Origin of the sequence: Candidatus Chloroploca sp. Khr17 (assembly GCF_004138165.1) — a bacterium.
GTDB lineage: Bacteria > Chloroflexota > Chloroflexia > Chloroflexales > Chloroflexaceae > Chloroploca.
Genome location: NZ_RYFF01000025.1, coordinates 1 through 55,491, shown reverse-complemented (window position 1 = coordinate 55,491; position 55,491 = coordinate 1). Strand labels below are relative to the sequence as shown.

Annotated in this window: 56 protein-coding genes and 4 tRNA genes; 28 read left to right on the top strand and 32 right to left on the bottom strand. The window is 58.7% G+C overall.

What is annotated here, in order from left to right; all coding sequences use genetic code 11:
* Nucleotides 1-160: 160 nt before the first annotated feature.
* The 5 genes from EKD05_RS26745 to EKD05_RS15125 all read right to left on the bottom strand — a co-directional run bounded on the left by EKD05_RS26745 (nt 161) and on the right by EKD05_RS15125 (nt 2,099).
* Nucleotides 161-352 carry an SfiI family type II restriction endonuclease gene (locus tag EKD05_RS26745; RefSeq protein WP_240695800.1) on the bottom strand — a complete coding sequence of 64 codons (192 nt, stop codon included), beginning with the start codon at nt 350-352 and terminating at the stop codon, nt 161-163.
* An 8-nt stretch (nt 353-360) separates the two neighbouring features.
* Nucleotides 361-537 carry an SfiI family type II restriction endonuclease gene (locus tag EKD05_RS26740; protein WP_240695799.1) on the bottom strand — a complete coding sequence of 59 codons (177 nt, stop codon included), beginning with the start codon at nt 535-537 and terminating at the stop codon, nt 361-363.
* Nucleotides 524-808 carry a site-specific DNA-methyltransferase gene (locus EKD05_RS26735; RefSeq protein WP_240695798.1) on the bottom strand — a complete coding sequence of 95 codons (285 nt, stop codon included), beginning with the start codon at nt 806-808 and terminating at the stop codon, nt 524-526. Before EKD05_RS26735 ends, EKD05_RS26740 begins: the two co-directional genes overlap by 14 nt.
* Nucleotides 809-1,033: 225 nt before the next feature.
* On the bottom strand, nt 1,034-1,654 hold the full coding sequence (locus tag EKD05_RS15130; protein ID WP_129674170.1) for a GNAT family N-acetyltransferase: 621 nt from the start codon (nt 1,652-1,654) through the stop codon (nt 1,034-1,036).
* A gap of 7 nt (nt 1,655-1,661) precedes the next feature.
* A complete protein-coding gene (locus EKD05_RS15125; protein ID WP_129674168.1) occupies nt 1,662-2,099 on the bottom strand; it encodes a phage holin family protein in 438 nt (145 codons plus the stop codon).
* Between the two features lie 251 nt (nt 2,100-2,350).
* Between EKD05_RS15125 and EKD05_RS15120 the strand changes: the two genes are divergently transcribed.
* The 4 genes from EKD05_RS15120 (at nt 2,351) to EKD05_RS25790 (ending at nt 5,237) form a co-directional block, all read left to right on the top strand.
* Nucleotides 2,351-3,121: a bifunctional 2-polyprenyl-6-hydroxyphenol methylase/3-demethylubiquinol 3-O-methyltransferase UbiG gene (locus EKD05_RS15120; protein ID WP_240695797.1), complete on the top strand. Its 771-nt coding sequence runs from the start codon at nt 2,351-2,353 to the stop codon at nt 3,119-3,121.
* A 123-nt stretch (nt 3,122-3,244) separates the two neighbouring features.
* Nucleotides 3,245-3,697 carry a MarR family winged helix-turn-helix transcriptional regulator gene (locus tag EKD05_RS15115; RefSeq protein ID WP_129674164.1) on the top strand — a complete coding sequence of 151 codons (453 nt, stop codon included), beginning with the start codon at nt 3,245-3,247 and terminating at the stop codon, nt 3,695-3,697.
* Nucleotide 3,698: 1 nt separating this feature from the next.
* Complete coding sequence (locus tag EKD05_RS15110; RefSeq protein WP_129674162.1) at nt 3,699-4,943, top strand: MFS transporter; 1,245 nt, start codon at nt 3,699-3,701, stop codon at nt 4,941-4,943.
* A 123-nt stretch (nt 4,944-5,066) separates the two neighbouring features.
* The gene (locus tag EKD05_RS25790) at nt 5,067-5,237 is read left to right on the top strand and encodes a hypothetical protein (RefSeq protein WP_165360751.1); all 171 of its coding nucleotides are present in this window, start codon (nt 5,067-5,069) and stop codon (nt 5,235-5,237) included.
* A 71-nt stretch (nt 5,238-5,308) separates the two neighbouring features.
* Here the strand turns inward: EKD05_RS25790 and EKD05_RS15105 are convergent, their stop codons facing one another.
* The 6 genes from EKD05_RS15105 to EKD05_RS15080 form a co-directional block, all read right to left on the bottom strand.
* Nucleotides 5,309-6,643, bottom strand: coding sequence for a cell wall metabolism sensor histidine kinase WalK (locus EKD05_RS15105; protein WP_165360750.1), 1,335 nt, complete (start codon nt 6,641-6,643; stop codon nt 5,309-5,311).
* Nucleotides 6,644-6,666: 23 nt separating this feature from the next.
* Nucleotides 6,667-7,350 carry a response regulator transcription factor gene (locus EKD05_RS15100; RefSeq protein WP_129674158.1) on the bottom strand — a complete coding sequence of 228 codons (684 nt, stop codon included), beginning with the start codon at nt 7,348-7,350 and terminating at the stop codon, nt 6,667-6,669.
* A 150-nt stretch (nt 7,351-7,500) separates the two neighbouring features.
* A complete protein-coding gene (locus EKD05_RS15095; protein WP_129674156.1) occupies nt 7,501-8,247 on the bottom strand; it encodes a hypothetical protein in 747 nt (248 codons plus the stop codon).
* Nucleotides 8,248-8,433: 186 nt separating this feature from the next.
* A complete protein-coding gene (locus tag EKD05_RS15090) occupies nt 8,434-9,117 on the bottom strand; it encodes an SH3 domain-containing protein (RefSeq protein ID WP_165360749.1) in 684 nt (227 codons plus the stop codon).
* A 166-nt stretch (nt 9,118-9,283) separates the two neighbouring features.
* A complete protein-coding gene (locus EKD05_RS15085) occupies nt 9,284-10,144 on the bottom strand; it encodes a hypothetical protein (RefSeq protein WP_129674152.1) in 861 nt (286 codons plus the stop codon).
* Between the two features lie 144 nt (nt 10,145-10,288).
* Nucleotides 10,289-10,972, bottom strand: a complete 684-nt coding sequence (locus EKD05_RS15080; protein WP_129674150.1) for a response regulator transcription factor — start codon at nt 10,970-10,972, stop codon at nt 10,289-10,291.
* A 255-nt stretch (nt 10,973-11,227) separates the two neighbouring features.
* Here EKD05_RS15080 and EKD05_RS15075 point away from each other — a divergent pair, with 255 nt between their 5' ends.
* A complete protein-coding gene (locus EKD05_RS15075; protein ID WP_129674148.1) occupies nt 11,228-11,887 on the top strand; it encodes a haloacid dehalogenase in 660 nt (219 codons plus the stop codon).
* Nucleotides 11,888-11,891: 4 nt separating this feature from the next.
* On the opposite strand, the gene EKD05_RS15070 is transcribed toward EKD05_RS15075, so the two are convergent.
* Both EKD05_RS15070 and EKD05_RS15065 read right to left on the bottom strand, forming a co-directional pair.
* Nucleotides 11,892-12,560 carry a nucleoside monophosphate kinase gene (locus tag EKD05_RS15070; RefSeq protein WP_129674146.1) on the bottom strand — a complete coding sequence of 223 codons (669 nt, stop codon included), beginning with the start codon at nt 12,558-12,560 and terminating at the stop codon, nt 11,892-11,894.
* An 82-nt stretch (nt 12,561-12,642) separates the two neighbouring features.
* On the bottom strand, nt 12,643-13,692 hold the full coding sequence (locus EKD05_RS15065) for a lamin tail domain-containing protein (RefSeq protein ID WP_129674144.1): 1,050 nt from the start codon (nt 13,690-13,692) through the stop codon (nt 12,643-12,645).
* A 91-nt stretch (nt 13,693-13,783) separates the two neighbouring features.
* On the opposite strand from EKD05_RS15065, the gene EKD05_RS15060 reads away from it, so the two are divergent.
* The 5 genes from EKD05_RS15060 to EKD05_RS15040 all read left to right on the top strand — a co-directional run bounded on the left by EKD05_RS15060 (nt 13,784) and on the right by EKD05_RS15040 (nt 18,027).
* Complete coding sequence (locus EKD05_RS15060) at nt 13,784-14,362, top strand: hypothetical protein (protein ID WP_205703949.1); 579 nt, start codon at nt 13,784-13,786, stop codon at nt 14,360-14,362.
* 9 nt (nt 14,363-14,371) lie between these two features.
* Nucleotides 14,372-15,064 carry an endonuclease III gene (nth, locus tag EKD05_RS15055; RefSeq protein ID WP_129674142.1) on the top strand — a complete coding sequence of 231 codons (693 nt, stop codon included), beginning with the start codon at nt 14,372-14,374 and terminating at the stop codon, nt 15,062-15,064.
* Nucleotides 15,061-15,705: a TIGR04282 family arsenosugar biosynthesis glycosyltransferase gene (locus EKD05_RS15050; RefSeq protein ID WP_129674140.1), complete on the top strand. Its 645-nt coding sequence runs from the start codon at nt 15,061-15,063 to the stop codon at nt 15,703-15,705. Before nth ends, EKD05_RS15050 begins: the two co-directional genes overlap by 4 nt.
* A 244-nt stretch (nt 15,706-15,949) precedes the next feature.
* Complete coding sequence (locus EKD05_RS15045) at nt 15,950-17,695, top strand: SulP family inorganic anion transporter (protein ID WP_129674138.1); 1,746 nt, start codon at nt 15,950-15,952, stop codon at nt 17,693-17,695.
* Entirely contained in the window at nt 17,695-18,027 is a 333-nt protein-coding gene (locus EKD05_RS15040) for a helix-turn-helix transcriptional regulator (protein WP_129674136.1), read from the top strand. Before EKD05_RS15045 ends, EKD05_RS15040 begins: the two co-directional genes overlap by 1 nt.
* 136 nt (nt 18,028-18,163) lie before the next feature.
* Here EKD05_RS15040 and EKD05_RS15035 read toward each other — a convergent pair whose 3' ends face one another.
* The gene (locus EKD05_RS15035; protein ID WP_129674134.1) at nt 18,164-19,561 is read right to left on the bottom strand and encodes an aminoglycoside phosphotransferase family protein; all 1,398 of its coding nucleotides are present in this window, start codon (nt 19,559-19,561) and stop codon (nt 18,164-18,166) included.
* A 267-nt stretch (nt 19,562-19,828) separates the two neighbouring features.
* On the opposite strand from EKD05_RS15035, the gene EKD05_RS15030 reads away from it, so the two are divergent.
* Together EKD05_RS15030 and EKD05_RS15025 are read left to right on the top strand one after the other, a co-directional pair.
* Entirely contained in the window at nt 19,829-21,634 is a 1,806-nt protein-coding gene (locus EKD05_RS15030) for a peptide ABC transporter substrate-binding protein (RefSeq protein ID WP_240695796.1), read from the top strand.
* Between the two features lie 165 nt (nt 21,635-21,799).
* Nucleotides 21,800-22,204: a cyclic nucleotide-binding/CBS domain-containing protein gene (locus EKD05_RS15025; RefSeq protein WP_129674132.1), complete on the top strand. Its 405-nt coding sequence runs from the start codon at nt 21,800-21,802 to the stop codon at nt 22,202-22,204.
* A gap of 58 nt (nt 22,205-22,262) precedes the next feature.
* Here EKD05_RS15025 and EKD05_RS15020 read toward each other — a convergent pair whose 3' ends face one another.
* The 7 genes from EKD05_RS15020 to EKD05_RS14990 form a co-directional block, all read right to left on the bottom strand.
* Complete coding sequence (locus tag EKD05_RS15020) at nt 22,263-24,284, bottom strand: hypothetical protein (protein WP_129674130.1); 2,022 nt, start codon at nt 24,282-24,284, stop codon at nt 22,263-22,265.
* 13 nt (nt 24,285-24,297) lie between these two features.
* Nucleotides 24,298-24,678 carry an EamA family transporter gene (locus EKD05_RS15015; protein ID WP_240695795.1) on the bottom strand — a complete coding sequence of 127 codons (381 nt, stop codon included), beginning with the start codon at nt 24,676-24,678 and terminating at the stop codon, nt 24,298-24,300.
* Nucleotides 24,679-24,761: 83 nt separating this feature from the next.
* Nucleotides 24,762-25,400, bottom strand: a complete 639-nt coding sequence (locus tag EKD05_RS15010; protein ID WP_129674128.1) for a class I SAM-dependent methyltransferase — start codon at nt 25,398-25,400, stop codon at nt 24,762-24,764.
* Between the two features lie 2 nt (nt 25,401-25,402).
* Nucleotides 25,403-26,182 (bottom strand): bifunctional 2-polyprenyl-6-hydroxyphenol methylase/3-demethylubiquinol 3-O-methyltransferase UbiG, encoded by a 780-nt coding sequence (locus tag EKD05_RS15005; RefSeq protein WP_129674126.1) that lies wholly within the window; start codon nt 26,180-26,182, stop codon nt 25,403-25,405.
* 25 nt (nt 26,183-26,207) lie between these two features.
* Nucleotides 26,208-26,588, bottom strand: coding sequence for a lipopolysaccharide assembly LapA domain-containing protein (locus tag EKD05_RS15000; protein ID WP_129674124.1), 381 nt, complete (start codon nt 26,586-26,588; stop codon nt 26,208-26,210).
* 12 nt (nt 26,589-26,600) lie between these two features.
* Nucleotides 26,601-27,617, bottom strand: coding sequence for a fumarylacetoacetate hydrolase family protein (locus tag EKD05_RS14995; protein WP_129674122.1), 1,017 nt, complete (start codon nt 27,615-27,617; stop codon nt 26,601-26,603).
* Nucleotides 27,618-27,903: 286 nt separating this feature from the next.
* Nucleotides 27,904-28,470, bottom strand: coding sequence for an aminodeoxychorismate/anthranilate synthase component II (locus EKD05_RS14990; RefSeq protein ID WP_129674120.1), 567 nt, complete (start codon nt 28,468-28,470; stop codon nt 27,904-27,906).
* A gap of 154 nt (nt 28,471-28,624) precedes the next feature.
* Between EKD05_RS14990 and EKD05_RS14985 the strand changes: the two genes are divergently transcribed.
* A complete protein-coding gene (locus tag EKD05_RS14985; protein ID WP_165360748.1) occupies nt 28,625-29,731 on the top strand; it encodes a sensor histidine kinase in 1,107 nt (368 codons plus the stop codon).
* Here EKD05_RS14985 and EKD05_RS14980 read toward each other — a convergent pair.
* Complete coding sequence (locus tag EKD05_RS14980; protein ID WP_165360747.1) at nt 29,728-30,963, bottom strand: response regulator; 1,236 nt, start codon at nt 30,961-30,963, stop codon at nt 29,728-29,730. The genes EKD05_RS14985 and EKD05_RS14980 overlap by 4 nt on opposite strands.
* A 199-nt stretch (nt 30,964-31,162) precedes the next feature.
* On the opposite strand from EKD05_RS14980, the gene EKD05_RS14975 reads away from it, so the two are divergent.
* The 5 genes from EKD05_RS14975 to pnp all read left to right on the top strand — a co-directional run bounded on the left by EKD05_RS14975 (nt 31,163) and on the right by pnp (nt 34,585).
* Nucleotides 31,163-31,252 (top strand) — tRNA-Leu (locus EKD05_RS14975).
* A gap of 10 nt (nt 31,253-31,262) precedes the next feature.
* Nucleotides 31,263-31,337 (top strand) — tRNA-Val (locus EKD05_RS14970).
* A 47-nt stretch (nt 31,338-31,384) separates the two neighbouring features.
* Nucleotides 31,385-31,460 (top strand) — tRNA-Phe (locus EKD05_RS14965).
* Nucleotides 31,461-31,838: 378 nt separating this feature from the next.
* Nucleotides 31,839-32,108, top strand: coding sequence for a 30S ribosomal protein S15 (rpsO, locus tag EKD05_RS14960; RefSeq protein ID WP_129674218.1), 270 nt, complete (start codon nt 31,839-31,841; stop codon nt 32,106-32,108).
* A 224-nt stretch (nt 32,109-32,332) separates the two neighbouring features.
* On the top strand, nt 32,333-34,585 hold the full coding sequence (pnp, locus tag EKD05_RS14955) for a polyribonucleotide nucleotidyltransferase (protein WP_129674114.1): 2,253 nt from the start codon (nt 32,333-32,335) through the stop codon (nt 34,583-34,585).
* 51 nt (nt 34,586-34,636) lie between these two features.
* On the opposite strand, the gene EKD05_RS14950 is transcribed toward pnp, so the two are convergent.
* The 5 genes from EKD05_RS14950 to accD form a co-directional block, all read right to left on the bottom strand.
* Complete coding sequence (locus EKD05_RS14950; protein ID WP_129674112.1) at nt 34,637-36,022, bottom strand: ABC transporter substrate-binding protein; 1,386 nt, start codon at nt 36,020-36,022, stop codon at nt 34,637-34,639.
* 71 nt (nt 36,023-36,093) lie between these two features.
* On the bottom strand, nt 36,094-36,969 hold the full coding sequence (locus EKD05_RS14945) for a carbohydrate ABC transporter permease (protein WP_129674110.1): 876 nt from the start codon (nt 36,967-36,969) through the stop codon (nt 36,094-36,096).
* Between the two features lie 41 nt (nt 36,970-37,010).
* A complete protein-coding gene (locus EKD05_RS14940) occupies nt 37,011-37,916 on the bottom strand; it encodes a carbohydrate ABC transporter permease (RefSeq protein ID WP_129674108.1) in 906 nt (301 codons plus the stop codon).
* Nucleotides 37,917-38,182: 266 nt separating this feature from the next.
* Nucleotides 38,183-39,043 carry an acetyl-CoA carboxylase carboxyltransferase subunit alpha gene (locus tag EKD05_RS14935; protein ID WP_129674106.1) on the bottom strand — a complete coding sequence of 287 codons (861 nt, stop codon included), beginning with the start codon at nt 39,041-39,043 and terminating at the stop codon, nt 38,183-38,185.
* Nucleotides 39,043-39,972, bottom strand: coding sequence for an acetyl-CoA carboxylase, carboxyltransferase subunit beta (gene accD, locus EKD05_RS14930; protein WP_129674104.1), 930 nt, complete (start codon nt 39,970-39,972; stop codon nt 39,043-39,045). Before accD ends, EKD05_RS14935 begins: the two co-directional genes overlap by 1 nt.
* A gap of 275 nt (nt 39,973-40,247) precedes the next feature.
* Between accD and EKD05_RS14925 the strand changes: the two genes are divergently transcribed.
* The 4 genes from EKD05_RS14925 (at nt 40,248) to EKD05_RS14910 (ending at nt 44,012) form a co-directional block, all read left to right on the top strand.
* Nucleotides 40,248-40,799, top strand: a complete 552-nt coding sequence (locus tag EKD05_RS14925; protein WP_129674101.1) for an inorganic diphosphatase — start codon at nt 40,248-40,250, stop codon at nt 40,797-40,799.
* A 16-nt stretch (nt 40,800-40,815) separates the two neighbouring features.
* A complete protein-coding gene (locus EKD05_RS14920; protein WP_129674099.1) occupies nt 40,816-41,274 on the top strand; it encodes an NUDIX hydrolase in 459 nt (152 codons plus the stop codon).
* 129 nt (nt 41,275-41,403) lie between these two features.
* Nucleotides 41,404-41,895: an rRNA maturation RNase YbeY gene (ybeY, locus tag EKD05_RS14915; RefSeq protein WP_129674097.1), complete on the top strand. Its 492-nt coding sequence runs from the start codon at nt 41,404-41,406 to the stop codon at nt 41,893-41,895.
* A complete protein-coding gene (locus EKD05_RS14910; protein WP_129674095.1) occupies nt 41,892-44,012 on the top strand; it encodes a glycosyltransferase in 2,121 nt (706 codons plus the stop codon). Before ybeY ends, EKD05_RS14910 begins: the two co-directional genes overlap by 4 nt.
* Before the next feature lie 85 nt (nt 44,013-44,097).
* On the opposite strand, the gene EKD05_RS14905 is transcribed toward EKD05_RS14910, so the two are convergent.
* The 5 genes from EKD05_RS14905 to EKD05_RS14885 form a co-directional block, all read right to left on the bottom strand.
* The gene (locus tag EKD05_RS14905; protein WP_129674216.1) at nt 44,098-45,834 is read right to left on the bottom strand and encodes a peptide ABC transporter substrate-binding protein; all 1,737 of its coding nucleotides are present in this window, start codon (nt 45,832-45,834) and stop codon (nt 44,098-44,100) included.
* 5 nt (nt 45,835-45,839) lie between these two features.
* Entirely contained in the window at nt 45,840-47,594 is a 1,755-nt protein-coding gene (locus EKD05_RS14900; protein WP_129674093.1) for a PD40 domain-containing protein, read from the bottom strand.
* Nucleotides 47,595-47,613: 19 nt separating this feature from the next.
* Complete coding sequence (locus EKD05_RS14895) at nt 47,614-48,480, bottom strand: xanthine dehydrogenase family protein subunit M (protein ID WP_129674091.1); 867 nt, start codon at nt 48,478-48,480, stop codon at nt 47,614-47,616.
* A 21-nt stretch (nt 48,481-48,501) separates the two neighbouring features.
* Nucleotides 48,502-48,981: a (2Fe-2S)-binding protein gene (locus tag EKD05_RS14890; RefSeq protein WP_129674089.1), complete on the bottom strand. Its 480-nt coding sequence runs from the start codon at nt 48,979-48,981 to the stop codon at nt 48,502-48,504.
* Nucleotides 48,982-49,072: 91 nt separating this feature from the next.
* Nucleotides 49,073-49,837, bottom strand: a complete 765-nt coding sequence (locus EKD05_RS14885; protein WP_129674087.1) for a carbon monoxide dehydrogenase subunit G — start codon at nt 49,835-49,837, stop codon at nt 49,073-49,075.
* Between the two features lie 371 nt (nt 49,838-50,208).
* On the opposite strand from EKD05_RS14885, the gene EKD05_RS14880 reads away from it, so the two are divergent.
* The 6 genes from EKD05_RS14880 (at nt 50,209) to cas6 (ending at nt 55,450) form a co-directional block, all read left to right on the top strand.
* Nucleotides 50,209-50,283 (top strand) — tRNA-Asn (locus tag EKD05_RS14880).
* Between the two features lie 63 nt (nt 50,284-50,346).
* A complete protein-coding gene (gene smpB / locus EKD05_RS14875; protein WP_129674085.1) occupies nt 50,347-50,823 on the top strand; it encodes an SsrA-binding protein SmpB in 477 nt (158 codons plus the stop codon).
* Nucleotides 50,824-50,825: 2 nt separating this feature from the next.
* Nucleotides 50,826-52,073: an MFS transporter gene (locus EKD05_RS14870; RefSeq protein WP_129674083.1), complete on the top strand. Its 1,248-nt coding sequence runs from the start codon at nt 50,826-50,828 to the stop codon at nt 52,071-52,073.
* A gap of 63 nt (nt 52,074-52,136) precedes the next feature.
* On the top strand, nt 52,137-52,673 hold the full coding sequence (locus tag EKD05_RS14865; protein WP_129674081.1) for a DUF4351 domain-containing protein: 537 nt from the start codon (nt 52,137-52,139) through the stop codon (nt 52,671-52,673).
* 33 nt (nt 52,674-52,706) lie between these two features.
* On the top strand, nt 52,707-53,753 hold the full coding sequence (locus EKD05_RS14860) for a DUF2156 domain-containing protein (RefSeq protein ID WP_255427192.1): 1,047 nt from the start codon (nt 52,707-52,709) through the stop codon (nt 53,751-53,753).
* A 683-nt stretch (nt 53,754-54,436) separates the two neighbouring features.
* Nucleotides 54,437-55,450: a CRISPR system precrRNA processing endoribonuclease RAMP protein Cas6 gene (gene cas6 / locus EKD05_RS14855; RefSeq protein ID WP_240695794.1), complete on the top strand. Its 1,014-nt coding sequence runs from the start codon at nt 54,437-54,439 to the stop codon at nt 55,448-55,450.
* Nucleotides 55,451-55,491: the final 41 nt, after the last annotated feature.

Below are 55,491 nucleotides of genomic sequence, written 5' to 3'. Positions count from 1 at the left end.
GAAACGTGCATGAGATGCGCAGACCTCATGACGAACAAGTGTACCATGGATACGTGCTTTGTGCAACACATGAGCGAAAGCCGCTCAAGCAGGGCGCTTCATCCCAGGCGTGAACGCGCTGGGCTTTCGCACCTAAAGGCGAGCATCCGTAAGAACGCTGCTACTCATCCCAGACATAGGCATACGGCTCCATCGGAATGGTTTGCACCCGCCAGTGCGCCTTCTCTTTCAATAGCTGAAAACTCAGGCGCACACGGAACTCTTCGCCCAACGTCGGCGCATTGCGACCTGCCCGCCAGATCGTCTTGTGCTCATCAGGATTGTAACGCTCCTGAAGCATCCCATTCGGCACAGCAGCAATTATTGCGTCACATCTTCACCAATATCGGCAACTTGATCGTTTTCAGCCTGAAAGATGATCGCTGCTTCGTGTCGATAATCGTATAAGGCCTGGACGAGTAGGCGTAACGAAGCTTTTTCGATGGCCTCAATACGATCAAGATTCTCTCGCAAATCATATGGATTAATCAGCGTCATGCTCATCCTCCACGATGAGTTGCTGATGATGGAGTTGAACATACTGCTCTTCTTGAGGAGAGACAGGCATAAGCATCTGTTCACGATTCAACTCGGCACTGATATGATCGTGGGCAAGTTGGACGTAGGTTTCATCAAGCTCAATCCCGAGGTATTGGCGTCCCTCGCGGACGCAGGCAACAGCGGTTGTTCCACTACCGAGAAAACAGTCGAGGACAAGATCATCTACATCAGTAAGCAGCCGGATAACCCGCGTTGGTAACTCCAACATAGAGCCTGCGAAATTGTTCCTGCAGATCTTTTGGTAGGCGATCAATCTTAAATTCAACTGAAGAGTCTTTGATTGGCTCCATTGAAGTACCTTGTCATAGAACAAAAGAGCTATAATTTTATCGTAGCATAAAAGTATGTTGCTTGCAACAAGTTGGCAATGACGCGGATGCTGGCGAACACAACCAGCGCAGCTGGTTGTGTTCGCCAGCATTCGCCTAAGCGTTCATTCTTCTACGCAATCTTCCCACCACATCCAGGTGGCGTCGCCAGTTGCTGCGGTTCCTCGATCAACGTAGTTACGCAGGACGCCCCGCACGCGAAAGCCGTTTTTGATCTGCGGGGTGATCGTTGGGTCGCTGAGCCGCCCGGCAACTACTTCGGCGATGTAGGCTTCAACTGAGAGATGATCGGCGTGCTGTGCGTACCCCGGCATCGCTCCGCCAAAGACGATGCCCTTTAGCTTTAGATGCCGCACGAGCTCTTTGCGCACTCCATAGAGCCTAGTCGCGATCCCGCGTCCTCGATAGGCGGGATGCACACTCATATCGGCCCCATAGAGCCACAAACCCTGCGGGTTGTGTTGGTTGAAGCTGTTTTTGCCGGTGATGTCACGGTAGGTGTGCTGTTGCCGGCACTGCTCTTCGCTAATGCGGAAGGTGCTGCTCTGCCCAACGACGCGTTCGCCAGCAAGTGCGACGTGCTGCCCTTCGGGAAAGACCGCTAGCTGCGCCGCAAACATCTCGGCTTGCATCAGATCTTCTGCCGATAGGGTTGGAAAACAGATCCGCTGATGTTCAACCAGTTGAGCAATATGCTCGGGTCGGGTGTTGCAAATGGTGATCATTGCGCACCTATTGTTGCGGTGGCTGCACACGTACCACCTGGACACGGGTGTCGCCTGCCAAGAAACTCAGGATCGTGGTGATCAGCGAAATGACCAACCCCCCCCAGAAGGCCGGCCAAAAACCGTCAATGTGAAAGATGATCCCAATTTGATCAGCCAGCGCTGAGGTTAGCCCAAGCAAGACAGCATTGATCACCAACCCGAACAGGCCGAGCGTGAGAATGACAAGCGGGCAGGTCAACACGTAGAGAAGCGGACGGAGCAAGGCATTGAGCAGGCCAAAGACAAGCGCAACGATGCCAATGTGCCAACCAGGACCGCTAAACTCAATCCCCGGCACAATCCAGACAGCGGCGAAAATACCTAGCGAACTGATCAACCAGCGCAAAAGTAACTGTTGCCACGCAGGCCGTTGTTGAGGCAGGACAAACTGAGGTTCTTGCATCTCATCTCCTTGGCAGTGCGATTCGCCCTCACATGCTTCTCATGATACTATAGGTTGCCTCTGGCACTGCTGCCAAATGATTTCTTTATTCTTTAGGCAAGGTTTCAGGTTACTTTACAGTTTGGAGGCCTCCATCCCGTCCTGATGCGCTCGGCTCTTTCCTCTTTTCTAGCTCCTAAATCCTTGTCTTAGGTGATCAAGATCGGCAAAGCCGACCTTGAATAAGATGTATGGTGAACACAAGACATCGTATGATTAGCTCCAGTACCTTTCACGAAGTTCAACGTAGTGCGGTCGCTGACGGCAAGGCTGACTATTTTCGCCTGCATCGGTATCGGTTTGCTGCCATGCTGACCGCGATGCAGGGCTCTGCCGGGGCCTCAGTGCTTGAGGTTGGGGTCACGCCCGGCCATTTTACTGAATTGCTGGTGCGCTCGGGTTTTCAGGTGACCGGTGTGGATCTTGATCCCGCACGTCGCCAGGCGCTCTGGGCACGCCTGGGCGTGACGGTGCATCAGGCCCACCTTGAACGTGAGCCGTTGCCCTTTGCCGACAAGCTATTTGATTGGGTGGTCTTTTCTGAGGTGATTGAGCATTTGGTCTATTCACCGCTGCCAGTCCTCCGCGAGTTCCGGCGCGTCTTGCGTCCTGGTGGCCGGCTCTTGATCTCAACCCCCAATGAGCTCTATGCCAAGAGTCGGCTGCGCCTGATCCTCCGGGCTCTGCTCTGGCAGAGCCTCAGTACCCGTGCCGAGTTCCGTCATCAGATGCTGCTTGAGGGCGAGGCTCGTTATACGACGCATGCGCGAACGTATACGATGGCCGAACTGACCTGGCTGGTTGAACAGGCGGGCTTCAAGATACTCCAACGCCATTATGAGGCCCCGTGGGAACAGGTGGGGCTTGAGGCTGGGCGCTTGCGTACGCATCCGTTCCGTTTTCTGGTCAAGGGGGCCTTTGCTGCATTAACGTCTGCGCTGCCTCCAACCCGCTCGATGTTGCTCGTGGTTGCCGAGGCGTGAACTCAATGATGCAATTGCTCTGAGTTTCGCTTCCAGAAACATTGACAAGTCCAATATATTCGTGTACGCTACAGAGATAGAAAGAGCTACTGTAGGTAGTAGGCATCTTTCAGGGAGGTGGCAATGCCCGAGATAACTAGTGTTGATTCGCCTCAAATCGAGGCGTATCGCCTGTTTCTAAAGTTGCATAAGCGTTTTCAAGAGTTGAATCGTGATGAGTTTCGTCCGTATGATCTCTCGACCCCGCAGTATGCCATTCTGTTTCATGCGACGGTGGAGGGCGTGCCGCTGAGTCATATCTGCCAACAGATGGTGGCCGATAATAGCAATTTGACCCGCCTGGTGGATCGTCTTGAGGCGCGAGGCCTGGTACGCCGCGCTGCTGATGCCAATGACCGTCGGGTGACGCTGGTACAGCTCACAAGTGAGGGCAAAGCGTTGATTGATGAATTGCGCCCTCGTCATCGGGCGTATGTGGAACAACGGATGAGTCATCTCAATGCAGAACAATTGACGGCGCTCCACGAGGCGATGCAAACCCTCTACGAAGCGCTGAGTCCTGAGGATGGCGCTTGATATGGCTGTCTTGGGTAGTCCAGCGGTGACTGATTCACGCTTGCCCCAATTTCTGCGTGCGTTGCGCCATCGCAACTACCGGCTCTTTTTCATTGGTCAACTCATCTCGTTGATTGGTACCTGGATGCAGTCGGTGGCCCAGGGCTGGCTTGTCTTGCGCCTGACTGATTCGCCAGCCTTGCTTGGCTTGGTCGCCGCAGCAAGTTCGTTGCCAGTCCTGCTCTTTTCCTTGCCAGCGGGAACCGTCGTTGATCGCGTCTCGAAACAGAAACTCTTGCTGGCAACCCAGCTTGCTGCGATGCTGCTCGCGATCGCACTCGCTGTCTTGACGATCAGCGGGCTGATTCAGGTGTGGCATATTCTCGTGATGGCGATGCTGCTTGGGTTCGTCAATGCCTTTGATGCGCCAACCCGCCAGTCGTTTACGGTCGAGATGGTTGGGCGCGAAGATCTGCTCAATGCGATTGCGCTCAATTCTTCTATTTTCAATGCCGCACGCATGATCGGCCCGGCAGTGGCAGGTCTCCTGGTGGCCTTGATTGGCGAAGGTCCGGCGTTTGCTTTGAATGCGGTCAGCTTTGTCTTTGTCATTGCTAGCCTGTTGATGATGCGCTTGCCGCCGTTCACGGCCCCAAAAGCTTCGCGCAGTAGCGACCAACTCAAGGAGGGGCTACGCTACATCAAGCAGGAGCGACGGGTGCAGGCGCTGCTGATTCAGGCCATGGCGATCAGCCTCTTCTGTTTTGTGCATATTCCGTTGCTGCCAGTCTTTGCACGTGATGTGCTTGGCACTGGCGCGGCGGGCCTTGGGGCACTCTCGTCGGCGAGTGGCCTGGGCGCTCTGGCTGCTGCGCTGATCCTCGCGCAACTCGGCGATAAGCTCCCGCGGGGGCGCTTGCTCATGGTTGCCGCTCTACTCTACCCGCTCTTGATGATCATGTTCACGACAACGCGTCAGCTCCCACTGGCAATGGCGCTGATTGGTGTCGCCGGTTGGGCCGGCGTGACGACGATGGCGCTGACCAATACGCTGATCCAGGCACTTGTGCCCGATGCTTTGCGTGGCCGGGTGATGAGTGTCTTTACCCTCATCTTGATGGGGATGAGCCCGATGGGTGGCCTGGTCGCTGGCGTGCTGGCCGAGATGATCGGCAGTGTGCCGCTGGTGGTGGCGGCCAGTGCTGTCATTGGCTGGGTGATCATCATTGTGGCGAACTGGCGGGCCCCCTTCTTGCGTCAATTGTAGCGCGCCTTTCTGTGCCTTGTCCGACGACAGCAAAGCTGTCGTCGGGCTACGCTGAAAATGGGGGAACCACGTTCCCCCACGCCCCCGTTTTCCTGCGTGGTGGTGCGCCGGCAGGAGTATTGTGTGCTGAGGCAACGTCAGCTCTCCGGGGTCGCCGTCGCCGTCAACGGCTCGGCGCCCGTCGGCGAAGCCGGCCTTCGCCGGCTCGATGAGGCCGCGCAGGCCGGCTTCGCTTCCCCTCGCCGAGGGCTTTCGCCCCACGGCATCGGGTTCATAGCGGATCATTTCCTGTAAAACCATCAGCCCGACGGTTCTCCGGTCAGGTCGACGTTGCAACTTTTGCACCTGACGGCATTGCCTGCATATCACCGGGGTGATAGCATCGCAGGGAGCGTGAACTCGAAAGTTGTCCCATTGCCTGGTGTGCTTGTAACAGAGATGGTGCCTCCGTGGGCTTCGACCAGACGCTGCACAATGGCAAGGCCGAGCCCACTGCCACCTGTTTCACGGGTGCGGGCACGATCGGCGCGAAAGAAGCGGTCAAAGATATGGGGCAGATCGTCGGGCGCAATGCCGGGGCCGGTATCAGTTACCTCAAAGCGTACGCTGGCTTGCCCATCTGCCTTGGCCCGCAGCGTCACCTTGCCATTTCGGGGGGTGTAACGCAAGGCATTTTCGATCAGGTTGCCAAGAATCTGGGCCAACCGTTGCCCATCAGCGCTGATCAAGGGCACGTCGGGTGATACGTCTATCTGCAGGTCAATGCCCTGTTGGCGTGCGCGAGGAGAGGCTGCGGCTGCGGCGCGAGCCAGCGCGGCCTGCGGCGCAACAGGCTCAACATTGAGGGCCAGTTTGCCCGCCTCGGCCAGCGACAGCAGGCGCAGATCGTCAACCAGCCGGTTCAAAAGATCGACTTCATGCACGAGCGCCGCATAGAGCTCTGGTGATGGCTGTTCGATGCCATCTTCCATGCCTTCGACCCGTAGACGCAAGACACTCAGTGGCGTGCGTAGTTCGTGGGCAATGTCAGCAACCATCTGGCGCCGGAGCCCTTCCTGGCGTTCGAGTTCAGCGGCCATTGTATTGAACGCCCCGGCGAGTTCAGCCAACTCGGCCTCGTCAGGTAGCGCAATGGGTTGGTGATGTTCACCAGCAGCCAGGCGGCGTGCGGCTGTTGTCAGGGTTCCAAGCGGTCGGGTCAGTCGTTGGGCGACAAAGAGGGCCACGACCAGCGCGGTTGCACTGGCAACAATGCCGCCAACGATCACAATCATGATCACGCTGCGTAGAAAGGTTCGTTCGGGGGTACTGAACTCATCGCGCGAGGGCGGCGGTACAATCACAAAGCCCACAATGCGTTCCTGGACATAGATCGGCGCACTCTGGCGCCGCATCAACAGTGGCGCAGGCTGACCAGTCAACGTGTCGGTGCTGTCAAAGAGCACCTGCCAGTCGGCATCGGTGATTATGGTTCGGCGGGCAAGCGGGACATTTCCTGCCAGTATGCGTAGCCGCAGCGTCGTTGCGAGGTTATCCCACCCGCCATTGCGTACATAATACTGGGCGAGGGGGTCGGCCAGGGCGCGGCTAACCATTGCCGACTGGCTTCGGGCAAGTTCGTTATAGGCGCGCAAGACCAACCCGCTCACCAGTAACGCGATCAGCACGACGGCAAGCAAGGCAACCGCCGTATGGGTCATAGTTAAACGTTGATGCAGCGATTTCATGGCGCCCGAAATTTGTAGCCGACGCCAAAGACCGTCAGGATATAGTGCGGATTCGTCGGATCGGGTTCGATTTTACGCCGTAGGTTCTTGATATGGGCATCAATCGTGCGTTCATAGCCCTCGTAGGCATCGCCCTGCGTTGCATCTAACAGCTGCGCTCGGCTCAGGGGGCGACCACTGTTGCGCATCAAGGCGGTGAGCAACGCAAACTCGGTCGGCGTCAGTTCGACCGGTGCCTGGTCAATCGTCAGCGTATGGCGTTCGCGATCAAGCTGAAGCGAGCCATAGGTGAGCCGACTCGCCTGATTGAGCTCGCCACTGCTTCGGCGCAAGACAGCGCGAGCGCGGGCAACCACTTCACGGGCGCGAAATGGTTTGGCAATATAGTCATCGGCTCCGAGTTCGAGCCCGATGAGCGTATCGGTCTCTTCAATGCGCGCCGTCAACATGATGATCGGCACATGTGACGTGCGACGGATGCGACGGCAAACTTCCAGCCCATCGAGTTCAGGCATCATCACATCAAGCAGCACGAGATCGGGCTGTTCACGCTGAAAGACCTCCAAGGCCTCGCGGCCATCATACGCCACACTGGTCTCGAAGCCAGCCTGACGAAAATAGCCAACGAGTCCCTGCACGATCTCGCGAACATCATCCACAATTAGAATGCGTTGCGTCATAACGTTGGATGTTGCTTCTTCTTGAGGGCTGCGCCTCTTGACCTCGCGTCTTGGTTGAAAAGCCAGCGTATGCTGGCTTTTCAACCGGGAAAGCTTGCTGAGGGCCACAGGCTCCCTCATCTCATCTCCCCGCGTACGCGGGGACGGACGCTACCGCTCCAACTCGATAGGTTCGATCATCGCAGCTTCGGCAGCCGTACGGAAATCGGTGACAGCGCCTTCGACCACATCGGCACTGCTGAGCCCGGCAGACTGGGCAATCGCCTCAAGGGTCTCGCCCGCAGCGAGGCGTTGCACGACCTCGCGCACCTCCAGACCGGTTGCCTCGGCGGTTCGTTTGACCATCACGCCACGGACAGTCTGGTCACGCATCTCTTCGAGCCGTGCCTCCAGCTTGCTCCCCAGTTCGGTATCGTCCACCACTTCATCAGCCCGCGACGTAAACTCATCGAGCAACGTATCGGCCTGCGCCTGCGTCATCCGCCCACGCTCCACCGCTGTATCAAGACGCTCGCGGATCTTTGTGGTCGCAGTCTCAATAACTATGTCGCCACTACTCCCATTAGCCTCAGCGATCTGGGCAAGGCTCTGTCCGGCACGCAACTGATCCAGCACCTGTTCACCAGTCAGCCCGGTTACCTCAGCTGTCGAGCGTACGAGCACCGTCACGGCGAGTGCTTCAGGTGCCTGCTCACGCGCTTTGCGATGCAACCCTGGCAAGCCCGGCTCGCCAGGGCTTCCACCTTGCTGGAACAATGCCTGAGATACTTGTGCATTCGCCTGTGTACTTGCATACGCAGACGATGTATTATTCATTCCTGACCAGGCGAGCGTACCTGCGAGCGCCACCCCCGTCAACGCGACTCCACCGGCCTTCACGATACGCATCAACATCATACACCTCCTGAGCTAGATAAACGCTATCCTTGTGGGTTTGCCAAAGGGTTAGCTGACTCCAGGGCCGTGCCCGTGCGAGCAGTCCATTGCGTAAGCTGGTTACGTACCCCTTGTCTCTTCCCTGGTTACAGCATAGCGAGCAGGTGTGAAGATGGTATGAAGGGCGTATAGGGGAGTTGTGAATATTTAAGGCACCGGACTCAGAAAATCAGCGGCGACAAAGCCCTCTTGCCCCTCGGCAGTGCGTACATGGCGCCACAGAAAGCCATCACCTGGTACATCCGAGCCAATCTGTTCGATGATTTGCCCATCGGAAAGGGTTGCCAGCGGCGTCGTGTTGCGTGAGGGTTCGGGGCGAAGAAACAGCCCTTGCACGCCAGTTCCGGTGACAATAAACCGTTGGGGGGCCGGGGCCGGGGGGGGCAACGCTTCTTCGGGGACGACGCTCGGCAATTCGCCGGGCAGATTGCCGCCAAGCACCGGATCACTGATGATTGCTGTCGGCTCAGGATTATCAAAACTCAGACCTGCTTCACGTTGCTCGGTGCGTGAAAAGGCGAGCAGGGCTATCAAGAGGACGACCAGCAGTAGCCCTATGCCAGCAAGATACTTCCATCCACCTGACTGAAGCCAGAGCTGGAGTTCCTGTGGGGAACCAGGTAACATGCCGCGTTTGGGGGCACGCTGTGTTCCCGAGCGCTCTTGACGCCATCGGGCATTCGCTGGCTCTTCGCGAGTCCATGCATCACCAGAGGGATCAAGGCGTTCGGTTCGGCGTGGCGTCTCGGCCCCATTGATCGGCTGATCGTCGGGCAGGCGTCGGGTACGACGTGGTCGCTCTTGCTCGAACTCTTCGTGAGGGTCGCTCATGCCTCCTCCAGGACAACTAAAGAGAGCTACAGAAAGCTGCTGGCAAGGTTGGCTGCGCCAACGATGCTGCTGCCGCCAACCTTCCCGGATGTTGGTTGGGGAAGGCTTCCGGCTTCCACAGAACGTGCATGCGTTATCATAACACATGACGCTGCCTGGTGAAATGCTAGAGCTTGATTTGATACGTGGGAGGCGTGTTTTCGTTAAACGGGGCTGCGCTCCGGGCCAGTGGTGTGCCCATCCGTCGTAAGCCAAGATAGGCTGCTTCGCTGCAGATCAGTTGCCCCGGGGCGCTTAGTTTGAGCATGGCTTGCGCCGCATCAAGCGGCGCACCCACCACGCTGAGTCCTAGCCCCGGCAAAAGCATCGCCCTGGCGCTTCCGAGGGTAAGACTCATGGCTGGCCCGGCCCGCTCCTCGTGAAGGGCATTGTTGTTCAGCGCTTCTGCGATCTGATAACTACTGCGGAGGATCTGGCTCGGGCTGTTTGGACTCAAGACTCCGGTGATGATCAATAGCGTTGCGCCTGTACGGGTAAGCAAGGCATCGTGGAGTTGCGCATGATAGAGGGCATTGTGGGCCAGGCTCTGCAGCGTCGGCTGGGCATGTTCGTTGAATGCAGGGAGTTCGACGGCAACAACGCCAATGTCGCACACCCATCCTTCGGCTGGTGGCTGCCGATCGATGAGCCGCAGCGCTCCGGCTAGCGGGAGCGCTGGCAAGAGCGTGCGGATCTGCTGTTCGGTGCGCTGTTCTTGCAAGAGGCGGTTGAGTGCATGGGCCAGTTCGCCCCATACGCCGGTCGCAACTTCGAACTTCTGTTCAGGTTGGTTGTCCGTGATAACGGTCGTGAGGCTGCGGATCTCTTCGGTGAGCTCGATCCAGTCGAGGATCAGCATCCCTACGGCACAGAGAATGACCGGCGTAACAAGCAAGGGGTAGACAAAGGCGACTACCGCTGCGCCCCCTAGACAGAGCAGGGCAAGGCGTAGTTTGAGTCGTCGTCCGATCCCGTAAAGATGGCGCAAACCGGTCGATCCTGGTGGTTCAATGCTCAGGCGTGAGCAACACATACGTCATTGATCCGTGACGCTGTGCATCCCTTGCCTTGACGATACCACACGGACATTTGTACGAAGAAGGGCCGTAGATTACAGAAGGAGGTCATCTGGTTATTCGTAGTCGCGCAGGATGTATCCGGCCCCGCGCACCGTCTGAATCAGACGTGCCTCGCCTTCGGCTTCGAGTTTCTGTCGCAAATAGCGTACATAGACTTCAATGATGTTACTTTCACCACCAAAATCGTAGCCCCAGACTCGATCAAAGATGACTTCGCGGGTGAGCACCTGATTTGGATGGCGCAGAAAGAGCTCGAGCAGGTCGTATTCTTTCGTGGTTAATTCCACGCGTCGTTCACCAACGCGGAGTTCACGTGAGGCTGTGTCGAGCGTCAGATTGCTGAAGCGTAGTTGTTCGTGTTGTTGCGCCGTCTGGCGGCGGCGCAACTGAACCCGAATACGGGCTAGCAATTCTTCAAACGCAAACGGCTTCACCAGATAATCATCGGCCCCATACTCGAGCCCGCGTACCCGATCGGCCACGGCATCACGGGCGGTCAGAATGATAATCGGCACCTCTGAGGCGGCCCGCAGTCGTTTTGCTACTTCAAGCCCATCAAGACCAGGGAGCATTAAATCGAGAATGACGAGATCGGGTGGCGTTTCACGTGCGACAACCAGGCCCCCCGGTCCATCATTGGCGACGGTGACCTGAAATCCCTCGAGCACCAACCCGCGCCGTAGGTAATTGGCAATCTCTTGTTCGTCCTCAACGATCAGGATGTGCTGCGTCGTCATAGGCTCTTCCTGTAGTATTTTAACTGTAAATTCAGGCCTATTTCCTGGAATTCTGGCCCCCTACACCTGAACGTAAGCCGCTAGCTAGGGGTTTGGGGGCCGCAGGCCCCCAAGAATCAGGCTTGTGCTGACGAAAACGGCCAACTGCGCTGGCCGTTTTCGCCAGCACAAGCCTGGGTTTTTAGGTAGATTGCCTACTAGTATAACAGGTTCACCACTAGACAGAAATGGCGATCATCGTGTACTCTGTAGCCTATGCAAGATAACATTGAACAACTTGTGGCCGCGTGTGCGGCCAAGATTGAGGCCGATCATGCGGTGCGTGAACAGGCTATTGGTGTGTCGCGCGCTTTGATCCGTCTTTGTGCCAACAGTATTCGGGCGACCCATCGCAGCGATTTTGCCGAGGCACGTCGCCTGCTCGCCGAGGCGCGGGCTGCTGCTGCCTTGATCCTTACGACAACGACTGATTTTCCGGCGATCCGCTTTGCTGGCTATACCCAGGATGCCCTCAAGGAGTATGTTGAGGCGCATCTTGTCCTGGCTTTTCTTGCGGATACACCGGCCCCCGGCCATCGCGAACTTGGCGTCGAGGCGGCAGCCTATCTCAATGGGCTCGCTGAGGCAGCGAGTGAGTTGCGTCGGGCGATCCTTGATGGCTTGCGCCACGGTGAAGTTGAACGCGGTGAACGCCTACTCCAGACAATGGACGAAGTCTACAGTGGGTTGGTGACCGTCGATTTTCCTGATGCCATTACTGGCGGGTTGCGCCGTACGACTGATGCCCTCCGTGCCGTTGTCGAACGTACCCGTGGCGATATGACGGCGGCCCTTCGTCAGGATCAGTTGGTGGCCGCGATGCTTCAGTTAGAGACCTACCTGGCCGACGGGCGGGCAGATGCAGAGGCACGGTAGCTCTTCAGGCTTGCTTGATGGCGGCAAGTACCGCTGCGACGACTGCTTCGGGTGGCCCGTTGGCGTCAACAATCTCAATCTTGCTCAACAGTCCCCGCGCGGCGTAGAAATCGAGGATAGGCTTCGTTGCACTGGCATAGACGGCCAGGCGTTCAGTGATGATCGCTGGCTCGTCATCGTCACGCTTGCTCAGCGTGCCCCCGAGACTCGCGCAACGTTCGATGGCTGCTTGATCGCGTATATGGAGGGTGAAGGCCCCGCCCTCCCAACGACAAATCCTTCGTCCGGTCAGCCGCTCAAGAACTTGACTTTCGTTGAGTTCGAGCGAGATGACCCGCGTCAGCGGACGATTGATTTCAGCCAGCATCGCTTCGAGCGCGAGCGCCTGCGTTAGATTGCGTGGGTAGCCATCAAGGAGAAACCCCTGGTCGGCCGGTACTTCGTTGAGCCATTGTCGCATCAGGCGATCCACTAAATCGTCGGGAGCAAATTGCCCCTGCTCGAGTAGTGGTTTGATCATCTGCCCCATGGTGGTTCCCTGGGCAACTTCGCGTCGCAGGAAGCGCCCGGTGGCGATGCTTGTAAGGGGTTCATGTTGCTTGAGCAGATCCCCAATCGTGGTTTTCCCTGCCCCAGGTGGCCCCATCAAGATAAGATGTTGCCGTTGCTGCATATGCTTTACCCTTCTATGTTAATAGTGGCACAAACGGCCAGTCGATCTGGCCGTTTGTGCCACTATCAGCGAGTTTATCCGCTTATTTTTTGCCCTCGTAGGTGTAACGGGCAACGACATGGCCCTGCGCGTCACGGAGGCTTGCGGTGTCGCCGGTATTATTCCAGATGGGGATGCGGCTGTTCCAGTAGAGGTTGCCCGCGTTGTTTTTGCCAGACTTTGTCCAGATCTTGACTTCGCCACCTGGGTTGAGCGTGAAGGAGGGGAAGGTAAAGGTGTGCTTGTCGCCGCCGTCACTGAGTTTCCACCCTGCCAAGAGCATCGGTACTTTCGCGGTGTTCCGCAAGAGCACATATTCGCCATCAACATCACGACCGGGTGGGTCAAATTCAATGTGAACGATGTTGATGCCGGTCGGAGCTTCGAGCTCTGGCCCTGATGCTGGCTTTGCGCCTCCAGTAGCCGGGGCTGTTGGGGTTGGCTTGGATGCTGCGGGGGCGGGGGCCGCCGCCACGGGCTTGGGTGCTTCAGGGGCCGCCGTTGCGGGCTTGGGGGCGGGGGCCGCCGCTGCGGGCTTGGGTGCTGCGGGGGCCGGGGCCGCTGCCACGGGCTTGGGTGCTTCAGGGGCGGGGGCCGCCGTCGCGGGCTTGGGGGCGGGGGCCACCGCCGCGGGCTTGGGGGCGGGGGCCGCTGCAGCGGACTTGGCTGCTTCGGGGGTGGGGGCCGCCTTTGCCTCGGGTGATGGGACTTCTCTGGGTGGAGGGTTTGTCGCTACCGCAACTGGTGTTGCTTTGACCGTAGGCCCAACTGGGGCCGCCGGGGCGACAGGCTCAGCATCAAAAAGATCAACCGCAACTTTCTGCACGCGTGCAGGGGGCGCTTCATCGGTGTTGGCCCAGTGTTCGATCTCTTCGCCCGCAATATCGGCAAAATCACGTGGGAGTCGGGCAAAGCCGTAACTGAGTTCGCGGACCGCTGTATGCATCGACTCGCGCGATTGTTTGGGCAAAATGCTGAGCCCGAGCGAGAGCAGGCTATAACCAAAACGGCCAACGCCAACTGCTACTTCACTCACCGTATCGAGGAGATCGCCTGTGCGTTGTGGTCGATTCTTTGTCGGGTCACTTGACATACCAAATTCCTTATACAGATATACGGAGACCACTTTTGTTGTATGATAAGCATCCTACATAGGTTCCCTAATGTCAAGAGGGAGAAACATCGTGTTGCCGTCGCTTCCCGTTAACCAGACGATTGTTGCCATTCATGCGGCACCGCCACGCCTTGTCTATGTCTGTGCGGGGGCTGGTTCGCTGGCGCTTGCCTGGTTACATGCGGTGGCTGGTTCGTCGCGCACGATCCTTGAGGCGCGCGATGTGTATGCACCACGGGCGCTTGCCGAACTGGTGGCTGACCCATCGCCGCAGGCAGTCAGTGCGACCACCGCGCTGGCATTGGCAAACTGGGCCTTGCAACGCGCTCGAACGCTTAGTGAAGGAGACTGGCCCTTGCTTGGGGTGGCCTGTACCGCCGCGATTGCGACGGATCGCGTGCGGCAGGGGGCGGATCGTGCGTTTGTTGCGGTTGCCAGCCCGAATCATCCGTGGCTTGGGGCCTTGACCCTCCGTGAGCCAGGGGCCACACTGGTCGCTGATCGGGTGACGCAAGAGGCGGCGATCAGTGAATTCGTGATTAGTGCGATCGCCCGCGCGTGTGGCTTAGAGGCCCTCCCACTTAGTTATGGGTACGCTCTCGAACAACCCGATATACTACCGGGTTGCGCCTACTGCGAGAGTGAGTAAAATACATATATGACAAAAAAACCTGATCTTCCTGACCCGGCTGAGCATCAGCCGTTTCCGATTGATACGGTCATGGCGACTCTCGCAGCGACGATGCCACACTATGCGCAACCCTTGATTGACCAGATGGGTGGCGAGGGGGCTACCCCGTTTCGGATTCTGGTTGCGACGATCTTGAGTCTGCGAACCAAAGATACGTTGACCGCCGTGGTTGCGCCACGTCTTTTTGCGGTTGCCGATACACCAGCAGCCTTGCTCAACCTGAGTGAAGCGCAAGTGACCGAACTGATCTTTCCGGTCGGTTTCTATCGGAACAAAGCCCGCTCTCTGCGCGAGATCAGCCGGATCTTGCTGGAACAGTACGATGGCAAGGTGCCGAATGAGCTCGACCAATTGCTGGCCTTGCCAGGGGTTGGTCGCAAAACGGCGAATCTGGTGCTAACGGCTGGTTTCGGGTTGCCTGGCATCTGTGTGGATATTCATGTCCACCGCATTTGCAATCGCTGGGGCTACGTTCGCACGCGCAGTCCCGATGCAACCGAGATGGTCCTGCGGGCACAGCTACCTGGTACGTACTGGCTCTCGATCAATCGGCTCCTCGTCACGCTTGGGCAGCACATCTGCCTGCCGATTGCGCCGAAATGTTCCCTCTGTCCGCTTGCCGCCGCGTGTGACCGTGTAGGAGTAGCGCGTAGCCGATGAAACAGCGACCTGTCCTGATTATTATGGCGAAACAGCCCCTGCCTGGCCGCACCAAGACCCGGCTTTGTCCCCCGTTGACCCTCGAAGAGGCTACGCTGCTCTCTGAGGGGATGTTGCGGGATACGCTCGCCTTAACTCGGCGCGTGCCTGGGATTGAAGTGGTGCTGGGCATTGATTCACCCGGCAGCGAGGCCTATTTTCGTGGCCTTGCGCCTGACCTGCGGCAATTGCCCCAGGGCGATGGGCCGCTTGGTGAGCGCCTGGCCCATGTGAGTGAGGCCGCCTTTGCGGACGGGGCGCCTGCGGTTGGCGTGATGAGCAGCGACAGCCCGAGTCTGCCGCCAAGCTATCTGGGGCGTGCGTTTGCGTTGCTTGAGGAATACGACCTGAGCATCGGGCCATGCGAGGATGGTGGCTATTACATGGCTGCTTTGCGTCAATCTGCCCCACGCCTCTTTCGGGAGGTCACGATGAGCACCCCGCACGTCTTGCACGACACCCTCGAACGTGCCGCCGAACTGGGCCTGCGCACGGCTCTGCTGCCAGCCTGGTATGACATTGACACCGCTGCCGACCTCGAACGGCTGCGGAATGATCCTGCGCCGTTGCGCTATACGCGGCCTCTGTTGCCGCGTCTCTAGCGTGCTGCTGCCCTAAAAACCTGTGCTTGTGCTGGGGCCAACGGCCAGCGCAAGCACGTTTCCAGAAACCTGCTAGGTGGACGCCGCCGCGCTTCTTGGGGTACCAGAGACATATCCTGGCGCCCACCTGGCAGGTTTGATGGGGATCGCCCTATTTGACAGAACGAAGTCTCCACCCTATACTATTTCTCAAATATATGAATATTTGTATATTTGATTATTTAAGAAAAGGATGTGTGGATCTATGCAGCGTCTTGCGCAGCTTCCGCTGGTTGAGCAGTTGCGTCACGAATTTGCCGGGTACAACGGCGACACCTTGCGGCGAGATCTGCTGGCGGGCATCACGGTCGGGGCCGTCAGTTTGCCCCTGGCCCTGGCGTTTGGGGTCGCGTCAGGCGCTGATGCCGCCGCAGGGCTCGTGACGGCGATTCTCGCTGGGATCATCATTGGGGGCTTGAGTGGGGCGAGTTTTCAGATTTCTGGGCCGACGGGGGCAATGTCGGCGGTATTGATCGTCGTGGCCCAACGCTATGGCTTAGGTGGGCTCTGGGTTACGGCGTTGATGGCCGGGATCTTCATTCTCTTGCTGGGACTCTTTCGTCTTGGCCGCTACATTTCGTTCATTCCCTCACCAGTCATTGCGGGTTTTACCAGCGGCATTGCGCTCATTATTGTGATCGGGCAGCTCGACAATGTGCTCGGCGTGACGACTCCCCCCGCCGAGAATGCGTTCGAGCGGCTGTTGCACTATTTCACGCATCCGTTGATGCCCGATTGGCGTACGATCCTGGTGACGGTACTGGTGATGGCAGTGATGATCATGATGCCGCGCTTGACCCGGGTGATCCCTGGTTCGCTGGTCGGCATGGTGCTCGTGACGATCCTGGTGGCCGTGGTGGGCTGGGATATCCCGGTCATCGGTACAATCCCACAGACAATTTTGCTCGACCAGCGCCTTACCTTTGGCGCGATCCCCTGGCTCGAACTGAATGATCTGCTCTTGCCTGCCGTTTCGATTGCTGCCCTCGGCGCGATCGAGAGTTTGCTCTGTGGTTCGGTGGGGGCGACGATGAGTGGACGACGGTTTGAGAGCAATCAAGAGTTGCTGGCGCAGGGCATTGGCAACCTGATCATCCCCTTTTTTGGCGGCGTGCCGGCCACGGCTGCCATTGCCCGGACGAGTGTGGCGATCAAGAGTGGGGGTGTCACGCGCGTGACGAGCATCGTGCATTCGCTTGTGCTCTTGCTCAGTGTCTTTGTGTTGGCCCCCCTGATTAGCCGTGTGCCGCTGGCTGCCCTTGCCGGGGTTTTGCTGGTCACGGCCTGGCGGATGAATGAATGGGAGAGCATCCACTTTTTTATCCACAGTGGCCTGAAACATGCCGTCATTGGCTTTTTCGTGACCATGATCGCGACCGCCGCTCTCGATTTGACTCAGGCGATTATGATTGGGATCAGCCTGTCGGCTATTATTTACCTGCGTCAGTCGGCCATCAGTACCACCGTCACGAGCGAGCCCATTAATGCCGAAAAGATGCAGCAGCAGGGCTTTCCCATTACCGCCACCTGCCCAAGCATCCATGTCTATTATCTGACCGGCCCGCTCTTTTTTGGCAGTGTCAATACGATTCTTGAAGCCTTCAAGCATGCGAACGAGTATTATAGTCTCATCATCAGCATGCGCGGGGTGCCCATGATCGATGTGATGGGCACCCAGGCGATCAGCCAGATTGTCGAAGAGCATCGCGCCCGTGGCGGCGAGATCTTCTTTACCGCCTTGCAGCCAGCGGTGATGGAGCTCTTTCAGCGCACCGGGCTTGCCGAGAAGATTGGTATGCGCTACATCTACTGGAGTTCTGCTGATGTGATTGTCGAGTTGCACGAGCGGCGGATGGTGGCGGGGTGCCCCCATTGCCATGCCCACGGCGAGCGTTGCATTGTCTTGCAGCAAGCCCAGGAACGTCTGGCGTTTGAGGCGAAGGTGACATAATGTATCAACCTCTTCATCAGTTCAAAGCCGAGTTCTTCAAAGCGCTCGGCCATCCGTTACGCCTGGTCATTCTTGAGCAGCTGATCGCCGGGGAAAAGAGCGTGACCGACCTGCAGGCCGCGCTTGGGGTGGATCAGTCGAGTGTGTCGCAGCAACTGGCGATCTTGCGCACGCGCAACATTGTTGAGACCCGCAAAGATGGTACCAGTGTCTTTTATCGCCTGCGTGACCCGTTGCTTGCCGAGTTGCTAGAGCTTGCCCGCAGCATCTTTAACAATCACCTGATTGATACCCAGGCGATGTTGCAGCAACTCGCCACGACTGATACCTGAGCGCATACAGTTGACTCGTGTTGACGCAAAGGCGCGAAGGGGCAAAGCTGCGCATAGAAATCCCTCAAACCTTCGCGCCTTTGCGCCTTTGCGCCTTTGCGTCAAACTATCCGTCTTATATGCAAGGTATTGGGCACTATCCTTCGTTCTCGCTGAGCCGGAGGGCCATTTTGAGGTAAAACGGAGGCATGAGTTCGAGTTCCCACTTGACTTCGAGGCTGGGCAAGACAACCGTATGGTAATAGACGGCCTGTTGGAGCGCGGCGAGCAGTTGGGTCTGCTCGAAGGTATGCACCAGGTTGATCCCTGGCACAACCGAGGCCCACGGCTCAAGATAGGCATCACGCAGGCGTTCGCGTACGTTGGGAATATCGGGCAAGAAATCCTCGCTCTCGACCAGCAAGAGCAGTAGGCTAAAGAAGGGATGGCTGAGTGAACTGTCGGCCCAGTCGAGAAAGACAAAGGCGTTCTCGTTGATCAGTACCTGCCCGGCCCAGAAATCACCATGTTCGAGCGCCAGGGGAATGCCGTCGCTCTGGAGCGCTTCCCAGCGCCTACTGAGTTGCCCGGCCAGCTGGCGCAGCCGTTCGCGTTCGTGGCGGGAAAGCCCGGCTGGACGGTTGGGCAGGGTGGCGGGAAGATCGTGGAGCAGGGCCATCACGTAGCGCTCGAGTTCAGCGAGTGGGCGTGTTGGGAGGCCAGTTGCCCGCAGGTCGCCTAGATGGCTGGCCGTCGCAATCTGGAGGGTGGCAAATTCGGCGAGGGCCTGTTGCCAGAGGGCGAGATCATCATCGTCACGGTAGAGCATCAAACTGGTGCCCTGTACTTCATGCATCAGCAACCGCCCGTGCTGCTGATCAAGCGCAATTGGCTGGGCCACACGGCGTGGCGTCAGCGCAGCCAGGACTGTAGTCAGGGCTGGCTCGTAGTGCGCCACTGGGGGTACCACTTTCAAATAGGCCGCGCCCTGGTCAGTCGGCAGGCGCACAATTGCCGACCGCTGCCATGAACGGAGTTGGATCGGCTGGCCGGTGAGCCGCATCTGGTGTTGATGCAGGGTGTGGTTGGCCCATGCAACCGCAGCTTCATACCAGCCTGGCATATACCATGGCGTCCGTAGGGCTGGCGCAGGTGTCGCACTTGCACTGTACCAGGCAAACCAGTCAACCAGGGCCGTCCGATGTTCTTCCACCGCCAGGGGCAGGGTCAAGACCTCTTCGGCTGAGACCCAGGAAGCCTCGTGGGGCAGAATAGGAACCCGTTCTTCGAGTACGGCGGCATAGACTTTAGAGAGTACCTCGTCGTCGGGCGTATAATTGATCGCCAGGCAACGTAGGGTGGTCGCCGCTAGCCCGAGATGTTCAGCCATCCAGTGATTGATATGCCCGATCTCCTGCCAGAAGTGGCCTTCAGCCTCAACAAACGTTGGCAGGCGCCATCCGTCGGCATCGGGCAAGACGAGCACCCGACGGCGATCAGGATGCCCAAGGGCAATATGATTTTCATACCGAATTGGTAGCGAAGGGAGGGTCATTGTTTCTGTACAGTCATACCGGCAAATTTTCAGAACATGCGTAGCGAGATTGTAACCCGTCTTGTTTTGTTTTGTCAACCAAGCCTGCCTGAGCTGATAGGGCCTGTTCAGACTTGGGGTAAAGCACCACCCTGGGAGCGCGGGCGGCTCGCCCGCTCGGGTCTGGATGCGGGCGAGCCGCCCGCGCTCCCAGGAGACGTGTGAACAGGTACAGCTGATAGGACATTAGACAATTAGAACCTGATCCGCTACAATGCCTCCTTAGATATGAAAAAATCTCTTCTCTTCTCTATCTTGCTCTGGGTTTTGCTCTTGGGTGCCTGTCAGATTGAGGGGGGCGTTGAACGCACGGTGACGCTTCCGCCTACCCCAACGGTTGCAGGTGCGCAGTTGCCTGACGCAACCGAGGCACTCGTGGCGACAGAACCACCGGTTGTCAGCGCAGGCAGCGTGCGCATCGGGCTCGCTGCTGAACCAGCTGATCTCTTGCCTTACCACATTGATAGTGCCGATGAACGGGTGAGCGCGTCGCTGGCCGAGTTGCTCTTTCCTTCGCCCCTGTTGCTCATGGGCTATACCTATACGAACACCGGCGTCCTTGAACGTGTGCCCAGTTTCGAGAATGGCGATGTGGCCTTCACCGAGGTCGAGGTCTATCTTGACTCGCTCGGCCTCATTAGCCCGACCCCAACTGAGACGATCACGACCGTCGAACAGATCAATGTGACCTTCCGTTGGAACCCTGACCTTGTCTGGTCAGATGGAACGCCGTTGACCGCTGAAGACTCGCTCTTTGCCTACGAATTGGCGCGCCAGATCAATCTGGGCCAAGAGACGAACGATAAACTGGCCTTGCTCGAACGCTATGAGCTCGTCGACCCCTATACGACGCGCGCCGTGTTGAAGCCTGATTTTGTTGATCCGGCGTATGCGAGTACCTACTTTACCCCCCTTCCGCGCCATCTGCTGGCCGATCAGCCACTCGATGATTTCATGATGAGTGAGTTTGCCCTCAAGCCGGTGGGCTATGGCCCGTTTATGCTCGAACGCCGTGAGCCGGGCAGTGCCCGGTTGGCCCGCAATCCGTTCTATCCCGAGGCCAACGAGAGCATCACGGGCATTAGCGTTGTCTTTCGTGATAACGTTGATCTCTTGCGTACGTCAGTCGCCGGTGGAAGTCTCGATGTCGTCGCACTCAATCAGCCTCCTCCCGAGCTCCTGACGGCGCTTCGTGCCGATGCCGAGGCTGGTTTGCTGATGGTTGATGCGGTCAATAGCCCGATCTGGGAACATTTCGATTTCAATCTTGATGTGGCGGCCTTGCAAGATATTCGTGTGCGTCGGGCTATTGCCCACGCGATCAATCGCGAGGCGATGAATGCGACGTTGCTCGGCGGCTATGGCCGTGTGCTGGAAAGCTGGATTGTGCCTGAGCATTGGGCCGCAGCACCGCTTGATCAGTTGACGCGCTATCCCTTCAATCCTGATCTGGCACGGCAGTTGCTTGATGAAGTTGGCATCGTTGATACGGATGGCGATGGTTTGCGCGAAGTGGCCGGTCAACCCTTCATTCTCAATCTCATTACGACCCAGGGTTCCCCCCTCCGCGTTGCCACCGCTGAACAGATTCGCGATGATCTGGCGGGCGTTGGCCTTGGGATCTCGGTGCAAGAATTGCCGACCACAACCCTCTATAGTCCTGAGGGCCAACTCTTCCGCCGCACGTTTGATCTCGCCCTCTTTGCCTGGATCGCCGGGCCTGACCCCCGTGGATGGGAGCGCTGGAGCTGTGCGGGTGTGCCGAATGAGAGCAATGGCTGGACAGGCAACAACTTCTCGGGCTGGTGTTTCTTTGAGGCCGACCGGGCGATCCGTGTGGCAACAACTTCCCTCGATCGCCAGGAACGACTTGCCGCCTACCTCAAGCAGCAACAGCTCTTTACCCAGGAACTCCCGGTCTTGCCTCTCTTCCAACGTGTGGATCTGGTTCTTGCGAATCCGACGATCCTCGGGATCGAGGCCGACCCAACGGCTCCCTTTACCTGGAATCTCCTGACCTGGACACGTCAGTGACCGAGCATAACGATCCTGTCGTGCCGATGCTCACCAAAAGGGTACTGACAAACGAATGGGCAGTCCTACCCGCATTGGTAGTTGACGCAATGTGTCAGTCCCGTTACACTCGTATGTAGAATTCTTCACAAGGTCGTCTTCTTTTGCGCGAAAGGATCCCTCTGTATGGAGCGTCTGGTCAGTGAGATTATGCATCATGGTGTGCTTACCTGCTCACGCGATACCCCGATTCAGGATGTTGCGCGGCAAATGGCCGATAATGATGTCAGTGCCCTCATTGTAATTAATGAGGATGGAGATATGATCGGGCTCATCTCGCGCACTGACCTTGTTAATGCGCGGCTCTATGAGCAGTATTGGAAGCATTGGCGCGGTCTGACGGCTGGTCATATTATGGTGACTGATGTTGTTTCGGTGCGCAGCCAGGATACGATGCAGGATGCGAGTAAATTGATGATGGAGCGGCGGATTCATCGTGTGGTCGTTCTTGATGATAGCGATGAGGGCAAAAAGCCCCTGGGCATTCTCTCGGTCACCGACGTTGTCCGTGATATCGCCCGCGACGAGTAAGTTTTTTGAGGTAGATCAAAAAGGGCCAGCTTAGCTGGCCCTTTTTGTATGAAAAAACTTAGATGTGAAAATAATCGCGTACCTGGATGATCCAGTGGATCATGCCGTAGCTGATGATGTAGGCAACCATCAGACTGCTGACCAACCGGCCCGCCCGCCCGCGTTGCCAGAAGGCTCCGAGCAAGAGCCCCGCGCTCAGGCAGAGGGCTGGGTAGAGGAAGAGCCCCCAGCGCACGCCCTGGTCGGCGACGAGCAGCAAGCCCTGGGTGAGCAGGGTGCCGAGCCACCAGACCAGTAGGGTGGCGCGTAAGGCTCGTGCGCGGGGTTGCAGGTGCCGTTGCGCCCAGATCAGCGCGAGCCCGCCAAGGGCCGCGAGGCTCAGCACAAAGGGGATCGCAATGGATCGTCGCCCTGGCGGGGCCAGCCCGAGGATGCCTCTGGCGGTATCGACCATAATCGCAGGTAACCCCATTCCCCTCACCGCTTCACCCCCGCCCCGCTCACGCAGGCTGGCGAGATAGACCGGCGCCGTGTAATAAAAGACCAGCACGAACCCGAGGGCCAACGCTGCAACCAGGCTCAGGCGCATGAGGTTGAACGGGCCATCGTGTTGGCGGAGGTAGTCGAGCAGGGCGATCAGCCAGGCCGCAGCCATCACCGCCCCGATCGAGAGCGTTACCCCTGAGTGGGCGACGAGCGCGACGGCAAGCGCGACGCCAAGCAGGCTGACCAGCGCGGGCGCGGGTCGGCTAACAGGGCCTGTCGGTCGCGCTCCTGCCCCCAGAGCGAGCAGCAGCAGCAGCGGGATTGCCAGCGCCTGACCGCTCAGATTGGCCAGTTCACCCACGGAAAAGGATTCGAGGGCCGTCACGGGCAGCAGATAGCCTGTCAGGGCAAGCAAGGCCACCCGTTGACGATAACCAGCGTGCCGTAGCATTACCCAGAGCGCGACCATAACCAGGCTATCGAGCAGGGCCGTTCCTGTCTGCACTATCAGGATGCGGTTGGCCGCACTCGACTCAACCAGCAGCATGGCCGGCATCATCACCAGGAAAGGGGCCGGCGGATACGGCCCCACGCCGCCTCCGGTCGCGGTTGGCAAGCCGGCCGTCATAAAGATTTGCCCAAGGCTGGCCTCAAAGAGCTTATTGGCCTGCAGCATCGTATCGCTGTAGAGGGCGTGTGGGTGGAGCATGCCAGCCATGCGGAGCGCAAAGGCGGCTGTGACCAATCCGACAACCGGTGCGAGGCCAGCCACCAGCCGATGGCGCTCGCCGAAAGAGCGTGCAGCCCACGCGGCAAGTAGGGTTGCTGTCGCCCCGATCAGGGTTAACTGGGCGATCAGGCTGGTAAAGAGGGTCAGGGCGGGGCGCTGCCAGATCAGGGTTGCCGCTGCTGCGAGCATGCCAAGGCTTGCCAGCGCAACCGCACCACTGCGGCCAGCCCCAGCGGCTAGCACCCAGGCATAGAGGGCGAGCAAGGCCACACCGAGCCAGAGCAACTGCGGCCAGGCAGGGGTGTGCAGCCCCTGATCAACGCCTTGCAGGCGAAGATCATAGAGCACAAAACCGAGTTCACGCCGATCACCGGGAGCTTCAAACGGCGGCGTGCGCATAATGATGCGGAGATCACCATTGCCCTCGGTGGCCGCGAGGAGCAGGTAGCGGCGTGGGCCTCCCTCGGGCAAAAACAGCGTGGTGCGCCGTCCCTCCCCGGTCTCCCAGGTTGTCATCACCCCACCAGGTTGACCGCCTGCTACAAGCTCAACCAGATAGGTCTGACCACCGACACCGGGCACGAGCAGCGTTGACTCAGCGGTTGTCCAGCGGTAAGAACGGCCACCCGTACGTTCAAGCACTTCCCACCACCAGAGCCACGCCTCGGGTTGGTCGGGGTCAGCCACGCGATCGGCAGGTTCAGAGCCATTGACCCGCAGCAAAAAGGGTTGATCATCAAAGCGGCGCTGAGTCGTGACCTCGCCACCGACGTGGATCACCTGACGGAACGGTACCTGATAGGCAAAAATCCAGAGCGTGAGTGCGGCAGCGAGCAAGCCAGCAGGAACCAGAAACCCCTTCATGCCCCGCCTTTCATCACTGATTAGCGGCACCCCAGGTAATTACAATCACCCCGATCACCACAATCACTGCCCCAATAAGCTTGGTTGGCGTAATCATCTCATTGAGCACCAGACGGGATGGTACCAGCACAAGCACATAATTGAGGGCCAGTAGCGGATAGGCAAACGACAGGTTCACCCGCGAGATCACCCCGAGCCAGAAGATCGCGCCCCCAAAGATCAGGACAAAACCACTGATCACCCGCCAGTCCGTAAATGTGGCCCAGAGCACCTCGGGCGCAAGCGAAAAAGCCCCGACCTGCTCACTGACGACATTGACCCCAAGCTTCAGCAGCACTTCACCAATCACGGTCAGGGTACTGGCTGTCAGCAGCATTAAAAACACAAGCAGCATAGGTACTAGCCCCTTTTGGGACACGTGAGACTGGCTCATTGACGTTGTTGGCTGATCGGTTGCCACCCGCTGTCTATTGTTCATCATGATCCATGACGCAGCAGGTAGACCGCGTAATCACAGATACCAGTGCGCATCGCATAGTTTTGCTCAACCCGAAAAGTTGGCCCAAAGATAGCGCGATAGGCCTCGGTCGTACGGATATAGCCACCACGATCAAGCGTGTGCAGCATCTGCCCGGCAGGATTCGAGCGGCCTGGCGGTGGGATATCTTCGATCACCAGGAGTGGAGCCTTGGGGCGCAAGACGCGGGCCATTTCGCTCATCGCGGCCTTGGCTGTGGCATCAGGCAGATGGTGAAGCACCCCACAGACCAACCCGGCGTCAAAGCTTGCATCCTGGAAGGGCAAAGCCTCACCGAGCCCGGTGAGATAGGCCCCGGGGCGATGGTGGGCGGCAAACTGGACATAGGCAAACGATGGATCGACGCCGACATAATGGCCCGGAGGAAACTCGCGTGCAAACTCACCGGTACCACAGCCAAGATCAAGGAAGCGGCGCGTATCACCGTGCCAGGGGCGCAACTCGCGGGCAATCGCCATCCGTTCACCGGCAAACCCAGCCTCGGCGAGCCAACGCAGAGCGTTCCAGAGCCGTGGTGAGCTACTCAAACGATCGAGTGCCCGTTCAGTGGGCGACGAAACAGGTTCAACCTGATGCATAACTACTTCACCATCCTTGGAAGCATTGTTTTGGGCAAGGCTGGCTTGACCCGTGCCAAACAGAGGATCGACAGACCATACGGAAACGTTCCGCCCATTTTGAGCCAGTTGGCCTCAAACGCCATGGGAAGATAGAGGATTGTATTGAGCATCGTGCCAGGTAATTCCATCGCCGACGCTTCACCGTGATCAGACTGGAAACGTTCGAGCAAGCGGGTCGTTGCTGGCAACGGAAAGAGCAGGCTCAACACATAACTGAGGCGCTCGACCACAAACCCTGCCTTGGCGAGCATCTGGCGTACCTCACTGGCAACATAGCGCCTACGCGTATGCACCTGACGGTCGTGGCGTGAGCGCAACCACTCATAGGCCGGCAGGCGCAATAACAGATGCCCCTCGGGACGCAAGACACGACGCACCTCACGTAACGCTGGGGCTTCATCGGGCACCCCGGTATGATAGAGCACATCGTACGATGTGACAAGGTCAAAGCTATGCTCGGCAAACGGCAGATCAAGGACTGAGCCACGGGCAAAGCGTCCGGGCAGCCGTTCACCAACGAAAGCCGTCGCTTCGGCGGCATAATCAAGCCCGATGACCGTCCCATACTGGCGCAAAAAGAGCGCATCGCCGCCGGTACCGCAACCGGCATCAAGGATGTGCAGGTCGTGCCTGCTGGCAAAGACCTGATCGAGCCAGGCCGCACTGAGGGTACGCATGCCCACATACCACCAGTGTTGCCGCTCGACGGCTGCCATTGTTATGTATTCACCCTTTTCCATGTTACCTCAACCCAACCCCGTAACCTCACAGGCGCGAGGTTGATTTTTTGGTTGCGGCCTGGCCGTCAGTTTTTGTATCAAGCAGGCCGTCACTTTTCAATTGGCGTTCAAGCTCTTTGACACGGGTCTCAAGTGCCTTATTCTTGCTCTCAAGCAGGGCCCGCTCCTTGGCCTCGCGGCGATGGCGAAGGCTCAGGCGTGCCTCACGCCAAAGCCCCATCAGCCAGATGAGCACGGCCCCCATAATAACCGATCCAATCATCACCAGTGAAACTGAGATGTTATTGCTACTGAAATTAAGAAACTTAATCTGAACTGGTTCGGTATTCTGAACCCCAAAAATGACCAAGCCCACTGACAGAACGGCGGTTATAATGCCAAGGAGTATGCGCGAAAGTGCTTGCATAAGCTTTCCCTCTCAGATGATCCGATTGCTCAATATGCCCAGACCGGTTAGTTCACACGCAACAACATCATCATGAGCCAGCCATGGTCCGTAGCCATTGGTACGTTCGAACAGCGAACCTCCCCCCACTGCGCCGGTGCCAAGCACATCACCTGGATAGAGCGTCACATTGCGACTGGCGTGAGCAATCATCTCAGCGAACGAATAGTATTGCAGGGCTGCCGTCGCTCGTGACATCTCGATGCCATTGACGCGAGCGATCATCGTCAGGCTCATCCGCCCCTGATCATCGGCATAGAGGTCAAGTTCATCGGGTGTGACCAGCCATGGCCCAAGCGAGGTGGCAAAATCACGTGCTTTGATCGGGCCAAGGCCCAGGGCTTGCTCTTCGGCCTCGTAATCGCGGGCCGTCCAGGTATTGATAATCATGTAGCCGGCGATGGCCTCACGTGCCGTCTCAGGGCTAACATCGCGGATACGCTGGCCGATCACGCAGCCCAAACCTAGCCCATAATCGAGTTCGTCGCTCGGGGGAGCGAGGATTTCAGCCCCGGAACCATACACTGCCCCGTGATTCGCAAAGCTAAAAGCCGGGCCACGGTACCAGACATCGGTGAGACGACTCTCGCGGAGACTTGCCATGGCCAGCGCGTGCTCTTCAAAGCTCCCATAGATACGCAGACTCGCCGGGCGTGGCAATGGCGCGAGCAAGCTCACCTGATCCAATGGATAGACCATCGCCTCACCGCCGAGCGACACACTGCCTGTTGAGATAGAGAGCATCTCTTCGAACTCACCGATCTCTGCAGGAGCAAAGCCAAGCATTTGTACCACGGCGCTCACAATCGCCTCGACCGTATCGAGGCCAACATCCTGTTCAGCATGCAAGAGACTGAGCAGATCCCAGCGCAGATCGATAGACTCTTCGAGTACGAGTGGTGCCGCCGAGGCCAGATCAATGACACTATCGACGAGCAAGGCCCCGGCACGGGCGTGACCATCAGGCGGCACAAAAGTTACCAGGCGCATAGTTGCTCCACACGGAAGAACGATCATAGCGTACGCTCTATTATAGCTGATGTCGGGTTGGTGCGAAGTAAGGGTTCTGACCTTCCTGGGAGCGAGGGCGCCGCGCCCTCGCTCCCAGGAAGGTCAGAACCCTTACTTCCCAGACTAATCAGTGGTCTGGGAACTACATTTCCCGGTAGCGCCGCCGACCACGAATGCTGATCACGAAGAAACGAACATGGGTTGCTCTATGCGCTCTTCGTTCATTCGTGCCCCCATTCGTGGACGGCGAACGACACCAAAATCCTCACCCCGAGAGGAAATTTTGCAACATCCGTTTGCCATCGTCGGTGAGGATCGACTCGGGATGGAACTGTACCCCTTCAATGGGATAGGTACGGTGGCGCAGGCCCATAATGAGGCCGTCGTCGGTCCAGGCGGTAATCGCGAGGCTGTCGGGCAAGTCGTCACGACGTACGATCAAGGAATGGTAGCGGGTTGCCTGGAAAGGCTGGTTCATCCCGGCGAAGACACCTTCACCTTCGTGATAGATGGCCGAGCGTTTACCGTGCATCACGTGTGGCGCACGGATGACTGCCCCGCCAAAAGCCGCCCCGAGCGCTTGATGCCCCAGGCAGACGCCCAGCGTGGGAATATGCGGCCCCAGTTCCTGGATCAAAGCGATGCTAAGCCCGGCTTCGGTGGGCGTACATGGCCCGGGACTGACGACAATCCGGTCTGGTTGGAGTGCCGCAGCTTCGGCCAGTGTGATCGCATCGTTCCGGCGCACGTCGACCGTGGCACCAAGTTCACTGAGATACTGATAGAGATTATAGGTAAACGAGTCGTAGTTATCTAAGAGCAAGACCCGCATTGGTGACTCCTCCGTGATCAGACGCCTGATTTATTCTGGCTGAGGACTGGATTTTGTCTGCATTATGCAGTATAGTCTGAGCAAGCTTGAGGCGCAACTTGTCTCAGGGGCCTGTTACCCCCTGAAAAGAAGAAGGAGCAGGGCGCGAACCCCTATGAATCGTCGTCTGGCTATTTGCTTGCCATCGTTGCGCCGCCGCCGCGGTGGGTATCGCATAACCCAAAATGGCGCAACCGATTCAACTCAGACACCTGCGGCATTGTTCACAGATGGACTGAGCGAAAGCGAAGAACGCTATCGGCGTCTCTTTGAAGCGAGTCCTGATGCGATTGTCCTGACAGATGATCGTGGGGTTTATCTTGATGTCAACGAGGCAGCAGTGCAACTTTTTGGGGTTCCGCGCACGCAACTAATCGGGATGAGCGCCGATCAGTTGCGAGAAGACCGAGGGGCCGAGGCCGCTGAACGGCACCGGCATTATCTTGAGGTAGGCCGTGATACGGGCGAGTTCCCCTTTCGGCGCCCCGACGGTACCCGTGGCGTGGCCCAGTATACGGCAGTACGGGTTGGCCCCAATCTCCACCAGAGCGTGCTGCGTGATATTACAGCCGTGCGCGAGGATGAAGTTCGCTTGCGCAACTCGCTCAACGAAAAAGAGGTCTTGCTCAAAGAGATCCATCATCGGGTTAAGAATAACCTGCAGGTCATTGCCTCGATGTTGCGGCTGCAGAGCGACCGCATTGACGACCCGCAGGCCCGTGAACTCTTTCTTGAGAGTCAGCGGCGCGTCCGCGCCATGGCGCTGATCCACGAGCGACTCTATCAGGCTCCTGATCTGGCGCGCATTGATCTGGCCGCATACGTACGCGCACTGGTCGCCGATCTCTTGCGGGCTTATCGGGTGGTTGCCAGGAATGTGGTGGTCTGCAGCGAGATCGAAGTACCGGGGATTGATGTGGATCAGGCGATGGCGTTGGGTCTGTTACTCAATGAATTGCTGACCAATAGCCTGCGGCACGCCTTCTTACCGGGGCAGTCGGGAACAATCACGATCACCGGGGTACGCGATGCCTCGCGGGCGATCATTTTGAAGGTTGCCGACAACGGAGCGGGGCTGCCCGCCGATTTTGAGCCTGCGATCAGTTCGACAATGGGTCTCCAGATCATCCATGCACTTGCCGCGCAGATCGGCGGCAAGCTTCTCTGGCAACACTCACCTGGCACAACGGTGACGCTTCTTATCCCTGAGAGCACAGCTTAGCGCAGAAAATCCCAAGGGGGCGGCTGGCGCATCATCCGTTCCTGTTGGGCAGCACGTACCCGGGTAACGAGGAGTTGACGTAACTCGGGATCATCAAAAGCGCGGGCCAGCGCGGCCACCCCACTCTGATCATTGCCCGCGATAAGATAATAGGCAGGCGTACTGGTCGCGCCATTATGGGCCAGCAGACCAATCTCGGTCAATTCGGTCAACGCCTCTTGCACCTCCCAGGGAGGCTCTTTGAGCCACTCGCTTAGGCTCAGCGCATCGTGGTGTAATTGCGGATGTTGCTGAAGCACGAGCAAGAGGTGCAGTTTGAGCAGACGGTCAACATGACCGGGGGCGATCAAGCTTGCGCAGGCCGCGCTGAGGTGTGAGACCTGGATTGCCGGGCTAAGCGGACGTGGCGCGGGCTGAGGCGACGGGGGCGCTGCGGGCGTTATGGCTTGCGCGATTGGCGTGAATTGGGGGGTGCGATTGGTCCCAGCGGGTTGTTCCCAGAGGATCATCACCGCACCGGTGACCCCCGAGGTGCCATTGGCCGGGGCTGCGCCGACCATAACCGAGCGGATGGCATGACCGGGGATGCAAAGATCGAGCGTTCGGGGACGTGGGGACGCTGCGGCCCCGAGCAGCGTATCAAGCGCAGGGGGGGCCACGAGCGCCCCGGTAAACGGATCGCGCAGCGGCACCACCGATGCGACAGGTCGCCCAAGCGCCTGTTGCGGATCCTGGTGCAAAATCCGTGCCGCGTGGTCATTTACATAGGTCACAAGGCCATTCGCATCGACGGCAAGCACCGCATCACCACTGCCATTGAGGATGGTACTGAGCAGTTCGGCCCGCGAAGTAGCGCGGCTATCACGGGAATGGCGTTCAACGGCCATCGTGATCGAAGCAATCAGTGTCGACTCATCAAACGGCTTGACGAGATAGCCATAGGGGGCCGTGGTACGCGCACGCAGCAACGTGGCCTCATCAGCAAAAGCGGTGACATAGATTACCGGCACGCTTAAATGACTTAAAATCTGGGTTGCGGCAGTCACGCCATCAATCTCGCCCCTGAGCCGAATATCCATCAAGACCAGATCGGGGCGCAGGTTCAACGCTTGCTTGACCGCTTCGCCGCCACTCGTCACGACCCCGGTCACATCATAGCCGTGGTTTGTGAGCAATGCCTTGGTATCCATTGCGACCAGAAGCTCATCTTCGACAATCAAAATGCTGGTCATGCTCCCTCCGCCCAGTGTGTCGCATACCTTACCCATAGGCCATCCTGGAGACCTTGCCGCAGGCAAACTCTTGTCTGATATGCAGTATAATCCCTGCTTGTTCAATTCACTGTAAAGAAATCGCAACACGCTGGGCACGCTGGGCAATGTTTGACAAACCGCCACGACCTGACTATAATAGTGCGGTGTTTAACAAATTGCCCAGGTGGCGGAATTGGCAGACGCGCTAGGTTGAGGGCCTAGTGACCTAACCACGGTCGTAAGGGTTCAAGTCCCTTCCTGGGCACCACAACAACTTGGGGCGATTAGCTCAGTGGTAGAGCACCTCGCTTACACCGAGGGTGTCGGCGGTTCGACCCCGTCATCGCCCACCATCGGTTTGCCGAAACCTTCCAATCTGTTTGTCGGTAAATCACCATCCGCCAAGGTAGCTCAGTTGGTAGAGCATCGCACTGAAAATGCGGGGGTCACCGGTTCAAGTCCGGTCCTTGGCACCAGCGTTTGAACCACACACAGCACCCGCAACGGCGAGACCGTTGCGGGTGCTGTGTGTGGTTGCCTTGCCGTTGCCGTGATGGTCTTTCAAGCAATAATCCGGTATGCGCGGCACAGGCTAGACCTCACAGGTCTCGCAGACCTGTGAGGTCTGGTCGAGCGGATTCATTGCTGGAAAACCATTGGCGTGGGCGTATGGGGGCGATCCACCGGCCTGGCGGCATGCACGAACCAAAGATGCCATCGCCCTGACCCGAAGCCTTCTAGCAGTTAGCACATGCTGGCGATCTGTGCTATAATGTGACCGCTTGTACAAGCTTGCCAAAAGCCAGGAACGCCGGGCTGCGCCAGGCCCGTGCGCGATTATCCAGGAGGAAGACGTGGCGCTCGAAAAAGATGAGAAGTCCAATCTGATTGATTCCTATCAGGTGCATAGCACTGATACCGGTTCACCTGAAGTTCAGGTTGCGTTGCTTACCGAGCGGATTAATCAGTTGATCGAACATTTGCGGATCCATATTCACGATCACCACTCACGGCGTGGTTTGTTGAAGCTGGTGGGGCGCCGCCGCCGCTTGCTCAACTACCTGCAGAGTCGTGATAAGGAACGGTATCGCAGTGTGATCGAGCGGCTTGGTCTGCGTCGTTAAGGCATGGTGATTGTGTCGCTTATGCCAGGTTAAAGCCAGGGGTGCTGATGGTCGTTCGACCGTTGGCACCCTTGTGTTGTCTTTGGCAGAGGATCAGGTTGTTCGGGATTGGAGCGCGCCAGGGGCTGGTCGTTGCTATCCGCTGGCGGGCTCCAGTACCGAACCCCTCCTCTGCAATGCAAATGGTTGGCTTTGTGTTGAGCCAGATGAGGAGAAAAGAACGTATGACAGAACGGCAGGTCTTTTCGGTCAGCGCTGAGATTGCTGGCCGTACGCTGACGCTTGAGGCGGGGCGTTTCGCTGAGCAGGCTGATGGTGCGGTGACGGTGCGCTATGGTGATACGCTGTTGCTCGCCACGGTGGTTGGGGCGAAAGAGGCGCGCGAGGGGGTGGATTTTTTTCCGCTGACGGTTGATTATGAAGAGCGCATGTATTCGGCGGGCAAGATTCCTGGTAATTTCTTTAAGCGTGAGGGCCGCCCGACGACGACGGCAATTTTGACGTCACGCCTTACTGACCGCCCGCTTCGTCCGCTCTTCCCCAAAGGCTATCAGAACGAAGTGCAGGTCATCATTACGACCTTCGCGATGGATATGGTCAATGATCCTGGCCCTATGGCGATTATTGGCGCTTCGGCTGCCCTTGCCATTAGCGATTTGCCCTTCAAGGGGCCGGTCGGGGCCGTGCAAATGGGTTTTCTTGATGGGCAACTTGTTGCGAATCCGCCGATGAGCGCAATGGAGCAGAGCCGCCTCGATCTGGTGATCGCAGGTACCCGCGATGCGGTACTGATGGTGGAGGCCGGGGCGTATGAGTTGACCGAAGCGCAGATGCTGCAGGCGGTGACGGAAGGCCATCAGGTTTGTCGGCAACTCTGTGATTTGCAAGAAGAACTGGTGCGCCTCTGCGGTAAGCCCAAACGTGAGTTTGTGCCCCCGGCCGTCGATACTTCGCTTGAAGAGTCGATCAGTATCTGGATGGGGCACCGTTTGCGTGAGGCTGTGCGAAGTACCGATAAGACCGAGCGCGAAGAGCGTACTAGTGCGCTCAAGGCTGAGGTGGTCGCTCACTTTACCGTCGATGAGCCCGACGAGGAGCTTGCTGCCCGCAGCAAAGAGGTAAGCAAGGCTTTCGAGAAGTTGCTCAAGGCTGAGGTGCGTGATGCCATTCTTGATGAGGGCATCCGTGTTGATGGCCGTGCGCTGCACGAGATTCGTCCGATTGCTATTGATGTTGGGGTGCTGCCCCGCGTTCACGGTACCGGGCTCTTTTCGCGCGGTCAGACGCAGGTCTTGACGATTACGACGCTTGGCTCGCCCGGTGATGAGCAGCGCCTTGATGACCTGGGGATCGAGACGACCAAGCGCTATATCCATCACTATAATTTCCCGCCCTTCTCGACCGGTGAGGCCAAGCGGATGGGCTCGCCCCGCCGACGCGATATTGGTCACGGTGCCCTCGCCGAGCGCTCGCTCCACGCGGTTCTGCCCACACAGGCCGAGTTCCCCTATACGATGCGCCTCGTCTCCGAGGTGCTCAGTTCGAATGGGTCGTCGTCGATGGCGAGTGTCTGTGGTTCGTCGCTGAGCATGATGGATGCGGGTGTGCCACTCAAGTCGCATGTGGCTGGCGTGGCGATGGGCCTCATTACCGATCCCGATGGCCGCTGGAAGGTGCTTACCGATATTCAGGGCCTCGAAGATGCGCTCGGTGATATGGACTTCAAAGTTGCTGGTACCGCCGAGGGCATTACCGGTCTGCAGATGGATATCAAGACGACCGGCATTACCTATGAGATTATGGCCGAGGCGTTTGAGCAGGCGCGTCAGGGGCGGCTCTTCATTCTTGACAAGATGAACGCGGTGCTGCCTAGCCATCGTACCGAGATGTCGCCATATGCGCCGCGCATCATTTCGCTGCAGATCCCGGTCGAGAAGATCGGGGCGCTCATTGGGCCTGGTGGCAAGACCATCCGTGGCATTGTCGAAAGTACGGGGGCGCAGATCGACGTTGAAGACGATGGCCGCGTCTTTGTCACTTCTAGTGATGGCGAAGGGGCCAAGGTTGCCGTGGCGTTTATCGAAGGCCTGACCCGCGAGGCAAAGGTTGGTGATATCTTCCTCGGCAAGGTGGTGAGCATCAAGCCGTTTGGCGCGTTTGTCAATATTCTGCCTGGCAAAGATGGCATGGTTCACGTTAGTGAACTCGCCGAAACTCGGGTCGAGAATGTTGAGGATGTGATCCAGATCGGTGATGAGATCAATGTGATGGTGATCGCGGTTGATGGTGGAACGGGCAAGATTAGCCTGAGCCGTCGGGCCGTGTTGACTGGCGAAACCGCTGATGATCGGCGGGCAGCCGGGGCAGCACCGCGCAGCGATCGCGGTGACCGCGGGGGCGACCGCGGCGACCGCCGTGGCCCGCCACGTAGTGGCAGTGGCGACCGTCCACGCCCACGCCGCCGCGAGCAAGACTAGATTAAAAAAGGGGCGTCTCGACCAGCATTGCTGGCCGAGACGCCCTCTTTTTTAGCCCTCAACCTCGCGGAGATCCTCCAGGATCGGCTCGGCTGCGCGGGTTAGTTCAGCGTCAATATCGGCAAACACGGTAGCGGGCACTTCCCCGTTCACAATGATGCGCTCGAGGCCCTTGCCAATGATCTGGTCGCCGTTGCGCACAAAGACGCGGGCAGCATCCTGGGCGCGGGTCAGCGGCAACTGATCGACAGCGGTCTTGAAGTTCGGATTTGCCTCGAAAAACGCGACCATATCCGGGGTCTGTTTGGTGCTGATGCGCACCGGCATATAGCCAGTATCGCGCGCCCAGGTTCCGGCCTGCTCGGTATTGGTGGCAAAGGCAATATAGGTCATTGCTGCCAGTTTCTTCTCATCGGGAATGCCACTCGGAATGGCCAGGCCAGCACCACCTGTGCAACAGCCAAAGTTGGCCTCTTTGGGCAAAAAGCCGACGCCAACGGGGAAGGTTGCATTTGCCGTAATCCCCGCGAGACCACCAGTTGAGGCCATCATCGCAGCGGCGGCTCCGCCGAGGAAATCACGGTTGATGTCTTGCCCGAGGGTGGCCCATCCCATGTCACGCACGGTGTCCTGATAAAACTGGGCGGCCCGAACCGTATTCTCGTCGGTCATGGTCATTGTGAAGTCTTCGTTTGAATACTTCCCACCGTGCTGCCAGGTGACGCCCTGGAAGAGCCAGGCGATGTAACTGGCCCCATCGGGATGCACAAACGCTGAACGGGTCAGCGTACTGCCATCACGCTGAATCAACTGTGGTGCCCACTCGCCAAACTCGGCCCAGGTCTCGGGCGCACGATCAGGCAACCCCGCCTCGGCCCAGAGGTCTTTGTTATAGTAAAAGAGCGGGGTCGAGCGGGCAAAGGGGATCCAGAACTGCTTGCCCTGGCGGTTGCCTTCATTGAGCAAGACTGGCTCGTAGTCACTGAAATCCAACCCGGCCTGCTGCGCCAGCCCATCGAGCTCACTGATCGCACCGGCGACATAAAAGCCGAACCACCAGACATCCGAGAGCAGGATCAGATCGGGAATCGTATTCGCCTGCAAGCCAGCGGTATATTTCTGAGCCGTCTCTTCGTAGCTCCCCTGGAACTGGTAATCAACGACAATATCACTCTGTGACTCGTTGAAACGCTGCACCATGGCCTGCTCGGCTTCACCAAGGTTGCCACTGAACGAGCCCCAGTAGGTGATTGTTACGGTTGAACCGGTTTGACTTACCTGGGCGGGGGCGGTGGTAGCAGCGGCCGGGGCCGCTGGCGCATCGGTGGGGGTCGTTGGGGCCGCCGGGGCAGTGCCACACGCAGCGAGCGCTGCCACGCTGCCTCCAGCGAGCATCATCCGCAGCATCTGTCGCCGCGTCAACTTCAGTTGATCCATCTCACGGACTCCTTTCTCCTCACGAAATCTATGTGACCACGGGGCTTCTTATCGCCCCAGCGGTGCCTACCTTACCCTTTGACAGCACCAGCAGCGATGCCATCAACGATATAGCGCTGAACCATCAGAAAGACGATCAGCACAGGGATAATCAAAAAGAGTGAACCAGCCATAATGACGCCCCAGTTGATCAGGCCCTCGCTATTGCGGAGCCAGAAGATGCCGATGGGCAGGGTACGCATATTGGTGGTATTCGTTACAATAAGGGGCCAGAGGAAATCGTTCCATTTGGCGACCATCGAGAGCAGGGCCATGGTGACGATGGCTGGTTGAGCCATTGGCATCACCACATTGAACATAATGCGCAGGTGCCCAGCGCCATCGACCCGAGCCGCCTCGATCACCTCGTAGGGCAGCGAGAGAAACGCCTGGCGCAGCAGGAAGGTGCCATAGGCAATCGCGGCACCGGGGATAATGATGCCCGCATACGTATTGATCCAGCCGAGGCGGGCGACGGTCAGGTAATTGGGCACAATGGTGATTTCGACCGGGATCATCAAGGCCGCCAGCAAGAGCAAAAAGACGAGTTGCTTGCGGGGAAAGCGCAGGAACGCCAGGGCATAGGCTGACATAATCGCGAGGGTCACTTCAGCCGCCATGCCCCCCAGCGTGGTAAGGAAACTATTGAGATAGTAACGCTCAAAGGGAGCCGCATTCCAGGCCTGGGGGAAATTCGCCAGGGTTGGTTCCGCAGGGAACCAGGTGACCGGAAGGCGGTAAATTTCACCGGTCGTCTTAAACGCCGCGCTCACCGTCCAGTAGACAGGCAAGCCAATCACGATCACGGTCGCCAGCATCGCGAGATACCCCGCGAAGCGCCAGAGACGTGGCGTGCGCCAGCTTGTCTCGAGGGTAGGGGTCAGCGTGATTTCTTCACTCAAAGCCATGATCTTTTCTCCCAGGCGGGTTCCATACCGCATCGTCAGGCTTAACTGTAGGCCACCCGTTGTTCGAGATAGCGGAGTTGAATGATGGTCAGGATGAGCATAATGGCAAAGAGCACGATCGCGATCACGCCCGCCTCGCCTGCGTTATAACTGACAAAACCCAGATCGTAGAGATGAAAGATAAGCGTGGTCGTGGCAATGACCGGGCCACCATTGGTCAGTACCTTGATAATATCGAAGGCCTGAAAAGTGGCGAGGATACTGGTCACTGACAAAAAGAAGGCGACGGGGGAGAGCCCGGGCAGGGTCACATGCCAGAAACGATCCCACGGGGCCGCCCCATCGACGCGTGCGGCATCGTAGAGTTCGCGGGGAATGCCCTGAAGGCCAGCGAGATAGATGACGACGGCATAGCCGAGATTTTTCCAGACATAGACCATAATCACGGCGGGCATCGCCCAGGCCGGATCGCCGAGCCAGTTTGGCGAACTGAGACCAATCAGCCCCAGCAACTGATCAATGAGCCCGTAACGCGGATCAAAGATATAGCTCCAGACCACCGCCACCACGGCACCCGACATAATGACCGGCGAAAAGAGGACGGCGCGGGCCCCATTGCGATAGCGCAGGGGTTGATTGAGCAACAACGCCAGGGCAAGCCCAATAAGCAGGGTCAGGCCCACCGAAAAGAGCGCAAAGATGGCGGTATTCCAGACGATCGTCCAGAACTGAGGCTGGCTAAAGACTTCGGCATAATTCTCGAACCAGACAAAGCGTTTCCTGGGACGCAAAAAATTCCAACTGACAAAGCTGAGGTAGAAATTGTAGAGCAAGGGCCAGTAGGTAAACAGCCCGAACAAGAAGAGGTTGGGGCCAAGCAACAGCGCAAAGAGAAGCCATTCGCGTCGTTCGCGCATTGTCACATGGCGAGTTTGTTTTTGAAGCATTGCGTATCCCAGACAGCACGTCATGCTCACATGACGCATCATTGAAGCGGTGACTCGGCTGCACATCATGGTGCGTATAGGTTGAATTGATTGAAAAAGCTGCTCTGGTATCGTACTAGAGTTGCATTAATCGGGGGTCAATGGAGTATTAAGGCGAGGTGAAGGCGTGATTAAGCACCTAGACTGGTGCCATCCGGTTTTCTTTGCACGAAAAAAGCCAGCGTTGCTGGCTTTTTTCGTACACAGAAACTCGTTTTGGGAGGGTTTTATAAGAAGCTGCGCCCAGCGAAGCTCTGCTGTTCTTCGTACTGACCGATGCGGCGATACTTGTCATACCGTTGCCGCATCAAAACTTCGAGGTCAAGGGCGCAGACATCTTCAAGGTGCGCTGCAATGCGTTTACCGACGGTATCCATAGTGGCGAGGCGGTCGGTATGGGCACCGCCGGGAACTTCAGGAATGATCTCGTCGATAATTTCGAGCGTATAGAGATCCTGGGCGGTCAATTTGAGCGCCCGGGCGGCATCGGGGGCGCGGGCGGCATCGCGCCACAGGATCGAGGCCGTGGCCTCGGGTGACGCGACCGAATAGATCGAGTTTTCCTGCATCAAGATACGGTCGCCAACGCTGAGGGCGAGCGCCCCACCGCTGCCACCTTCACCAATCACCGTCACCACGATTGGTGTCTTGAGTACCGTCATCAGTTGGATGCTCTCGGCGATGGCATTGCCCTGGCCGCGTTCTTCCGACTCTTTATTCGGATCGGCGGCAGGGGTATCGACAAAACAGAGCACCGGAATACCAAACTTCTCGGCGTGGCGCATCAAGCGCTGGGCTTTACGATACCCTTCGGGATGGGGCATGCCAAAGTTACGCTTCATATTCTCGCGGGTATCATTGCCCTTTTGATGCCCGATCACCATCACCGTCCGGTTGCCGAACGAGGCCATCCCACCGACGATTGCCGCATCATCGCCAAAACGACGGTCACCGTGAAGTTCCACAAAATCTTCGCAGAGGGCGAAAATATAATCGAGCGAATGAGGGCGCTGGGGATGGCGGGCCAATTGCACCCGATCCCAGGGCGTCAACTCGACCGGAACATGGGGCGTATCGAGTTGTTCCATCAGACCCTCCCATGCACATAAATTGGCGTTGCGTCAGTTGCTTCGAGCCCATCGTCATCTTCTTCCATCGGGGGTGACTGACGGCGATAGTGTTGCAACAAACGCGCCAGGACATCACGTAATTCGCCACGCGGGGTGACCATATCAATCATCCCGTGGTTCAACATAAACTCGGAGGTTTGGAAGCCAGCGGGCAATTTCTGGCGCATAATCTGCTCGATCAAGCGCTTGCCGGCAAACCCGATATTGGCCCCCGGCTCAGCAATGATCACATCGGCGACCGATGGATACGATGCGGTGACCCCGCCGTAACACGGGTCAACCAGGATGGCAATATGGGGTTGGCGCGCCTCGGCGAGGCGGCTGAGCGCCATCGTCACCTTGGCCATCTGCATTAGCGCGATGACGCCCTCTTGCTGGCGCGCCCCACCCGACGTATTGATCGTCAAGAGGGGAATGCCAAGTTCGGCACCACGTTCAGCGGCCCGGGACATCTTTTCGCCATAGACGCTACCCATCGACGACCCCATAAACGCGAAATCGCCGACAGCCAGAGCCATCCAGAGCCCATCGATACTCCCGATGCCTGCAAGCACGGCATCGGCGAGACCGGTGCGATGTTGCGACTTCTTCAGCTTATCGGCATATGCCTCGTCGGGTGTCACAAAGCCAAGGGGGTCAGTCGGCAAGAGGTGCGCATCGGTTTCGCTGAAGGAGCCAACATCAAGCAGGCCGATCCACTCGCGGGCACTCATGCGCATATGGTGACCACACTTGGGACAGACCTTGAGATTGTCGTTCAGTTCTTTCCGATAGATCAGTTCGCGGCAAGAGGAACATTTCACCCAGAGGTCATCGGGGATCTGGGCCTGTTCGCTACTCTGATCAGCGGGGAAACTCTTTTTCGTTCGGCGGAAAAACTCTTTCACGTGCAGCAATCTTTCCGGGAGGGTTAGAACCTCCTCATGAGGCGCACAGCCTTTGTGTATTCTATCACAGCCAGATCTTGCTGTATTATAACATTTCTTTGTGGTGATGGAAGCTATCAGGTCTAGTGGAGGATGCTATCCATTTGGCTAGGTGGCGGGCGTGCGCCCGCCACCTAGCCAAATATTGGTTTACGGTGCATAGGGCTGCCGCTGAAGAGCTATCACATGCTATAATGGCGATGTTTGTGCAAGAAGGGTCTATTGAGGGGCCGACAATGCAGAATTATTGGCATGATCTGGATCCGGGGCCGAGTGTTCCCGATGTGATCCATACGGTTGTAGAGATTCCCAAAGGTTCACGGAACAAGTACGAGTTCGATAAGCGGATCGGGGCTTTTAAGCTTGATCGGGTGCTCTATTCAGCCGTGCAGTATCCCGGTGATTATGGGTTTATTCCCCAGACGTACTACGACGATAATGATCCCCTTGATGTGCTGGTGATGACGAACTTGCCCACGTTCACGGGCTGTATCGTTGAAGCTCGCCCCATCGGGGTCTTCCGGATGCTCGATAAGGGCGAAGCTGATGATAAGATTCTGGCGGTGTTGCAGTATGATCCGTTCTTTTCGAGTTTCCTGGATTATACCGACCTCCCGCCGCACTATTTGAAGGAAGTCGAGCACTTCTTTACGGTGTATAAGGATCTTGAGGGTACGCGGGTGGAGCCGGTAGGCTGGGAGCATGTTGATGTTGCGCGTCAGCGTATCCATTATGCGATCAATACCTATTGGGATATGCGCGCTGGGCGCAGTATCAAGCGTGGCTGATAAAAAGTCGTTGCCTATGCCCGCACGTTCCAATCACGCGCTTCCCCATCGTACTGCCTATTCTGCGGGTGGGGTGATGTTTCGTGTGCTTCAAGATCAGATCGAGGTCGCCCTGATTGCTACGGATCGGGGCGGCCGTTGGGGTTTACCCAAAGGGCACGTCAATCGCGGTGAGACGGCTGAAGCGGCTGCGTTGCGCGAGGTGGCCGAAGAGACTGGCCTTGAAGGGGCGATTGTGTGTCACCTTGCGACGATCGAGTACTGGTTTCGCGCCGGATCTTCGCGGGTGCATAAGTATGTCGATCTTTTTTTGATGCGCTATGAGCGCGGTGAGGTGCGCCCTCAGCAGAGTGAAGTAGACGATGCCCGCTGGTTTCCCCTCGAGGAGGCGGTGCTGCGTGTTTCGTTTGCCCGCGAGCGTGATGTGCTGGTGCAGGTGCAGAACCTGATTTTTCGCGATGAGGAGCATCAGTAAGCGGCACGCCTCAAAGAAGGATGAGAAGAGACCTCACAGGTCTTGATGATGGCGTCCTAATGCGGACGAGCAGACGTGTGAGGTCTTCGTTGAAAAGTATTGGGCCTGCGCCTGTCTGGTTGATGGGGTATGCGTCGTTATCAGATTGATGTACTGGTGGAAGATGGCTTGGAGGCAGCGGTCGCTGAGGCAGGCCTTGATCTGGCGCTGGTTGAGCAGGCCGCTACTGCTGTGCTCGCGGTTGAAGGTGTTGCTGGCCCGCTGGAGGTGAGTGTGTTGCTCGCCGATGATGCCCGCCTGCAAGCCCTGAATCGTGCTTTTCGGGGCCTCGATGAGCCGACCGATGTGCTTTCGTTTGCCGATGATGGTGATGGTGCCGCGTTTGTGGCCCAACCCGATGCGGTGCGCTATCTCGGTGATGTGGCCCTTTCGTATGAGCGGGTCGTCGCGCAGGCGCACGAGTATGGCCACAGTCGGGCGCGTGAACTCGCCTATTTGACGGTTCATGGGATGTTGCACCTGCTTGGCTATGATCACGAACGCGGCCCTGATGATGCCGCGCTGATGCGCTCCCGCGAAGAAGCGGCCCTCGCCGAACTTGTGCTCCCCGAAACACCATGAAGATTTTGATTGTCTTGACCTATTACCACCCCCACTGGACCGGGTTGACTGTCCACGCGGTACGGGTGGCCGAGCACCTGGCGGCGCGTGGGCACCAGGTGACGGTGTTAACCAGTCGCCATGCTTCCGATCTTGCCCGCGATGAGATGCTCAATGGGGTGCGGGTCGTGCGCTTGCAACCGGTCTCGCGCTTTAGTCGTGGGATGGTGACACCGGCGTTTCCCTGGGCGGCAGCGCGCCTGATTGCGGAACATGACGTCGTGCAGATCCATACGCCGCTGCCTGAAGCCCCGCTCGTCGCACTGCTCTGTCGGAGCCTGGGGCGGCCGCTGTTGATGACGCATCACGGTGATGTGGTGATGCCAGATAGCCCTGTTGAACAGTTGCTTGAACGGACGGCGTTCCAGGTGCTGCGTACTGCCGCGAGCCTCGCCGATGGCCTGACTTCGTATAGTGAGGATTATGCCCGTCATTCGCGCTTGCTCTGGCCTTTTCATGAAAAGCTGACCTGTATTTTGCCGCCGGTTGAGTTCCCTGAACCCGATTCCACCGCTGCTGCGGCCTGGAAGCAGGAACTTGGCCTGGCTGACCGGCGTTTGATTGGGTTTGGGGGCCGTTGGGTCAGTGAAAAGGGTTTTGACGATCTGCTCCGTGCCTTGCCGCTGATCCGTGCCGAGGTTCCCGAGGCGCATCTGGTTTTTGCCGGCGAGCGCAACGTGGTCTACGATGATTTTTATGCGATCTGCCGCCCCCTGATCGAGGCTGAGCAGGAGCATATCACCTTTCTGGGGTTGATCAAGGATCGCCAACAACTTGCCAGTTTCTATGCGATGCTCGATCTTTTTGTGCTGCCCAGCCATACCGATATGATGGCAATTACCCAGGTTGAGGCGCTGCTCTGTGGGACGCCGGTGGTGGCGACGGATATTCCTGGGGCGCGGGTGGTGGTGCGTGAGAGTGGTTTTGGACAACTTGCGCCGCCGCACGATCCGCCGGGCTTGGCGCGAACGATTCTGGCGACCCTGGCCGAGCGTGAACGTTATCGCCCGAGCCGGGATGTGGTGCGTCGGATCTTTGATACGGATCAAACGATGAATGCGTATGAGCAGTTGCTGGCCCGGTTGGTACAGACGCGGAGTCGCTCTGATCTTGGGGCACGGGCATCACGTCGGCTGGTTGGTGGTTCCTGGCCTGCCCTGGCGGCGGCCCCAATGACGGCGGCAGCTTCGCTGCATTCGCTCAATGGTGCGCCTCAGGCGCACACCGGGCTTTCTGCCGACGATCAGGCTTTGCTTGGGCAGTTGTTGCGCAACGAGGCTGATATGGCCTATCGCCGCCGTGCGCCGACGCTGCTTGGCTTCCTCGAGCTCCACGATGGCGAGACGGTGCTCGATTGTGGCTGCGGGATGGGGGTGTATCTGATGATGATGGGCCGTCTCCGCCGACTCAACCTGATCGGCGTTGATGGCGATCGCGAGCGTTTGCACTGGGCCGAGCGCGAGCAGGTGCCCGCCGATCTGTCCGAGGTTGATATTCATCAGTTGCCCTTTGCTGATGCGAGCTTTGATAAGGTGCTGATGAGTGAGGTGCTGGAGCATCTGCGTGATGATCGTGGGGCGCTGCGCGAGATCTGGCGCATTCTCAAGCCCGGCGGCATCCTTGCGATCAGTGTGCCGCACGCCAATTATCCTTTTTGGTGGGATCCGATCAATAAGACGATCGAAGCGTTTGGCGGTCAACCGATCACCAGTGCCGGTCCTATTACCGGCATCTGGAGCAACCACGAGCGCCTGTATCTGCCCGAGCAACTGCGTGAGGCGGTGCGCGAGGCCGGTTTCACGGTCGAGGTGGTGGAAGAGCAGACGCACTATGCGTTCCCGTTTATTCATTTCATTGTGTACAGCATTGGCAAGCCGTTGATCGAGCGCAATCTGCTGCCCAAAGGGCTGCGTGATAGTGCTGACCGCTTTCGTGGCGAGCGCAACAGCGGTAGTCCCTTGAACCCGATCAACCTCGGGGTGGGGCTGTTTCGGCTCTTTGATGCGCGGAATGACCGTTTGCGGGGAACCGAGCGAACGTTTGTGACGCTGGCGTTGAAGGCGCGGAAGCCTGGGTGAGAGGCGCGGAGGCGCAGAGGTTTTAACGCAGAGGCGCGGAGGCGCAGAGGCGCAGAGGTGTGATGTTATGTGTTCTCTCTGCGCCTTAGCGTCTTTGCGTCTCTGCGTTAAGAAGGTACCAGCGTTCGATGTTCCAGTAGTAGCGGGGCGAGCTGAGGTCGATTGGGCCGTCGAGGGTGGTGATTGCTTCGTTGAGCATGACGGGCATGCGGTCAACCCAGAGGAAGAGGTAGGGGAGGTCGTCGGCGATGATGGCCTGGGTTTGGCGGAGGGCTGCGCTGCGCTGGTCGAGGTTGTAGAGTTGACGGGCGGCTTCGGCGTTGGCGTCGTAGGCGGGGTTGCGGTAGCCAACGACGTTGCGTGTGGCGCGGGTGTCGGCGTCGCCTTGATTGAGTTGGCTCGAGTGGAAGAGTGCAAAATCGTCGGGGTCATAGAAGGTGACATCGCCAAAGCCTGGGTCGCCTGCGCCGTTGATCCAGCCGCCCATCAGCAGATCAAAGGCGAAGGGCGGGGCGTAACGCGCCCGGATGACCTCGTCAAAACTGCCGGTCTCGACCTCAATTGCCATCCCGATCGTCGCGGCGGCGGCGGCGATCTGGCGGGCCGCAAGCAGGCGGCGCTCGTCGTCCTCGCGCACATAGAGGCTCACCGTCAGCGTGGTGCCGTCGCGCTGGCGGATCGTTGCGCCGTCAGGCAAGATCCAGCCGGCTTCATCGAGCAGCGTGCGGGCGGCTTCGAGGTTGACTGGTGTGGCGCGGGGTGGGGTGAGATCGGCCCATGAGCCGGGGAGTGCTGTCGAGCCGAAGGTGAGGCCTTGGCCTTTGGTGGCGCTTTCGACCAACCGCGGGATGTCGAGGGCTAGGGCGAGCGCCTGCCGCAGACGGAGGTCGGCAAAGGGCCGCCCTTCACGCAGATTGAAGCCGACGAAATAGTAGCCATTCTCGGGGTAGGCCGAGGCCCGCACTCCGGCGGGCGGGGTCAGCGTCGGCGACCAGGGCAACTCGGCGAGCAAGAGGCGCTGGTCGCTCAGGTGATCCAGGGTTGCTGCGGGATCGGCGAGCACTTGAAAGGTGATCTTTTCGAGCAACGGCGCCCCGTGATGATAGCGTTCGAACCGTTCGAGCACCAGCGTACGGCTTGGCGCATCGCTTGCCAGTTGAAATGGCCCACTGCCAACGGGTGTTTCCCAGGTATTGAACCTGGCAAAATCTTGATCCAGCAGCTGATGGCGGGGCAAGATCGGCAGCGCCATCGTCGCGAGGATGGGCGCAAAACGACTTGTCAGCGTCATCACGACGGTATCGGCGGCGGGGGCGGTCGCGGCACTGATATAGCGCAGATCGGCGAGCAAAGCGGTCGTGGTGACTGGCAAATTGCGCAGGCGTTCGAGCGTAAAGAGCACATCGGCGGCGGTGAGGGGCTCGCCATCGTGCCAGGTCAGATCGCTGCGCAACGTAAAGGTCAGCACGCGCCCATCGGCATCGGTGGTCCAGCGTTCGGCGAGATCGGGAACAGGCCGCAGTTGGCTATCGAGGCGCAGCAGGCCACTGTAGAGCAGCGCGGCAAGCTGCTCTTCGTCACGTGAGCGCGGCTGCCAGGGACGCAACGCGGGCACCGCGGCGGCGAGGCGGATCGTCAATTCGCCGCCACGCGGCAAGGGCGTCGGGGTTGGCGGCAGCACCTCGGTTGGCGCAGCGGGTGGGTCGGGAAGCGAGGTTGGCGTTGCCGCGCCGGGCATCGTGCAAGCGGCCAGCCAGGCAAGCAGCAAAAGTGAGGCCCCGAGGCTGAGGAGCAAGGGGCGAAGCGTTGCGATGAAAGTCATATTGTTCACAGACTACTTAACACAGCGAGGGCGAAGGGCCGATCGAGCAACCAGGTCTCGGTTGGGGCAAGGTAGAGCGAGGCCACCTGATTATTGCGGCTGATGCGCAACGCTCCGGCGACACTTTCGCCTTCGGGGGTTGTGCCGCGCAGCTCGCGCACCATGCTGCCATCGGGCAAGACGAGCGGCTCGCCGAGGGTGGCATCGGGCAGGATCAGTTCGGGGAAGAGCGTGATGGAGCCACCGGGAGGCCCTCCGGCGACCAGGCGCGAGGCAAGCACGCGGCTATCGGGGCCATCGGCGATGCGATAATCCACTGGGCCGCGCCGTTCTTCCCATTCGGCAGGGACAGCGAGGGCAATCTCGGCGCTGCTTACCGTGATGACGGGCGGGGGCGGCAGCCAAAGTACTGGCGACGTGAAGGCAACATTCTGGGCCAGGCGTTCAGATGGATCGGCTTCAGGTGCCCAGAGCCAGAGTTCACCGGCTTCAACGTCGGGAAACTGCGGCTCGAAGGTGCTCAAAGCGGATTTCCAGTCGGGCGGCAAGAGCACGGCCAGTTGCGAACCATCGGGCGACCAGGCGACGGTACGAGCGTATTCCAGCGTCGTGAGCGGGCTTGCACTCAGCGTCAGTTCGCGGTCAGGCATCATTACGGTCGCCGTCGCGTCGAGTTGCAACAGCGTCGTAGACCAGACATCATAGCCGGTAAACCCGCGCGCATCGCTGAAATTATACTCGGTGATGGCGACCAAGCGATTGCCAGGGCCATAGCGGGGAGGTTCGGCCCAACCTGCTCCGAGGTTCAGCGGCTCACCGCGGCGATCAAACGAACTCGTCTGCTCGGTCAGATTGAAATCAACGAGCGTCTGATAGCCAAGAAAACGCTGATAGGCAATGCTCAGGGCATCAGGCGACCAGGCGGGGGCATAGAGCACATGGCCTTGGGGCAAGCCGCCCGCGCCATCAGAGAGCGCAATCTCCCACCCGTTATCGCCCTGGCGATTGAGCATCCGTAGTTCATTGCCCGCCCCCCGAAAATCAAGCCCATTGAGAGTATACTCGGGCGGGGTTGCATACACGAGGCGGCGCCCGGTCGGGCTAAAGGCTGGTTCGCAGCCACTGCCGAGCGTTTGTTCCTCACCTGAAGCGACATCAAGCAGGCGCACCTCGGCCTCGGCGCACCAGCGACTCCAGGCGGCCCATTCGGGCAACGTCGGGCGTGCCATCGTTGCCGAGGTATAGGCGATGGTCTGCCCATCGGGTGCCCAGCTCAGACTGCTTGCAAAACGATTGTTGGACGTCACCTGCTGCAAACCTGAGCCATCACGTGCCACGAGCCAGAGCTCGTTCTGCGCATCCACCGTGCGGACCAGGGCGAGCAGACGGCCATCGGGGGTTGCGGCCATCTCACTGACCGCTGAGGCGAGGGTGCGGATGGCCCGTGTTGTCACATCGAGCGCAACCAGATCGTCCATCTGGAGAAAGAGGATCTCGCTACCAGGCAGCGCCTCGGCGGGGGGCGTCGTGGCAACGGGTGACAGCGTTGGCGTCGGGGGCGCTGCGGTCGGCGACGGGGTCGCCGTCGGCACCGTAGGCGACGGACTCGGCGCAAGCGTTGCTGGTATTTCGGTCGCGTTCATTGGTGGCGTTGGCGTAGGTGAGACCACAGGGCGAAGGGCCTGATTGCTATTGCAACCAGTGAGCGCGATCGCCATCACGATCAGCACCATCCATAGCTTGTACATTACGCGACGCATAGGGGACTCCTTGGATCAATCACGATGTGCGAAGGCTTGCGGCAGCGGCCTCCAGTGCGCGCCGGGTATAGACCTCAACCATCGCCCGGCGGTAGGCTTCGCTGGCGTGGAGATCGCCGAGGATCGCAAGTGTAGCGGCGGCACCCTGGGCGGCTGCGGCGAAGACCTCGGGTTGAGCGGGTTGATGCAGCAGCTTGGTCTCGACGGTTGTGAGGCGTTCAGCGCGCACCCCGGCACCAGTAACCGCGACGCGGCAGGCGGTGATCTGACCAGCCTCGATACGCAGGAACGCCGCGACGCCAACGAGGGCATAGCGACTGGCGGGATGGGCGAACTTGAGATAGGCCGCCCCTTCACCGGGGCCAACGCAGTCGAGCGTGATCGCAGTGAGGATCTCATCGGGGGCGAGCGCAGTCGTCAACATATCAACAAAAAAGTCTTCAGCGGCGACGGTACGTAGCCCGGCAGGCCCATAGATCGTCAGCGTCCCATTGAGTACCAGCACCACCGCGGGCGCATCGGCGGCGGGATCGGCGTGCGCCAGGGCCCCACCGAGGGTACCGCGATTGCGCACCTGGCGATCCCCGATCAGCCGGATCGTCGCAGCGAACACCGGTACGGCCTGGCAGAGCGTCGCATCAGCTTCGAGGGCACTCCAGGTTGTCATGCTCCCAATAGTGACCCGCTCGTCAACGGTAACGCCAACGAGTTCAGGGATCTTATGAAGATCGATGAGCACCGCAGGCGTAGCGAGGCGGAGCTTCATCGTCGGCAAGAGGGAATGACCGCCGGCGAGCAGTTTGGCTTCATCGCCATACTGCTGCAAAAGGTCGAGCGCTTCATCAAGACGGGAGGGTGCATAGAAGGTAAAAGAACTCGGGATCATCGCAACTCCTGGCTCAGAGGGCTAAGCATTCTGGTTTGACTGCATCTGTTGGGCAGCATAGCGCACCGCACGCACAATATTCTCATAGCCAGTACAGCGACAGAGATTGCCCTCGAGGGCGTGTCGGATCTCCTCATCAGAGGGATCGGGATTCTGCTGCAAGAGGTCGGCAGCCGACATAATCATGCCCGGGGTACAGAACCCGCACTGCAACCCATGTTCAGCCCAGAACCCCTCTTGCAACGGATGCAACGTCGCATCCTGGGCGAGACCCTCAATGGTTGTCACGGTAGCACCATCGGCCTGCAGAGCCAATACCGTACATGCCTTGACACTGATCCCATCGAGATGCACCACACAGGCCCCGCACTGGCTGGTATCACAGCCAATATGGGTACCGGTGAGATGCAGATGGTCACGCAAAAAAGTTACCAGCAGCGTCCGCGGTTCAACTTCACCTTGATACAGACGACCATTGACGGTTAGCGAAATGCGCGTCACAGGATACCTTTCTTATAGGCAAAGGGTTCAGGGTTCAGGGTTTAGGGTTTAGGGTTTAGGGTTTAGGGTTCAGGGTTCAGGGTTCAGGGCTTTAGCGACGACGACCGAGCAAATAACCAACGAGAAAGGCAATAATCAGCCAGGGCGTTGCCGGGTTCTGTTTGAGGAAATCCTCGACCGCCCCACGCACCACGGCCGTCTCGGTCAGCCCTTGACCTGGCTCAACCTTGATTGAGCGGCGCACCGCATCGGGAGAAAGCGGCACCTGCCTCGTTGCAGGCGGAGCCTCTGATGGTGTAGGCATCTCGGCAGAGGGTGATGGCGCATCAAGGTTCTCGGTCACCGATGGGATGTCGTCGAGCGCCTCGTCCGCTGCCTGTTCGACCTCAGCCGTGTGGGCCATGGCGTGGGCAAAGCGGCGCGCCACAATCTGTTGCTCGAGAGCCTTGAGGCTCTGGTTAATCAACGTACGAGCGGCCCCATCAATCAAGCGTTGACCGATACTCGCAAGCTTGCCACCGATTTGAGCCTCGCCACCATAATCAAGAATGGTCTCAACGCCATCGGTACGAAGCTTAAGCGTACCGGCCCCCTTGAGGAACCCATTGCTGCCTTTGCCATCGACATGGAGATCGTAGGACTCGGGGGCGACCACATTATCAATCTGGACAGTACCGGTATAGACACCGCGGACGGCCTGGAGCCCGATCTTGAGGGTTGTCTGGTAGTGATGGGGCGCAACTTCATCGAGTTGTTGACAACCCGGGATCGTCTGCGCAAGCACCTCGGGATCATTGAGGGCTGCCCAAACCTCTTCGCGGGTTGCTTCAAACGTATAATTGCCAGCAATTCTCACAGATAGGATCCTTCAAGCACCATGTACCTGGTGACGCACGGCTACAATTGCTCTGAGGTACATTCTAGTCTATCCATATGGTCGTGGCAAGTGGCACGGCGGCGGGGGTTAGGGCAATTGCATCATACGAAACCGGAGACAACAAGGCGCTCTATCAGGGCACCCGCAAGGGCCGGGCACCCGCAAGGGCCGGGCACCCGCAAGGGGTGCCCCTACAGGGCCGGGGGCCGGGTTCGGTGTAGGGGCACCCCTTGCGGGTGCCCTGGCGGGGTGCATGCACGGAAGATGCAATCGCCCTGGGTACGCTTGTTGTACGAGTTGCAGAAAGCGAAAACCTATGCTATAATCTGCCCTGTCCGTGAGCGGAGTGATCCCCGATAGCTCAACGGTAGAGCGGCTGACTGTTAATCAGTAGGTTCGTGGTTCGAATCCACGTCGGGGAGCCACGAGTGATAGGCCAGGTAGCAGCGCTACCTGGCTTCTTTGTTGAGGATGTTTGAGGTGATGTTATGGCGTCAAAGAAGCCTCCTGCCGGGGTGGTGGCCGATAATCGGAAGGCGCGCCACGATTATGCGATTGAAGAGACCTTTGAGGCGGGCATTGTCTTGACGGGCACTGAAATTAAGTCGGTGCGTGCGGGCAAGGTGAATCTGCGGGGGAGTTATGCCCGCGTTTTTCGTGACGAGGTCTTTTTATATGAGGCGCATATTTCGCCGTATGAGCAGTCAGGCACGTATTTTAACCACGAGCCGACGCGCCCGCGTAAGTTGTTGCTGCATCGGCGTGAGATCCGGCGTATTGATGGGTTGATTCGGCAGAAGGGGATGACCCTGGTGCCGCTGAAGATCTATTTTAAGGGGCGACGTGCCAAGGTTGAGTTGGGTGTTGCTCGGGGCAAGAAGCTTTACGATAAGCGCGAGGATATTGCGAAGCGCGATGCGCAACGTGATATCGAGCGTGTGATGAAGTCGCGTTCACGGGACTAGCAATGGCTGTTGGCTATGTAGCGTTGCTGCGGCGCAATAAGCAGTTCCGTCGGCTCTGGTATGGGCAGATTGTGAGTCAGTTGGGCGATTGGCTTGATAGCATCGCCCTCTTTATTTTGCTTTTGAATTTGACTGGTTCGGGTCAGGCGCTGGGCTTGTTGTTGCTGGCCGAGTTTTTGCCAGGGGCGCTGGTCAGTCCGTTTGCGGGCGTGGTGATTGATCGGCTACCGCGTAAGCTGGTTTTGATTGCGAGCGATCTTGGTCGGGCGGCAATGGTTTTGCTCTTGCTGCTCGTCAATAGCCCGGCAGATCTCTGGTTGGTCTATGTTGCCGTGGTGCTGAAGGTTTCGATGGCGGCCTTTTTTGAGCCGGCTCGCTCGGCGATTCTGCCGAGTCTTTGTACACGTGAAGAGTTGGTGACGGCGAATGCGATCAGTGGGGCGACCTGGTCGGCCATGCTGGCGATTGGGGCGGCCCTCGGTGGCCTGGTTGCCGCTACCCTGGGCGTGCGGGCGGCTTTTCTGCTGGATGCGGCCTCCTTTTTGCTCTCGGCGGCGATTATTGCGACGGTGCAACCGCGCCCGTCGGAGCGTTTGAGCGCTGATTCGGCGTCACAGGGGCGCTCGGTGCGGGCGCTGGTGGGGCAAGCCGGTGGTGAATTGCGTGAGGGGGTACGCTATGTCGTGCGCCATCGCGAGGTCTTCTGGTTGACGTTGACGAAGGCGTTGTGGAGTGTTGGGGGCGGGGTTTTGTTGCTGCTAACGCTGTTGGGGCGCGAGGTCTTTCCGCTGGGGCGCGATGGGGCACTGAGCATTGGCTTGCTCTATGCGGCGCGGGGGCTTGGCACAGGCATTGGCCCGCTGCTGGCGCTGCGGCTGGGCGGCGACGGTCAACGCTTTCTGCGCCGCGCCATCGTGATGGGCTTCTTTGTCACGGCGGCGGGCTACCTTGCGCTCAGTGCGATGCCAACGCTGGCGCTGGCGGCACTGGCGGTGCTCTTTGCGCATCTTGGCGGCAGTGTGCAATGGGTCTTTAGCACAGCGTTGTTGCAGACGAGGGTGCCTGATCAATTGCTTGGGCGTGTATTTGCGACCGAATATGCGGCGCTCACGTTGACGACCGCGCTCTCGGCGTATCTCACCGGCGTCATTGCCGATCAGGGGGTTAGCCCGTGGGCGCTGTCACTTGGCCTTGGTGGGGTCTTTCTCGTGACCGGGACGATCATCGGGTTGGCGCTGTGGCGTGAATGACCCATTTACAGTGTAGTGCTCTATTTAGGTGGGGCCGGAGTGCGTGATAAGGGTATACACGCATTGTATAATTTAGATGGAACGACCTATCTGTCATGGCGTTATCAGGTGGTACGGCTGTGGGAATTATCCGCCGAGGAGTTATTGGCGTTGAAGCGTCCGGCGCTCATGGCGTTGATTGGGCAAACGCGGATGCGCGAACCCGAGGTGATGTTAACGGCAGCCGTTCGACAGGTAGTCGCGAACACAACGGATGACCAATGTGAGCGTTTGCTGGCAGAATTATTGTTGTTATGTACAGATGAGGAGATAGCAGCAATGGCTGAACAGATCATTATGCGCGATTATGGGTTGCCCGAGACTCCGATGATGCGCAAACTGCGTGAGCAGGGCCGTGAAGAGGGTCGCGAAGAGGGTCGTGAAGAGGGTCAGTTTGCCGTGTTGCTGCGCCTGTTGGAACGTCGCTGTGGTGTCGTACCTGCGCCATTATTGAGCCAGGTAGAGCAACTGTTGCCTCCGCAAAGGCTTGCGTTGATCGATGCGGTGCTTGATTTTGAGGGTGTGGCTGATCTGCAAGCGTGGCTAGCCCAGAAGCAATAGGCGTACATCATCGTCCAGACAAACATTCGGCTTTTGCTGCAGCGTTACGGTTGGCATACGATGTCGTGCCAGCTTTTGACCCGTGGCCTGACCTACTGGTTTCCGCCTGAAGGTGATGGGGTAGTCGGCTATGTGTCGGCGGCCCGGACGCGGGTCGTCGCGGCGGCACCGGTTTGTCTGCCAGAGCGTCTTGCTGCGGTGACACGTGCTTTTGCGGCTGATGCGGCCAGCCATGGTGCGCGGGTCTGTTATTTTGGGGCGCAGGCGCCCCTGCTTGACGCGTTGGCCTGGCAAACGCCGACAGCGCGGATGGTGCTTGGGGCCGAACCAGGCTGGGATCCTGCGAACTGGCCGCACATCCTGCGTCGGAAAGCCTCATTGCGCGCTCAACTTGCGCGGGCACGCCACAAAGATGTGACTGTTGTGGCGGTAGAGGCAGAGGTGGCGCGGCGTGCCCCAGCCTTTCGGCAGTGCCTCAAGGGTTGGTTGGCAACACGCCATTTGCCACCCATGCACTTTCTGGTCGAGCCAGACGCGTTGGCGGTGCCAGGCGATCATCAGGTTTTTGCGGCCTATCGTGCTTCAACGGTTATTGGCTACCTGGTGGCGGTACCCATTCCCCGGCGCAACGGGTGGCTGATCCAGCAGATTATTCGCAGTCATGCCGCCCCGAATGGGACGGCCGAATTGCTCGTTGACGCTGCGATGCGTTCTTTTGCCGAGCGTGGGGCCAGCTATGTCACGCTTGGCCTGGCTCCACTCTCTACCCATGCCCCCGACCATGACCACTCGGTACCACCAATGGTACGCCTCTTGCTCAAAGGCATGCGTAGCTATGGGCAGCCTTTCTATAACTTTGCTGGCCTTGATGCCTTCAAAGCCAAGCTGCAGCCCGAGACGTGGGAACCAATCTATGCGGTCAGCAACGAGCGCCAGATCTCGCTCCATACGCTGTATGCTATTACCGAAGCGTTTGCCGGAGTGCCGCCGCTGAGCTTTTTCAGTTATGGACTCGTGCGCGCAGTTGGGCAGAAGTTTGGGCAGGTTGCACAATCAATAAAACGAGGGCCTTCGGGGTAAGGTTGAGCGTAGAGCCCAGCTTAACCAGGCGGCGACGGCGATGTTTGTTCGGGCGGTTGCCTCTTCTTGCCGTGGGCGTGATGGTGTTCCAGGAAATGATCCGCTCTGCGCCGGATGCCGTGGGGCGTGATGGTGTTCCAGGAAATGATCCGCTCTGCGCCGGATGCCGTGGGGCTGAAGCCCTCGGCGAGGGGAAGCGAAGCCCGCCTTCGCGGTCTATACCGGATTCATTGCTGGAAGACCATAAGCCCTCGGCGAGGGGAAGCGAAGCCCGCCTCGCGGGCTAGACCGGATTCATTGCTGGAAGACCATCACACCTACGCCACAGGCGCATGGGACGTTCCGCAGGTCAGACCGCGCGCGTGAAGATGAAGATGCAAGCGCCCTGCGGTATGTGCGACCAGGGGTTTTGGGGGCGCAACGATAGAGGAGATCGCCAGCGAAGCCGAGATCAAGAAGGCCTACGATTTAGCTCTCTTTTGCGCATAAGGATGGTCTGATCAACGCATATCTTTGGTAATATCCTGGTAACACTCGACTGATAGACTGCTGAGAAATGTGATCAGACTCTGTGAGCCTGCTTTGGTAAGGCGATAACGCCCCCTCAGGTAGGCTTCTGTTCACATCAGTGCGCATTCGCGCACGGTCTGATCGGTATAATCAGACATGGATCTTCATCGATCATGCGAGGTTCTATGGAAGATACGCTTTCCCCGGGGCGTGGGTCTGTGGCAGGGGATGTGCCGAATTTGGCGACGTTGCGCGTACGGCTGACGTTTCGGTTGCTGTCGGATGGAGTTTTGCCAGCCCGCAAAGGCAGTATGTTTCGCGGCGGTTTTGGGTACTCCTTTCAGCAGGTATCGTGCCCGCGCTCGTGTTGGCGGAGCGAGGTCTGCGCGGGTGCGACGATCTGCCCGTTTCGCTGGATCTTTGCCACGCCGCACCCGCCGGACAACCCCTATCTGCACGACCTGCGTGATGTGCCGCGCCCCTTTGTGATCGAACCGCCCGCAGAGACCCGCACCCACTACCGCGCCGGTGAGGTGCTGGAGTTGACGCTGGTCCTCATTGGACGCGGGATTGATTTCCTCCCCTATTTCCTGCTCAGTTTCGAGCGTCTGGGCGACATGGGCCTGGGCCGCGACAACGCCCGTGCCCGCCTGGAACGCGCCGAAGCGCTGGCCCCGTGGAGTCCGGTGGGCACGGTGATCTACCAGGATGGGCGCATGGTGGCGACGGAGCCGTTGCCGGTGCTGAGCAGTGCCGAGGTTGTGGCGCGGGCGGCCGCCATGCCCGAGGATCTGCGGTTGACGTTGCACGGTCCGTTGCGCTTGAAATACCGGGGCGACTACCTCAACCGCATTGTGCCGGCGGCGCTGATCCATGCAGCCTGCTGGCGGATTGACGTGCTCGCGGCGTTTCATGCCGACGGCGGCTGGGCAACCCCGTATCGCCCGCTGGTCGAGGCGGCCGAGGCGATCGAGGTGCGGCCAGGCCAAATGGCGTGGAACGACTGGCGGCGCACCTCAACGCGCGGCCCGACCCCGCAGACCATGTCGCTCGGCGGCATCGAAGGCAGCGCCGAGTTGCGTGGCGTGCCCGCCGCGCTGCGGGCGGTACTACTGATGGGCAGCATTGTCCACATTGGCAAAGCGTGCGTCTTTGGGCATGGGGGGTATGCGCTGGAGGGGCTTTGATGGGGAGGGTTTTAACGCAGAGGCGGGGAGGGGTTTAACGC

Coding starts and splice junctions, on each gene's coding strand:
- smpB (WP_129674085.1), top strand. CDS start 50,347: ATGGCGTCAAAGAAGCCTCCTGCCGGGGTGGTGGCCGATAATCGGAAG.
- EKD05_RS15070 (WP_129674146.1), bottom strand. CDS start 12,560: ATGCAGCAACGGCAACATCTTATCTTGATGGGGCCACCTGGGGCAGGG.
- EKD05_RS15110 (WP_129674162.1), top strand. CDS start 3,699: ATGGCTGTCTTGGGTAGTCCAGCGGTGACTGATTCACGCTTGCCCCAA.
- EKD05_RS15105 (WP_165360750.1), bottom strand. CDS start 6,643: ATGACCCATACGGCGGTTGCCTTGCTTGCCGTCGTGCTGATCGCGTTA.
- EKD05_RS15090 (WP_165360749.1), bottom strand. CDS start 9,117: ATGAGCGACCCTCACGAAGAGTTCGAGCAAGAGCGACCACGTCGTACC.
- nth (WP_129674142.1), top strand. CDS start 14,372: ATGACAAAAAAACCTGATCTTCCTGACCCGGCTGAGCATCAGCCGTTT.
- EKD05_RS15100 (WP_129674158.1), bottom strand. CDS start 7,350: ATGACGCAACGCATTCTAATTGTGGATGATGTTCGCGAGATCGTGCAG.
- EKD05_RS15005 (WP_129674126.1), bottom strand. CDS start 26,182: ATGGAAAAGGGTGAATACATAACAATGGCAGCCGTCGAGCGGCAACAC.
- EKD05_RS14910 (WP_129674095.1), top strand. CDS start 41,892: ATGAAGATTTTGATTGTCTTGACCTATTACCACCCCCACTGGACCGGG.
- EKD05_RS14935 (WP_129674106.1), bottom strand. CDS start 39,043: ATGGAACAACTCGATACGCCCCATGTTCCGGTCGAGTTGACGCCCTGG.
- EKD05_RS15065 (WP_129674144.1), bottom strand. CDS start 13,692: ATGTCAAGTGACCCGACAAAGAATCGACCACAACGCACAGGCGATCTC.
- EKD05_RS14905 (WP_129674216.1), bottom strand. CDS start 45,834: ATGACTTTCATCGCAACGCTTCGCCCCTTGCTCCTCAGCCTCGGGGCC.
- pnp (WP_129674114.1), top strand. CDS start 32,333: ATGACAGAACGGCAGGTCTTTTCGGTCAGCGCTGAGATTGCTGGCCGT.
- EKD05_RS15050 (WP_129674140.1), top strand. CDS start 15,061: ATGAAACAGCGACCTGTCCTGATTATTATGGCGAAACAGCCCCTGCCT.
- EKD05_RS15000 (WP_129674124.1), bottom strand. CDS start 26,588: ATGCAAGCACTTTCGCGCATACTCCTTGGCATTATAACCGCCGTTCTG.
- EKD05_RS14900 (WP_129674093.1), bottom strand. CDS start 47,594: ATGCGTCGCGTAATGTACAAGCTATGGATGGTGCTGATCGTGATGGCG.
- EKD05_RS15030 (WP_240695796.1), top strand. CDS start 19,829: ATGAAAAAATCTCTTCTCTTCTCTATCTTGCTCTGGGTTTTGCTCTTG.
- EKD05_RS14870 (WP_129674083.1), top strand. CDS start 50,826: ATGGCTGTTGGCTATGTAGCGTTGCTGCGGCGCAATAAGCAGTTCCGT.
- EKD05_RS15130 (WP_129674170.1), bottom strand. CDS start 1,654: ATGATCACCATTTGCAACACCCGACCCGAGCATATTGCTCAACTGGTT.
- EKD05_RS14995 (WP_129674122.1), bottom strand. CDS start 27,617: ATGCGCCTGGTAACTTTTGTGCCGCCTGATGGTCACGCCCGTGCCGGG.
- EKD05_RS15020 (WP_129674130.1), bottom strand. CDS start 24,284: ATGAAGGGGTTTCTGGTTCCTGCTGGCTTGCTCGCTGCCGCACTCACG.
- EKD05_RS14950 (WP_129674112.1), bottom strand. CDS start 36,022: ATGGATCAACTGAAGTTGACGCGGCGACAGATGCTGCGGATGATGCTC.
- EKD05_RS14925 (WP_129674101.1), top strand. CDS start 40,248: ATGCAGAATTATTGGCATGATCTGGATCCGGGGCCGAGTGTTCCCGAT.
- EKD05_RS15040 (WP_129674136.1), top strand. CDS start 17,695: ATGTATCAACCTCTTCATCAGTTCAAAGCCGAGTTCTTCAAAGCGCTC.
- EKD05_RS15095 (WP_129674156.1), bottom strand. CDS start 8,247: ATGATGTTGATGCGTATCGTGAAGGCCGGTGGAGTCGCGTTGACGGGG.
- EKD05_RS15125 (WP_129674168.1), bottom strand. CDS start 2,099: ATGCAAGAACCTCAGTTTGTCCTGCCTCAACAACGGCCTGCGTGGCAA.
- EKD05_RS26740 (WP_240695799.1), bottom strand. CDS start 537: ATGACGCTGATTAATCCATATGATTTGCGAGAGAATCTTGATCGTATT.
- EKD05_RS15025 (WP_129674132.1), top strand. CDS start 21,800: ATGGAGCGTCTGGTCAGTGAGATTATGCATCATGGTGTGCTTACCTGC.
- EKD05_RS15035 (WP_129674134.1), bottom strand. CDS start 19,561: ATGACCCTCCCTTCGCTACCAATTCGGTATGAAAATCATATTGCCCTT.
- EKD05_RS15115 (WP_129674164.1), top strand. CDS start 3,245: ATGCCCGAGATAACTAGTGTTGATTCGCCTCAAATCGAGGCGTATCGC.
- EKD05_RS14980 (WP_165360747.1), bottom strand. CDS start 30,963: ATGACCAGCATTTTGATTGTCGAAGATGAGCTTCTGGTCGCAATGGAT.
- EKD05_RS15120 (WP_240695797.1), top strand. CDS start 2,351: ATGATTAGCTCCAGTACCTTTCACGAAGTTCAACGTAGTGCGGTCGCT.
- cas6 (WP_240695794.1), top strand. CDS start 54,437: ATGCGAGGTTCTATGGAAGATACGCTTTCCCCGGGGCGTGGGTCTGTG.
- EKD05_RS15015 (WP_240695795.1), bottom strand. CDS start 24,678: ATGCTGCTTGTGTTTTTAATGCTGCTGACAGCCAGTACCCTGACCGTG.
- ybeY (WP_129674097.1), top strand. CDS start 41,404: ATGCGTCGTTATCAGATTGATGTACTGGTGGAAGATGGCTTGGAGGCA.
- EKD05_RS14895 (WP_129674091.1), bottom strand. CDS start 48,480: ATGATCCCGAGTTCTTTTACCTTCTATGCACCCTCCCGTCTTGATGAA.
- EKD05_RS15045 (WP_129674138.1), top strand. CDS start 15,950: ATGCAGCGTCTTGCGCAGCTTCCGCTGGTTGAGCAGTTGCGTCACGAA.
- EKD05_RS14985 (WP_165360748.1), top strand. CDS start 28,625: ATGAATCGTCGTCTGGCTATTTGCTTGCCATCGTTGCGCCGCCGCCGC.
- EKD05_RS26735 (WP_240695798.1), bottom strand. CDS start 808: ATGTTGGAGTTACCAACGCGGGTTATCCGGCTGCTTACTGATGTAGAT.
- EKD05_RS14920 (WP_129674099.1), top strand. CDS start 40,816: ATGCCCGCACGTTCCAATCACGCGCTTCCCCATCGTACTGCCTATTCT.
- EKD05_RS14945 (WP_129674110.1), bottom strand. CDS start 36,969: ATGGCTTTGAGTGAAGAAATCACGCTGACCCCTACCCTCGAGACAAGC.
- EKD05_RS14990 (WP_129674120.1), bottom strand. CDS start 28,470: ATGCGGGTCTTGCTCTTAGATAACTACGACTCGTTTACCTATAATCTC.
- EKD05_RS15075 (WP_129674148.1), top strand. CDS start 11,228: ATGCAAGATAACATTGAACAACTTGTGGCCGCGTGTGCGGCCAAGATT.
- EKD05_RS15080 (WP_129674150.1), bottom strand. CDS start 10,972: ATGACGACGCAGCACATCCTGATCGTTGAGGACGAACAAGAGATTGCC.
- EKD05_RS15010 (WP_129674128.1), bottom strand. CDS start 25,400: ATGCATCAGGTTGAACCTGTTTCGTCGCCCACTGAACGGGCACTCGAT.
- EKD05_RS14940 (WP_129674108.1), bottom strand. CDS start 37,916: ATGCTTCAAAAACAAACTCGCCATGTGACAATGCGCGAACGACGCGAA.